The 57,671-nt window shown below is 37.6% G+C and carries 47 protein-coding genes and 10 pseudogenes (1 of these 57 running past the window's edge); 40 read left to right on the plus strand and 17 right to left on the minus strand.

From position 1 onward, the window contains the following. From STRIC_RS01500 to STRIC_RS01550, 11 genes and pseudogenes are all read left to right on the plus strand, one after another. A partial coding sequence (locus tag STRIC_RS01500; protein ID WP_008087428.1) for a gp58-like family protein occupies positions 1 to 486 on the plus strand: 486 nt, incomplete at its 5' end. Between the two features lie 8 nt (positions 487 to 494). Beyond that, positions 495 to 926 (plus strand): DUF1617 family protein, encoded by a 432-nt coding sequence (locus tag STRIC_RS01505; protein ID WP_008087478.1) that lies wholly within the window; start codon positions 495 to 497, stop codon positions 924 to 926. A 1-nt stretch (position 927) separates the two neighbouring features. Continuing rightward, positions 928 to 1,269: a DUF1366 domain-containing protein gene (locus tag STRIC_RS01510; protein ID WP_008087480.1), complete on the plus strand. Its 342-nt coding sequence runs from the start codon at positions 928 to 930 to the stop codon at positions 1,267 to 1,269. 124 nt (positions 1,270 to 1,393) lie between these two features. Then, the gene (locus tag STRIC_RS12255; protein WP_008087460.1) at positions 1,394 to 1,546 is read left to right on the plus strand and encodes a hypothetical protein; all 153 of its coding nucleotides are present in this window, start codon (positions 1,394 to 1,396) and stop codon (positions 1,544 to 1,546) included. Positions 1,547 to 1,707: 161 nt separating this feature from the next. After that, positions 1,708 to 1,875 carry a hypothetical protein gene (locus STRIC_RS12560; protein WP_234944181.1) on the plus strand — a complete coding sequence of 56 codons (168 nt, stop codon included), beginning with the start codon at positions 1,708 to 1,710 and terminating at the stop codon, positions 1,873 to 1,875. Between the two features lies 1 nt (position 1,876). Beyond that, positions 1,877 to 2,211: pseudogene (locus STRIC_RS01525) on the plus strand (phage holin). Between the two features lies 1 nt (position 2,212). Continuing rightward, positions 2,213 to 2,965, plus strand: coding sequence for a CHAP domain-containing protein (locus STRIC_RS01530; protein ID WP_008087535.1), 753 nt, complete (start codon positions 2,213 to 2,215; stop codon positions 2,963 to 2,965). A 332-nt stretch (positions 2,966 to 3,297) separates the two neighbouring features. Further along, positions 3,298 to 4,231, plus strand: a pseudogene (locus tag STRIC_RS01535) (Abi family protein). Positions 4,232 to 4,352: 121 nt separating this feature from the next. Further along, positions 4,353 to 4,946 carry a hypothetical protein gene (locus STRIC_RS01540; protein ID WP_008087477.1) on the plus strand — a complete coding sequence of 198 codons (594 nt, stop codon included), beginning with the start codon at positions 4,353 to 4,355 and terminating at the stop codon, positions 4,944 to 4,946. Between the two features lie 504 nt (positions 4,947 to 5,450). Then, positions 5,451 to 5,843 carry a DUF1934 domain-containing protein gene (locus STRIC_RS01545; RefSeq protein WP_008087495.1) on the plus strand — a complete coding sequence of 131 codons (393 nt, stop codon included), beginning with the start codon at positions 5,451 to 5,453 and terminating at the stop codon, positions 5,841 to 5,843. 307 nt (positions 5,844 to 6,150) lie between these two features. Then, complete coding sequence (locus STRIC_RS01550; RefSeq protein ID WP_008087456.1) at positions 6,151 to 8,832, plus strand: cation-translocating P-type ATPase; 2,682 nt, start codon at positions 6,151 to 6,153, stop codon at positions 8,830 to 8,832. Positions 8,833 to 8,883: 51 nt separating this feature from the next. Here the strand turns inward: STRIC_RS01550 and STRIC_RS01555 are convergent, their stop codons facing one another. From STRIC_RS01555 to STRIC_RS01590, 8 genes and pseudogenes are all read right to left on the minus strand, one after another. Beyond that, positions 8,884 to 9,264, minus strand: a complete 381-nt coding sequence (locus STRIC_RS01555; RefSeq protein ID WP_008087442.1) for a hypothetical protein — start codon at positions 9,262 to 9,264, stop codon at positions 8,884 to 8,886. 42 nt (positions 9,265 to 9,306) lie between these two features. Then, entirely contained in the window at positions 9,307 to 10,308 is a 1,002-nt protein-coding gene (locus tag STRIC_RS01560) for a LacI family DNA-binding transcriptional regulator (RefSeq protein WP_008087453.1), read from the minus strand. Positions 10,309 to 10,371: 63 nt separating this feature from the next. Next, positions 10,372 to 12,324: a heparinase II/III family protein gene (locus tag STRIC_RS01565; protein WP_268741215.1), complete on the minus strand. Its 1,953-nt coding sequence runs from the start codon at positions 12,322 to 12,324 to the stop codon at positions 10,372 to 10,374. 48 nt (positions 12,325 to 12,372) lie between these two features. Continuing rightward, positions 12,373 to 13,201, minus strand: a pseudogene (locus STRIC_RS01570) (PTS system mannose/fructose/sorbose family transporter subunit IID). Further along, positions 13,188 to 13,970 (minus strand): PTS mannose/fructose/sorbose/N-acetylgalactosamine transporter subunit IIC, encoded by a 783-nt coding sequence (locus STRIC_RS01575; RefSeq protein ID WP_008087502.1) that lies wholly within the window; start codon positions 13,968 to 13,970, stop codon positions 13,188 to 13,190. The pseudogene STRIC_RS01570 and the gene STRIC_RS01575 overlap by 14 nt, the downstream one beginning before the upstream one ends. A 14-nt stretch (positions 13,971 to 13,984) precedes the next feature. Continuing rightward, the gene (locus STRIC_RS01580; RefSeq protein WP_008087452.1) at positions 13,985 to 14,476 is read right to left on the minus strand and encodes a PTS sugar transporter subunit IIB; all 492 of its coding nucleotides are present in this window, start codon (positions 14,474 to 14,476) and stop codon (positions 13,985 to 13,987) included. Between the two features lie 46 nt (positions 14,477 to 14,522). Next, positions 14,523 to 15,719: a glycoside hydrolase family 88 protein gene (locus tag STRIC_RS01585; RefSeq protein WP_008087459.1), complete on the minus strand. Its 1,197-nt coding sequence runs from the start codon at positions 15,717 to 15,719 to the stop codon at positions 14,523 to 14,525. 2 nt (positions 15,720 to 15,721) lie between these two features. Then, positions 15,722 to 16,156, minus strand: a complete 435-nt coding sequence (locus STRIC_RS01590) for a PTS sugar transporter subunit IIA (RefSeq protein WP_008087458.1) — start codon at positions 16,154 to 16,156, stop codon at positions 15,722 to 15,724. A gap of 324 nt (positions 16,157 to 16,480) precedes the next feature. Here STRIC_RS01590 and STRIC_RS01595 point away from each other — a divergent pair, with 324 nt between their 5' ends. From STRIC_RS01595 to STRIC_RS01615, 5 genes are read left to right on the plus strand one after another with little or no spacing between them, the layout of a single operon-like run. Next, positions 16,481 to 17,275: a gluconate 5-dehydrogenase gene (locus tag STRIC_RS01595; protein ID WP_008087516.1), complete on the plus strand. Its 795-nt coding sequence runs from the start codon at positions 16,481 to 16,483 to the stop codon at positions 17,273 to 17,275. 24 nt (positions 17,276 to 17,299) lie between these two features. Then, complete coding sequence (locus STRIC_RS01600; RefSeq protein ID WP_008087526.1) at positions 17,300 to 17,941, plus strand: RpiB/LacA/LacB family sugar-phosphate isomerase; 642 nt, start codon at positions 17,300 to 17,302, stop codon at positions 17,939 to 17,941. Between the two features lie 21 nt (positions 17,942 to 17,962). Then, positions 17,963 to 18,964: a sugar kinase gene (locus tag STRIC_RS01605; protein ID WP_008087439.1), complete on the plus strand. Its 1,002-nt coding sequence runs from the start codon at positions 17,963 to 17,965 to the stop codon at positions 18,962 to 18,964. 1 nt (position 18,965) lies between these two features. Next, positions 18,966 to 19,595, plus strand: coding sequence for a bifunctional 4-hydroxy-2-oxoglutarate aldolase/2-dehydro-3-deoxy-phosphogluconate aldolase (locus tag STRIC_RS01610; protein ID WP_008087510.1), 630 nt, complete (start codon positions 18,966 to 18,968; stop codon positions 19,593 to 19,595). A gap of 31 nt (positions 19,596 to 19,626) precedes the next feature. Continuing rightward, a complete protein-coding gene (locus STRIC_RS01615) occupies positions 19,627 to 22,809 on the plus strand; it encodes a polysaccharide lyase 8 family protein (RefSeq protein ID WP_008087497.1) in 3,183 nt (1,060 codons plus the stop codon). A 169-nt stretch (positions 22,810 to 22,978) separates the two neighbouring features. Here STRIC_RS01615 and STRIC_RS01620 read toward each other — a convergent pair whose 3' ends face one another. Further along, positions 22,979 to 23,341, minus strand: a complete 363-nt coding sequence (locus STRIC_RS01620; protein WP_008087454.1) for a hypothetical protein — start codon at positions 23,339 to 23,341, stop codon at positions 22,979 to 22,981. Positions 23,342 to 23,604: 263 nt separating this feature from the next. Between STRIC_RS01620 and STRIC_RS11520 the strand changes: the two genes are divergently transcribed. The 4 genes and pseudogenes from STRIC_RS11520 to STRIC_RS12845 all read left to right on the plus strand — a co-directional run. Then, a complete protein-coding gene (locus STRIC_RS11520) occupies positions 23,605 to 24,297 on the plus strand; it encodes a KxYKxGKxW signal peptide domain-containing protein (RefSeq protein WP_008087411.1) in 693 nt (230 codons plus the stop codon). 75 nt (positions 24,298 to 24,372) lie between these two features. After that, positions 24,373 to 27,165, plus strand: coding sequence for an alpha-amylase family glycosyl hydrolase (locus tag STRIC_RS01625; RefSeq protein ID WP_008087537.1), 2,793 nt, complete (start codon positions 24,373 to 24,375; stop codon positions 27,163 to 27,165). A 115-nt stretch (positions 27,166 to 27,280) separates the two neighbouring features. After that, positions 27,281 to 27,406 (plus strand): hypothetical protein, encoded by a 126-nt coding sequence (locus tag STRIC_RS12840; RefSeq protein WP_008087505.1) that lies wholly within the window; start codon positions 27,281 to 27,283, stop codon positions 27,404 to 27,406. A gap of 173 nt (positions 27,407 to 27,579) precedes the next feature. Further along, a pseudogene (locus STRIC_RS12845) lies at positions 27,580 to 27,678 on the plus strand (HAD family hydrolase); the annotation flags it as partial. A gap of 52 nt (positions 27,679 to 27,730) precedes the next feature. Here STRIC_RS12845 and STRIC_RS01630 read toward each other — a convergent pair. Together STRIC_RS01630 and STRIC_RS13020 are read right to left on the minus strand one after the other, a co-directional pair. Further along, positions 27,731 to 28,765, minus strand: coding sequence for a M protein trans-acting positive regulator (MGA) PRD domain protein (locus tag STRIC_RS01630; protein WP_008087468.1), 1,035 nt, complete (start codon positions 28,763 to 28,765; stop codon positions 27,731 to 27,733). Positions 28,766 to 28,843: 78 nt separating this feature from the next. After that, positions 28,844 to 29,302: pseudogene (locus tag STRIC_RS13020) on the minus strand (helix-turn-helix domain-containing protein); the annotation flags it as partial. A 305-nt stretch (positions 29,303 to 29,607) separates the two neighbouring features. Between STRIC_RS13020 and STRIC_RS01635 the strand changes: the two are divergent. The 6 genes and pseudogenes from STRIC_RS01635 to ftsX all read left to right on the plus strand — a co-directional run bounded on the left by STRIC_RS01635 (position 29,608) and on the right by ftsX (position 36,376). Further along, positions 29,608 to 30,150: an isoprenylcysteine carboxyl methyltransferase family protein gene (locus tag STRIC_RS01635; protein WP_008087437.1), complete on the plus strand. Its 543-nt coding sequence runs from the start codon at positions 29,608 to 29,610 to the stop codon at positions 30,148 to 30,150. A 194-nt stretch (positions 30,151 to 30,344) separates the two neighbouring features. Then, positions 30,345 to 32,258 carry a fructose-bisphosphatase class III gene (locus tag STRIC_RS01640; RefSeq protein WP_008087432.1) on the plus strand — a complete coding sequence of 638 codons (1,914 nt, stop codon included), beginning with the start codon at positions 30,345 to 30,347 and terminating at the stop codon, positions 32,256 to 32,258. Positions 32,259 to 32,449: 191 nt separating this feature from the next. Beyond that, a pseudogene (queG, locus tag STRIC_RS01645) lies at positions 32,450 to 33,567 on the plus strand (tRNA epoxyqueuosine(34) reductase QueG). 48 nt (positions 33,568 to 33,615) lie between these two features. After that, positions 33,616 to 34,717, plus strand: a protein-coding gene (gene prfB / locus STRIC_RS01650; RefSeq protein WP_156033568.1) for a peptide chain release factor 2 whose coding sequence is annotated in 2 segments (ribosomal slippage) — positions 33,616 to 33,687 and positions 33,689 to 34,717 — 1,101 coding nt in all. Because the reading frame shifts where the segments join, the coding sequence is not laid out codon by codon here. A 44-nt stretch (positions 34,718 to 34,761) separates the two neighbouring features. Beyond that, complete coding sequence (gene ftsE, locus STRIC_RS01655; RefSeq protein WP_008087487.1) at positions 34,762 to 35,454, plus strand: cell division ATP-binding protein FtsE; 693 nt, start codon at positions 34,762 to 34,764, stop codon at positions 35,452 to 35,454. Continuing rightward, the gene (ftsX, locus tag STRIC_RS01660; protein WP_040831825.1) at positions 35,447 to 36,376 is read left to right on the plus strand and encodes a permease-like cell division protein FtsX; all 930 of its coding nucleotides are present in this window, start codon (positions 35,447 to 35,449) and stop codon (positions 36,374 to 36,376) included. The genes ftsE and ftsX overlap by 8 nt, the downstream gene beginning before the upstream one ends. A gap of 112 nt (positions 36,377 to 36,488) precedes the next feature. Here the strand turns inward: ftsX and STRIC_RS01665 are convergent, their stop codons facing one another. Beyond that, entirely contained in the window at positions 36,489 to 37,124 is a 636-nt protein-coding gene (locus STRIC_RS01665; protein WP_008087464.1) for an MBL fold metallo-hydrolase, read from the minus strand. Between the two features lie 185 nt (positions 37,125 to 37,309). Here STRIC_RS01665 and STRIC_RS01670 point away from each other — a divergent pair, with 185 nt between their 5' ends. The 3 genes from STRIC_RS01670 (at position 37,310) to asnS (ending at position 42,523) form a co-directional block, all read left to right on the plus strand. Beyond that, positions 37,310 to 39,769: a bifunctional DnaQ family exonuclease/ATP-dependent helicase gene (locus tag STRIC_RS01670; RefSeq protein WP_008087448.1), complete on the plus strand. Its 2,460-nt coding sequence runs from the start codon at positions 37,310 to 37,312 to the stop codon at positions 39,767 to 39,769. Positions 39,770 to 39,956: 187 nt separating this feature from the next. Beyond that, entirely contained in the window at positions 39,957 to 41,144 is a 1,188-nt protein-coding gene (locus STRIC_RS01675) for a pyridoxal phosphate-dependent aminotransferase (protein WP_008087425.1), read from the plus strand. Positions 41,145 to 41,176: 32 nt separating this feature from the next. Next, positions 41,177 to 42,523, plus strand: coding sequence for an asparagine--tRNA ligase (gene asnS, locus STRIC_RS01680; protein WP_008087417.1), 1,347 nt, complete (start codon positions 41,177 to 41,179; stop codon positions 42,521 to 42,523). Between the two features lie 55 nt (positions 42,524 to 42,578). On the opposite strand, the gene STRIC_RS01685 is transcribed toward asnS, so the two are convergent. Further along, a complete protein-coding gene (locus STRIC_RS01685; protein ID WP_008087406.1) occupies positions 42,579 to 43,559 on the minus strand; it encodes a nucleoside hydrolase in 981 nt (326 codons plus the stop codon). A 195-nt stretch (positions 43,560 to 43,754) separates the two neighbouring features. On the opposite strand from STRIC_RS01685, the gene rapZ reads away from it, so the two are divergent. The 7 genes and pseudogenes from rapZ to STRIC_RS01720 all read left to right on the plus strand — a co-directional run bounded on the left by rapZ (position 43,755) and on the right by STRIC_RS01720 (position 51,802). Then, complete coding sequence (gene rapZ / locus STRIC_RS01690; protein ID WP_008087434.1) at positions 43,755 to 44,645, plus strand: RNase adapter RapZ; 891 nt, start codon at positions 43,755 to 43,757, stop codon at positions 44,643 to 44,645. Next, on the plus strand, positions 44,642 to 45,619 hold the full coding sequence (locus STRIC_RS01695) for a YvcK family protein (protein WP_008087536.1): 978 nt from the start codon (positions 44,642 to 44,644) through the stop codon (positions 45,617 to 45,619). Before rapZ ends, STRIC_RS01695 begins: the two co-directional genes overlap by 4 nt. Next, the gene (gene whiA / locus STRIC_RS01700) at positions 45,616 to 46,527 is read left to right on the plus strand and encodes a DNA-binding protein WhiA (RefSeq protein ID WP_008087443.1); all 912 of its coding nucleotides are present in this window, start codon (positions 45,616 to 45,618) and stop codon (positions 46,525 to 46,527) included. Before STRIC_RS01695 ends, whiA begins: the two co-directional genes overlap by 4 nt. A 130-nt stretch (positions 46,528 to 46,657) precedes the next feature. Continuing rightward, positions 46,658 to 48,055 carry a C69 family dipeptidase gene (locus STRIC_RS01705; RefSeq protein WP_008087441.1) on the plus strand — a complete coding sequence of 466 codons (1,398 nt, stop codon included), beginning with the start codon at positions 46,658 to 46,660 and terminating at the stop codon, positions 48,053 to 48,055. Positions 48,056 to 48,196: 141 nt separating this feature from the next. Then, positions 48,197 to 49,761 (plus strand): annotated as a pseudogene (locus tag STRIC_RS01710) (zinc ABC transporter substrate-binding protein AdcA). 329 nt (positions 49,762 to 50,090) lie between these two features. After that, positions 50,091 to 50,402: a hypothetical protein gene (locus STRIC_RS01715; protein WP_008087446.1), complete on the plus strand. Its 312-nt coding sequence runs from the start codon at positions 50,091 to 50,093 to the stop codon at positions 50,400 to 50,402. Positions 50,403 to 50,670: 268 nt separating this feature from the next. Beyond that, a pseudogene (locus STRIC_RS01720) lies at positions 50,671 to 51,802 on the plus strand (SIS domain-containing protein). Between the two features lie 154 nt (positions 51,803 to 51,956). Here STRIC_RS01720 and STRIC_RS01725 read toward each other — a convergent pair. The 4 genes and pseudogenes from STRIC_RS01725 to yghU all read right to left on the minus strand — a co-directional run bounded on the left by STRIC_RS01725 (position 51,957) and on the right by yghU (position 54,549). Continuing rightward, complete coding sequence (locus STRIC_RS01725; protein WP_008087440.1) at positions 51,957 to 52,217, minus strand: type B 50S ribosomal protein L31; 261 nt, start codon at positions 52,215 to 52,217, stop codon at positions 51,957 to 51,959. Positions 52,218 to 52,323: 106 nt separating this feature from the next. Continuing rightward, positions 52,324 to 53,262: a DHH family phosphoesterase gene (locus STRIC_RS01730; protein ID WP_008087433.1), complete on the minus strand. Its 939-nt coding sequence runs from the start codon at positions 53,260 to 53,262 to the stop codon at positions 52,324 to 52,326. Positions 53,263 to 53,271: 9 nt separating this feature from the next. After that, on the minus strand, positions 53,272 to 53,703 hold the full coding sequence (locus tag STRIC_RS01735; protein ID WP_008087519.1) for a GNAT family N-acetyltransferase: 432 nt from the start codon (positions 53,701 to 53,703) through the stop codon (positions 53,272 to 53,274). Between the two features lie 66 nt (positions 53,704 to 53,769). Next, a pseudogene (yghU, locus tag STRIC_RS01740) lies at positions 53,770 to 54,549 on the minus strand (glutathione-dependent disulfide-bond oxidoreductase). Positions 54,550 to 54,802: 253 nt separating this feature from the next. On the opposite strand from yghU, the pseudogene add reads away from it, so the two are divergent. The 4 genes and pseudogenes from add to STRIC_RS01760 all read left to right on the plus strand — a co-directional run. Further along, positions 54,803 to 55,829, plus strand: a pseudogene (gene add, locus STRIC_RS01745) (adenosine deaminase). Positions 55,830 to 55,888: 59 nt separating this feature from the next. Then, positions 55,889 to 56,338 (plus strand): flavodoxin, encoded by a 450-nt coding sequence (locus STRIC_RS01750; RefSeq protein ID WP_008087529.1) that lies wholly within the window; start codon positions 55,889 to 55,891, stop codon positions 56,336 to 56,338. 108 nt (positions 56,339 to 56,446) lie between these two features. Then, positions 56,447 to 56,740: a chorismate mutase gene (locus tag STRIC_RS01755; protein ID WP_008087467.1), complete on the plus strand. Its 294-nt coding sequence runs from the start codon at positions 56,447 to 56,449 to the stop codon at positions 56,738 to 56,740. Continuing rightward, a protein-coding gene (locus tag STRIC_RS01760; RefSeq protein ID WP_008087451.1) for a chloride channel protein crosses the window boundary here: on the plus strand, positions 56,724 to 57,671 show its 5' portion. It continues 279 nt past the right edge of the window; 948 of the gene's 1,227 nt are visible here — the first part of the coding sequence; the start codon lies at positions 56,724 to 56,726; its stop codon lies off the right edge, out of view. The genes STRIC_RS01755 and STRIC_RS01760 overlap by 17 nt, the downstream gene beginning before the upstream one ends.

Here is a 57,671-nt window from a genome sequence, read left to right on the forward strand (position 1 = left end):
ATGGATTTTAACAGTAATGCCACCATCAACTTTAACAGCAGGGATAACGCTCTGGTACGTAAAGACGGTACACACACTGCCTTTGTCCACTTTAGTAATGCGACGCCAAAAGGCTATACTGGTTCGGCACTATATGCCTCTATTGGTATCACCTCATCTGGTGATGGTGTTAATTCGGCCTCGTCTGGTCGTTTTGCGGGTTTGAGGTCGTTTAGGTATGCTACAGGCTATGACCATACTGCTGCAGTCGACCAAACCGAGCTATACGGTGATAATGTCTTGATTACAGATGACTTTAACATCAATAGAGGATTTAAATTTAGACCAGACAAAATGAAAAAAGTGCTTGATATGAATGATTTGTATGCATCAGTTGAGGCCTTGTGGAGGTGTTGGTTACATGCCAATAACACAGCGTGGAGTTTTAACTCCGATACCACCAGCGCAATTATCAGAGAGTATAACGCCCATGGAAACGGGCTATAGGAGAAAACATGGATTTAACACTAAAAAACAAAGAATTAAACACACTTTATAGTGTACTAGACAAAATCAAGGTCACTAATATGCGTGCCAATCGTGGACGTGCTAAATTATTGGCAAAAGTGGTCGATAAAATCAAAGAGTATGCCAAGGATGAGGGTGACCTTATTAATCTGTATGCGGCCAAAGACAAAGATGGCAAGTTTGTCATCGATGAGCGCAAAAACATCAAGCTAGCAGACCCGACAAAAATTGACGAGCTTAACGACCTGCTCACAGAGCTTGGGGAAGAGCTTATCACTATTAAAGGCCATGAGTACTCTAAGCGATTTATTGATTTTTTAGAGTATCTAGCAGAGTCAGAAGATGAGTTTACAGCTAGCGAAATTGTCTTAATTGACAACGTTTTAGAACAATTTGAAGAAAGTAAAAAAGGAGAATAAGATGAAAACATTACAACTATCAGGAAAACCATATCCTATCTATGAAGAGGGCAAAATTACTAAAACAGAAGTGCGACTAGTTGGTGATGGTGGCCTATTTATCCCTGTTGAATTAATTGGTGACCAGACAGCTAAGGAAGCAGATGACTTAATGGATATGGCTTTGAAAGCTTTTGTGCGTGAGTATGTGACTGAGTACGCTGTGGCAGAATCGGTGCAAAAAGTTGAAATCCTTAACGAAAAAGTCAAGGAATACGATAAGCAAATGGCAGCCATGCAAGCAAAGGGGAACAGGCTATTAAGGATAATCAAGCTAAGGTTGATAAAGCTGTCGTCGAATTGACTGAGTTGGTAACGTCAAGCTTAGCTGGACTAACGATGCCTGAAGTTGCTGGTAAAGAGTGATGGAACGCACCTTAAACACTATTGTGACCCTATTTGAACTGTTAAAACAAGGAGAAATGACTATGACATTTACAACAGACTATTTAATCGTTGACGTATGGTATCGTCGTGTTCGTGACGGCATCTGTGAGTTTGAACAAGTGCCGAAGCTATTTAATTTACGTGATTGTGTGATGGAGCTGCTTAGCCAAAAAGTTGACAAAAAGGCAGAGTGAGGTGACTAGATGCACGACTTTTTAGACAACTAAAAGAGCTTGGGACGCTATTAGTGCCCTTGCCCTCATTGGTGGTGCTATGATTTGGATTTACGAAAAGCTTGTCATCGAGCCAGACAGCCGATTGGCTGAGCGGTTACAAGCAAGAAAATAACAAATTATTGACAGATACAGTAAATCCTCTAACTGATGCCATCAAAGACCTAAACCACAATCTCAACACCGCTACAAAAGAGCGTGCTGAGATGCGAAAAGCATTGAGGTGCACGAGGGGGAGACTCGATGCACACGACATCCGCTTAACTGTATTAGAGACAAAGGAGAAATAAAATGCAAGAAATCACTAATATTATCACAGGGTCATCTCTATCAATCTTGACTATCTTTGCAGGTATTGTAGTCAAGTTGGTCAAAGATTATCTGCTTAAAAAAGGTGGCGAAAAAGCTGTTAAAATCGCTGAAATCGTCGCAAAAACGCTGTTGAAGCAGTTGAACAGATTGCTTATGATAAAGACATCAAAGGCATTGAAAAACTCACAGAAGCAAAAATAAGCATGCAAAGCGAGTTGTCTAAGCACAACGTCACCCTATCCAATGAAGATTTAGAAATGTACATTGAAGCGGCGGTTAAACGCATGCACGCTGAATGGCGAAAGGAGCAATAATATGGCAACTTTAGATGAAGTCTTATCCTTTGCCAAGGGATTAGCAGATACTGGCCAAGGGGTTGATCTCGATAATGTTTACGGTACGCAGTGCGTGGACTTGTCTAACTGGATTACAACGAAATACTTTGGCATTGCTCTGTGGGGAAACGCTATCGACTTACTAGATAGTGCAGCTGCCCAAGGGATGGAAGTGGTCTATAATGCTCCTGGAGTTAATACACGAGCTGGGGCTATCTTTGTGATGGTAACTTATGCTCACGGCTATGGTCATACTGGGTTAGTTATTGTGACGTCAGACGGCTATATTTTGCACAATATCGAGCAAAACGTTGATGGTAACGCAGATGCCCTTTACATCGGTGGTCCAGCTCGATATGTTGACCGCCCATTTGAAGATGGCACTGGCTATATTTTAGGATGGTTTTATCCTCCTTACGATAGCACACCAACAAAACAACCAGAGCCAAGTGCTCCAGTGGTTGCACAGTCAGATGGTAATTATGTAGCTAATCCTGAAACTGGAACATTTACCGTACGCGTGGCAGCTTTAAATGTTCGCTCAGCACCTCGTTTAGATGCAGAAGTTGTGGCAACTTATGGCGAAAATATGGAATTTAACTATGATGGTTGGATTGACTCAGACGGCTATATTTGGGTAACATATGTCAGCGTTACTGGTGTTAGACGATATGTCGCGGTCGGTAACTCACAAAATGGCAGACGTGTCACTAATTTTGGTACTTTTAGATAGGAGGTAAAGCTCCTTAAAATAAGACGAAATAAGCCTTCAGCATATGCTGGGGGCTATTTTTGTTATTAATAGTGAATGCAACAAAATTTTTACAATATATTGTGTTAAAAAATGTATTTTTATATACAATCATTCAATATGTTGTGTTCGCTTGAATTTATAAGTTTCAAGACACGACCTTGTGTCTTGACATTATTTTTAAAAAAAGTATAATTATCTTAACAAGACAACCCCCCCATTCCTTTAAAGGCAGATACGTTCTGATATGGGGCTTTTTTTATATCGTTAGGAGAGTTATGAAACAACCTTTAGCTTTGACATGGTAAGATCAAATTAGGCTATTTGAAAAACGTGGATTAATTGTTAAAGCTGATGATGTAGAGAAAATCAAACACATCAGTTATTATAGAATTAAAGAATTTGCAAAACCACTTGAAATAAAGCGACAAGATGGTGAGGAGCAAGATATTTTATATGATAATATTGAGTTTGCAGAAGTTTTGGCAAGATATTATCAGGATAAAAACTTAAGAATCTATCTACTGCACGCTATTGAAAAAATTGAAGTGTCTATTAAAACAAAATTTCTTTGTTTTGGGGGATAGATACGGAGCATTTGGATATTTAAATTTCTCTTCATGGGCTAATAGGAATAAGTTTACAAAATATGATATTGAAAAAAGACAATTTAGGATTAAAAAGAATTTATTGAATACTGTAAGAAAATCTCAACTAACTGAGTTACAAAAATCAATTAACCTTGATCCAGATGGATTCCCAACAGTGTGGCTTGCTATTGATTTATTGATGTTTGGTGACATCGTTTCAATCTTAACAATCATGAGCGAGAAGAACATTAAACAGATTTGTCAATATTACAGTTGTACACCAGAAGAACTTGTTTCGTGGCTTAAATGCTTGAATTTCATAAGAAATGTATGTGCTCATAATTCAAATGTACTGGATATTCAAATCACAACAAAGCCTAAACTTCGTTCAGAATGGAGAAATTATATTGATACAGTAATAATTAAACATAACGTGACTAAACCTTCTAATAAGTTATCCGTTATTATTGCTATTGTAGTCTATCTTGTAAATACTATTAATTCCAAATATCAATGGAGAAACATACAGTCTAGTTTGAAGGCTCTTTGTAAAGAAGATGATAGTAGGGCAAAACTTTTAGGTTTTAAAGATTATGATTCTGTTAAAGCAATGATTAATGGGATAAAGTGTACTGCTTTTACAAATTCAAAAAAATAGAAATTCTTAGCAAGAATCGCCTGACACTAGCGGCTCTTGCTTTTTTGTGTTCTTCTATTGGTTTTCTAACTTAATTAATCTATACTAGTTAAATTGAATTTATAAATAGGATAAAAATATAATGAAATTAAAAAAGTCATTGATTATTTTAGGCGCTTCCCTTATTAGTGTTTTATTTCCGCTAAGTGTTAAGGCGGACAGTACTACGTTTAAACCCATGGGGCAGCAAAGTATAGGGGGAGTGACAGTAGGTCCTTTTAAAACAGGAGATACAACTATCAATGTTAATTTAGACCCTTATGGGTATGTATATGGTTCTGTAAAACATCATGATGGAAGTGTGGATAAAATAAAGGCTGAAGCTAGAGAGGTAAAGACTACATGCCCAACAACTGCCAATGGATGTACAGAAAGAAAATGGATGGTGAGTGGTAATCGTGCTGATGGAGGTGGCAATTACACTGTTCAATTAGAGAAACCACTCGAGGAGGGAGATAAGGTAACATTGTCGTTTGCGGATGATGGCAATTTCCACTTTGGCCAATTAGTGTTTGAAGCTGAAAAGCCACAGAGCGAAACACTTCCAAAAGATAAGCCGAGTGAAGAGCAACCAAACGAAGATACAGAAGCCGAAGATATGTATTTAAAATACATGGAGTATGACGAAAGCAAAACTTGGTATCAGCGCTTTGGTGACAGTATCCAAGACCAATGATGGCATTTCAAAGGCTGGTGGAATGGATAATCAGTTGACATTTTGTGAACAACAGCGTACAATGTAACTATCATCCATGAAAATATAAAAGCTATTTTTTCCAGCCCATACGGCTGGTTTTTTGTTTGCCTAAAGTGTTATTGTGTGGTATCATTTGCTAGTAATCAGCTTTCGTAGGCAGATTAACTTTTTTATAACTAGGCCAACCTTCGGGTTGGTTTTTGTTGTATTTTCGGTAAAATAATGGTACTATTAATTTGGCCGAACCCATGATCTTTCTCTATCGTCCTCTTGTTCCCATACAGGAGGGCTTTTTTTGATATGTTTTATCAAATAAATTAGAAGTATAATAAAAAGACCTCGTCCAGAAGTCGGGGAAAAGTCGGGGAGTGGTGCTGAAACTCAGCGATTTAAATGGTTTCATTCATGCCTTCATTATAACAAAAATTGAAAAAATAAGTAGAAATTGGTAAAATAGACCGATAGTAGAAAAGGAAGAGACAAATGAAACTTGAAATCACAAATCGTATCACTCTGGACCAAGACACAGAGCTGATCGAGGAAGTTCATGTCGTTGATGTGAAAGAAAAAGCAAATGCGACTTATCTTATTTATGAAAATGATGACAAGGAAAAAGTTGTTATCAAGTTGAAGGAAGAGGAGTTAACCATGAGTCGCTTCTCTAAGCCACAAAGTTTGATGATATTTAAGAATCAGCAACAAGTCTTAATTGCCTTACCAACTCCAGCTGGTATTCAACAATTTGTGACAGATACAAAAACATACCACTTGGATCTCAAAAAACAAGAAGTAGTCTTAGCGTATGCTCTACTGCAAGCAAACTCAGAACTTGCATTTGCAAATTATGACTTGAAACTGAAATGGTATAATGATTAAAAAGCATATCATCGGATGATATTTGATGATTTTAATTATTTTTATAACAAAAAAGTGTTTAAAAGTGCTTTAAACCCCGAAAATCATCTGATGATTTTCGGGGTTTTATGAAAAAAGCAGTGGTTTTTTCTTGTTTTTTAATGCTAAATTCTGTATAATAATGGTTATATCAAGGGAGTAGCAGACGGTTAGCCGTGATTGTGTCGTCAATACGGAATTTCGATTTCCGGTACAATCTGAAACAGCGAGACTTGTTTAATAATAATAAACAGGTCTTTTTATTTGAAAAGACCAAGGGGGTAGTCATTTGTCCAAAGAACAAAAACATGAAGCGTTTTATACGCAAAGTGAAGAAACGGTACTGACTCAGTTAGAGTCTAGTAGAGAAGGCCTTTCAAGCGCGCAGGCTCAGCAACGTTTGACTGAATATGGTCGTAATGAGCTTGATGAAGGTGAAAAACGTAGCCTATTCATGAAATTCCTTGATCAATTTAAGGATTTGATGATTATTATCTTGATTATTGCAGCTCTTCTTTCAGTTGTTACTGAGGGAATGGAAGGGATGACGGATGCTATTATTATCTTAGCAGTTGTTATCTTAAACGCTGCCTTTGGTGTTTATCAAGAAGGGCAAGCAGAAGCAGCTATTGAAGCCTTGAAGTCTATGTCAAGCCCTTTGGCTCGGATTCGTCGTGATGGTCATGTCATCGAAGTAGATTCCAAAGAATTAGTACCTGGTGATATTGTCTTGCTTGAAGCAGGAGATGTGGTTCCAGCGGATATGCGTCTTTTAGAAGTTAATTCTTTGAAGATTGAAGAAGCGGCTTTGACTGGTGAATCAGTGCCGGTTGAAAAAGACCTTTCGGTTGATGTGGCTGCTGATGCTGGTATTGGTGATCGTGTTAATATGGGTTACCAAAACTCTAACGTCACTTATGGACGCGGACTTGGTGTGGTTACCAATACAGGGATGTATACTGAAGTTGGTCATATTGCTGGAATGCTTGCCAATGCAGATGAAACTGATACACCATTGAAACAAAATCTAGATAACCTTTCTAAGATTCTAACTTATGCTATTTTAGTTATTGCAGCAGTGACTTTTGCGGTCGGTGTTTTCTTGAGAGGCCAACATCCACTTGAAGGTTTGATGACATCAGTTGCACTTGCCGTTGCAGCCATTCCAGAAGGTCTACCAGCTATCGTAACAGTAGTACTTTCACTTGGTACACAAGTATTAGCTAAGCGTAATGCTATTATTCGTAAGTTACCTGCAGTTGAAACATTAGGTTCAACTGAAATTATCGCTTCAGATAAAACAGGTACTCTGACCATGAATCAGATGACCGTTGAGAAAGTATATACTAACGGTGTTCTCCAAAGTTCATCAGAAGCTATTTCTTCTGATAATAGCACGCTATGTATCATGAACTTTGCTAATGATACTAAAATTGATCCTTCAGGTAAGTTGATTGGTGATCCAACTGAAACTGCCCTTGTTCAATTTGGATTAGACCACAGTTTTGATGTGCGTGAGGCTTTAGTTTCAGAACCGCGTGTTGGAGAATTGCCTTTCGATTCTGATCGTAAGTTGATGTCAACAGTTCACAAACAAGCAGATGGAACATACTTTATAGCTGTTAAAGGAGCGCCAGATCAACTCTTAAAACGTGTGACACAAATTGAAGAGAATGGTCATATTCGTCCGATTACAGATGCTGATAAAAAAGCTATTCTTGATACCAATAAGAGCCTTGCTAAACAAGCATTACGTGTCTTGATGATGGCCTATAAATTGTCTGATACCTTACCAACCTTGGAAACAGATAAAGTTGAGGCTGATTTAGTCTTCTCTGGTTTGGTTGGGATGATTGACCCTGAGCGCCCTGAAGCAGCTCAAGCGGTTAAAGTGGCTAAAGAAGCTAGTATTCGTCCTATCATGATTACGGGTGACCATCAAGATACAGCAGAAGCGATCGCCAAACGCTTGGGAATTATTGAAGAAGATGGTGTGGATCATGTCTTCACAGGTGCTGAATTAAATGAGCTATCTGATGAAGAATTCCAAAAAGTCTTTACACAGTATTCCGTTTATGCTCGCGTATCACCTGAACATAAAGTGCGTATCGTTAAAGCTTGGCAGAATGAAGGTAAAGTTGTTGCCATGACTGGGGATGGTGTTAATGATGCACCGTCACTTAAAACAGCCGATATTGGTATTGGTATGGGTATTACTGGTACAGAGGTGTCTAAAGGTGCTTCTGACATGGTCCTTGCCGATGATAACTTTGCAACAATCATTGTTGCTGTTGAAGAAGGTCGTAAAGTCTTCTCAAACATTCAAAAAACCATTCAATACTTACTGTCAGCTAATATGGCTGAAGTATTCACTATCTTCTTAGCTACCTTGTTTGGTTGGGATGTATTGCAACCAGTTCACTTACTTTGGATTAACTTAGTAACAGATACACTTCCAGCCATTGCGCTTGGTGTTGAACCTGCTGAGCCAAGTGTAATGACACACAAACCTCGTGGACGTAAATCAAGCTTCTTCGATGGTGGTGTCAAAGAAGCTATCCTTTACCAAGGTGCCTTCCAAACCCTCCTTGTTTTAGGTGTGTATGGTTTTGCCTTAATGTTCCCTGAGCATACTAGCTATCATGATGTCCATGCAGATGCCTTGACTATGGCATATGTGACGCTTGGTCTGATTCAATTGGTACATGCTTACAACGTTAAGTCTGTCTATCAATCCATCTTTACAGTTGGACTATTTAAAAACAAACTCTTCAACTACTCTATTCCAGTAGCTTTCATTGCTTTGATGGCAACAGTAGTAGTTCCAGGATTTAATCAATTCTTCCATGTGACTCACTTAAGTTGGACACAGTGGTTAGTGGTTATTATCGGAAGTTTATTAATGGTAGTCCTTGTTGAGACAGTGAAGGCCATTCAACGCTCACTGGGTCAAGATGAAAAAGCCATTTAATATGATATTTTAATAGGTAAAAGCCCTAGACAACTTGTCTAAGGGCTTTTTTTAAGGTAATTTACTTAAACGATAGCAAGGGATTAAATTGATTAATATCAGGAGAACTGGGTAAATGATAACAAAGTAAGGTTGCAATAAGACTGTTAGATCTCTAGGCGCTAGCCAACCCAAATAAATAATAAGAAGTAGCGCAAGTGAAAATCCTATCCAGTAAGGAGGATTAGTATGAATCAAAATAGTATCACCGTCTTTTACCTCAATCTTAGGATAAGCTAGAAAATTACAGGATAAAATGGCTTTTTCATCTGGTATCTCAATACTTTTGTTGTCATGATTATAGAGATAAGTTTGATGCTTTTTATTAATATAAATTGGTGCAGCTCCTCCAAAAGTCAGGGCAAATGTTTTGTGTTTGATTGTTACTGACATATCCGTTCTCCTTAGTTCAAAAATATTTAGCTTAAGGAATCGTTAAAAAGTAGATTCCAGCCAATTCACTTGACAGTCAAAAATCTGTTGTTTGGCTTCTTTGCTATGTCCTTCAATATCATCTATGAGAATTTTAGTAGCTTGCTCGCCTTCTTCATAAGCAGGCTGTATAATGGTTGTGATACTAGGTGATGAAAAACGGGTCCACTCAGTATTATCAAAGCCAATAAGACCAGTTTTGGGCATGTCGATTTCTAACTGTTTCATGGCAGTAAAGACTTTTGGTAGCGCCCAACAGTTTGGGACAAAGACCAGGCTCTTTTCCTTTTTGTCTAGGGCCTTTTCTAGAAACTGTGCCATTTCTTGTGAGCTAGTCTTTTGCTCATCGATAATGAGTTGTTGATAATCCAGATGATTGGCAGCAAGGACGTCAATAAAACCAGAGGCTCGCTCAATACGTGTACTCAAAAGATTAGGGTTTCCGGTTATCATGATAAAATGTTGATAGCCCTTAGCAATACACTGTTGGATGCTATCATAGACAGCTTCGTAATTATTGGTCTTAACCCAATTGGTTCTATGCTCATAGAGTTGACTATCAAAGAAAACCATATGTTTTTTCTTGACATCGATGATACGAGAATATTTTCTAAAATTAGAAGTGGGCTGAATAATAAAGCCATCAACTCCCAGATTCAACATTTTTTCAATCAATTCATCTTCTCGTGAAGGGTCATAGTTACTGTTTCCGATGATGATTTGATAGCCAAACTCTTGAGCTTTGCTCTCAATGCCTTTGACAATTTGGTTTGAGAAGCTATTGGTGATGTCTCCAATGACAACACCAATTAGTTTAGTTGATTTAGCGTTTAAGCTACGAGCAGCAATACTAGGCTTATAATTGGTAGCTTCGATTGTTTCTTTGATTCTTTCCTTGGTTTCTTGCGACATTTTGTCAAACTTTCCGTTTAGATAGAAAGAAACTGTGGTTTTGGAAGTTTTAGCCAATTCAGCAATATCTTTAATGGTTACTTTGTGCTGCATTGCAGACACTCCTTTATGGTGGTATTTATTAATATCATTATAACACATTGAGAAGTAAATGATTTAGTGTTTAAATCTCATTTTCTTGTTCCTCAAATGATCAACCAAGACAACCTTTCCTCGGATTTTGTCGTCTTCTAATAAAAGCAATTTATCCCCAACTACTAAGTCATTTTGTAAGAAGCAAACACTGTAGTCAAAGTCAGCTCCAGAGATACGCCAGGCTAAGGCAGCTGGTATGTCTTGTGAACTTCCTGTTTGACGAGGAGTTAGAGTTTTGATAGTGCTACCATGTGGCAGTAAGATGGTGAAGTCTTGATAGGTATTTGTAAAGGTCACTTCTTTGATCAGTTTTTGACTGTGACTTAATTGGTTATAAGTTTTTGAAATGAGGGTCTTTTCTAGTTTCATAGGAGTCTTGCTGATAATGGAAAAAGCTTCAAGCTGGTTATTACTTGCACTGACCTTATCATCTAGAATGAACTGGTTGACCATGGTTTCTTGTCCGTGGCTTTTGAGGTAATCAATTATGATAATGATTTTGTGTTCGAGAATTAAGACCTGTCTTTCTTGGCTGTAATTTTGACTTGTTTGGCTAAATTGTGTCTCATACTCAGCTTCGATATAGTAATACTGATCAATTTGTTTGAAATGGCAAAAACGTGATTTAGGGTAGGAGTGGTATGACCAAGAGCCCTTGATTTCTTCAGGGGGTCTTGTTTTTAAGTAACAACAGGAGTGCATTTGAGCACTCTTAAAGTCATAACGCAGTTTTTCTTCTTTGTAGGTATATCGTCCTGTATCAATGATTAAGGGCTTTCCTTTGTAATAGAGAGCTAAACTATTTTGATCGCTATGAGTATGGGAGCTTCCAATGGGACCGTTTTTAAAGAAGAAATAAAAATCCTGATCTTTGATACAAACATGTCCTGAATCACGAAAATGGTGAGCGAGACTTTGTTTTTCGGGACGATTTAAACGGTTAAAGGCATCAATGCCAGATTTTCCAAGTAGAAGGAGTGTATCCAAATTGACTGTCTCAAAGGCATCTGCTTTTAGGCTAGCTTCTTCAAGAAGAATAGCAGCTAAGGTCAATATATCTCGGGTATCGGTGACATCACTATCTCCTAAAGCAATTTGGTTATGATCTGGTCCTGTCACAGCTTGTAGGTAATGACTCATCTTTAAGAGACAGTCTTTGACCTGTGGGAGATAAGATGGCGCTAGGGCAACTAATTCGAGAAGACACTTGAGGACTTCAACATGATACATGCTTGATTGTTCAAATTGGCTACTGTCTTCTAAGACTTGGAGTGACAATTGAAGAGGTAATTCTTTTTTAGCAAAGTGACTAACGTGTTTTAGGTCTATGCTTTGACCAAAGAAAACATCAGCTAATAGGATGGCACTTGTTTGAAGAATGCCCCAGTTGCTTAGGCTATACTTATCCAGATAATTCATTTCAAGAAAGTCTAGCTGTTGCTTTAAAGAAGCCAAAATCAGTGTTTCTTCCTCTTTTGACAGCAAGTTTAGGGCTTTTAAAAAGAGGATACACTTGACCCAAGAAAAACAACGGATACCAGTGTCGATTGTGCGAGTGGCTAGGCTTTTGGGATTAAGTGGTAAATCAGCACGAATCCAATCTAAGATCAAATGTTTGGCTTTGTTAAGATAAGTATGATTTTGTTCAACCATTCCTACTAATACTAATTTTTGCAGATAGGTCTGGCGATTTAGCATGTAATTCCATTCAGGGTCATCCGTAACGGCTTGATTCCAAAGAATAGGATTGAGTTGGTAAGGGATGTGGCAAGGTTCCATGTCACAATTATCAACGTAGACAAAGGTGTTATTTAAGAGTAAATCTGCTAGCTCTTTTTCTTTCTGATAAGTTGTGTTTTGATGCTTGAGAATATAAGTTCGTGTAGCGTCAATATCAAATCGGCTAATAAAATCCTTAAGTGGTGAATGCATGATATTTTTCCTTTTAAAAAAATAATAAAAGAGACTCCTTATGTCATCATGGAAACTTTCCGATGCACTAATAAGAGAGTCTCTTAACTATTAGGCTAGAATACCTAGCCAGCTACCAATAATACCGATAATAACAGTTAGAATAACTAATTTGTAAGTTGTCCATTTTTTGTTTTTGATTAAATAATACATCAATAAGGTAAATAGGGCTGGCAGCAATGCTGGAGCAATTTTATCAAGCATCCCTTGAATGGTCACAAATTTTTAATTTTTGAGCTGCATTTTCAGCATCAACTTTTCCAGCTGCAAAAGTGATTGGAACAGTGATTTTAACAGAGATTGCTGCTAATCCAGCAATAACAGTGACCCCAACGATATTGGCCATACGAGAGACGACTGCCATTTGTTCGCTCAATTTATCAATGAAGCTTGTTCCTACTTTATAGCCATACAAACCAGATCCAATCTTGATACTTGTAAGAATAATGTTCATGGCTAGGAAGAAAAGAATAGGACCAATGACCAAACCATCACTAGCTAAAGAAGCTGAAATGGTTGAAAATAGAGGTGCTAGACAGAACTGAGATAGGGAGTCACCAATTCCAGCTAAAGGCCCCATTAAGGCCATTTTAATGTTTCGTGTTTCTTCTTCAGGACGGTCATTTTCAAGCATGACTAAGTGCAAGCTAGTGATAAAAGGAAGAAAGTGAGGATTAGTATTATAAAATTCACAGTTGTCTTCTAAGGCTTTATGAAGGGCAGCTTTATCCTTACCGTAATGTTTTTTCAAAGCAGGATAGATGACGTTAGCATAGCCAATTCCTTGATAATTACTGTAGTTGAAGCCATTTTGTAAAAAGAAGGCTCGAAGAGATGTTTTAAGGTAGTCTTTTTTGTTTAATGGTTTAGATCCAGTCATCTTGTTGGCCTCCTTGAGTAGTTGTGACTTCAACTGTTTTTGGTTTATTGTAAAATTCGTTTAAGGCAAAGATAATACCGATAATAGCAATACCAATAGTTGGAATTTGCAAGTAAGCAGCACAGACATAACCCATCAAGACAAATGGAATTAATTCTTTTTTAGCCATCACAGAAAGAATCATGGCAAATCCGATAGCAGGGAGCATTTTACCAGCTACTGTTAAACCGTTTAATAATACAGGTGGGATATAGTCTACGAGATGAAGAAGAGTATCCATTGATAAAGCACCAAGAAGTCCTAATCCTAATCCGATAAAGGCAAAAGCCCAAATAGTCCCATTTGCAGCAAATTTAAAGCCTTTGATATTTCCTTTTTTAAGGTGTTTCTTAGCTGTTTCAGGAGCTCCTGCAAAAGCTGTATAAGCGAAGGTCTGTAAAAATTGAATGGCCACAGCAATTGGTGTAGAAAGAGCCAATGCAGCTTCAGGACTGACTTTGCCTGCACTGGTAATAGCCATCAAGGTTCCGAAGATACCAGGGCCGATTGGGTTTGGCGGAACGGTACCGCCGGCACCAACACCAAATCCCATATAAGCTAATTCTGAAATAGCTCCCATACTTAAGGCAGTTGGCAAGTCACCTAGGATAATTCCTACACCGAATGAAAGAATAATACAGCGATTAGTGTAGATACCCAGTAGCATCCCACTAAAACAAAAGGCTGTCCAAAGGCCGATAAGTAAGGCTTGTAACATATTGATATCCATATCAATCTCCTTGTTTAAATATAATCTAAAATATTAACTTCTGAGGCACCATTATTACCATCTGGGGTTGTTTTGGTGTTGAAGGTTACTTGATGATTATGTGCTAAGCAACGAATGGCTTCTTTATCCGCTTGGCCCAGACAAATGAATTGTGTTACAGCGACTTTGTCATCAGTTTTGTGAATATTTCCGATGTTGACTTCTTGGATGGGCACCCCACCTTCAATTAAGCGTTTAGCATCAGTTAAGTCTTTAACAACAATAAAAATGCGTTGTGCTGGACTTGCCTTGTGAATAATATCAATGACTTTTTGGATAGAGAAAAATCTCATGGCGATGCTTGAAGGAATCACGGTTTTCATAAGGGCTTGTTGCATTTTATCTTCTGCAACCGCATCATTTGCGACGATAACGGTGTTGCAGTCTAAGAATTTTACCCAAAGTTGTCCTTGGCCATGGATCAGTCGCTCATCGACTCGGGTCATGATAATGTTTGGTTGTGTCATAAGTTCTCCTTAATAGTGATGATGATATTGACTTTATGATGGTGGATTACCAGTAAGGTATCCAATCTTTGTAAAAACGTAATAAGGCTTCGAGATAGTAGTAGTCACCCCAGATATTTCCTTCATCAACACCTTTTCCAGAGTGCCAAGAATAAACCCCGTGATTGAGGAGAGGAGCACCAGATTGCAGGTCAGTGTTGGCATAATGATTGATTAAAGAAAGTAGCATCGTTTGCATAGCATCTTGGTAAATAGGTCTATCTGGGTCTGCTTCTGGAAGGTGTTTTAACATTTCATGAATTCCACAGACAGCGATAGCTGTTGCTGAGCTATCTCGTGAATGGCCACTACCATCACCAAAAATGAGATCCCAGTAGGATACTTGATCTTCTGGCAAGCGATTGAGGAAATAATGGGTCATGCCTTTGAAGAAATCAATCAAGCGCGGGTCTTTTAAGTAGCGATAGGTTAGTGGAATCCCATAGATTCCCCAAGCTTGGCCTCTAGCCCAAGCAGAATCATCACTATAGCCTTGACGAGTGACGCCTTTAAGGGCTTGTCCTGTCTCAGGGTCAAAATAGAAGGTATGAAAAGCAGAAGCATCATCACGAATCACGTTGTTGGCAGAAGCATAGAAGTGATTGATAGCCATTTGCTGATACTTAGGGTCACCAGTTTCTTCAGAAGCAAAGAATAGTAATTGAATGTTTAGTAGGCAATCAATAATCAAACGATAATCTTCTTTTTTTCCTAATTGTCCCCAAGCTTGAATAAAGCCATCTTTTTCTTGGTAACGTTGGATTAATTTGTCTGCAGCTTTTAGGGCTGCTTCTCTAGCTTCCGGTGATTTGAGGAGTTTCCATTCGGCCATACAAGATGGGGTATATAAGAAACCTAAATCATGATGGTCAAGTTCGATATCTTTATTGACACGCTCAAGAAAAGAACGATCATTTTCTTGGGCCAGAGCTTTAATTGCTTGGTCTTGGCTGTATTCATAAGCTAACCAAAGACAACCCGTCCAAAAAGCATTGGTCCATTCTGTATTATCCATGATAGGATAGCGATTGTCTTTAGTGGCGGGTGTTGGAAAGTCGGTCCCAAAGTAATCCATATTAAGGCGAATTTGCTGAAGAGCTAAGTCAAGAGCTTTTTCGATTTTTTCCTTACTTAACGGGACTCTTCTTGTGAACCTTTCAGCTTCATGGACCTTTTCAACTTGAATGCTTTTTAAAGTTCTCACGCTTAGACTCCCTCGCTTTCTAATGTACTATCTTCAGTTTGACAAGATAATGTTTTCCAATCACAAATGCCTTCTTTAGAAGCTGCGATAACTGTTTCAACCAACTGGTCTAAGCTTTTTGCTTGTTGGCGTGAAAATATAGCTTCGATTAACATCGTAAGATTTAATCCGGATAGAACATTCATATTTTCGTTATCTAATTGTGTCATTAGGGTAGAAGCTACTTTGAAGGGGGTGCCACCTAGCAAGTCACAAAGAACAAGCTGCTGTCCTGAATTACTTAGGTTTTTAACTAATTGATCTTGAACATCGGCAGATGACATCTTGGCTGTAAAATCAATTGCAGTGACTTGCTCTTGTTTACCTGCAATTAATTCTAGTGAGGTCAAGATACCACTTGCAAAGTGTCCGTGACCAACAACAATAATTGAAATCATGTTTAACTCCTTTTAGTTTACCGGTTTACTTAAAAACATTGTAACGCTTTCAAAATTCTTTGTCAATAGCTTTTTTAACATATTTTAAAAAAGCTCAAAATCTCACTTGAACCTTTTTTGCAAGAGGAACCAATAGCAAATATCCTATATATAGAAGGAAATATCAATAGTGGGGTGATAAATCATTGTTTAGAGAAGGCTATTTGTTTAACAACTTAAGAACCAAAACTAAAACGGTTACATAAAAAGAGTTGACAAAACCGGTTTACTCTGACATAGTCCTAGTAAACGGGTTTACTTAAATTATTTAATGAGGTGAAAGAAATGAAAAATAGTTTTTCGTTAAAAGGAAAAATTGCCTTAATTACAGGGGCATCTTACGGGATTGGTTTTGAGATAGCCAAAGCTTATGCCCAGGCTGGAGCAAGGATTGTCTTTAATGACATTAACCAAGATCTTGTTGATAAAGGTCTGGCTGCTTATGACAGTTTGGGCATCACGGCGCATGGCTATGTATGTGATGTGACTGATGAGCAAGGTATTCAAAAGATGGTTACAAAGATTGAAGAAGAAGTTGGCATTATTGATATTTTAGTTAATAATGCAGGCATTATCAAACGTACCCCTATGCTTGAGATGGCAGCAGCAGATTTTCGTCAAGTTATTGATGTTGACTTAAATGCCCCCTTTATTGTGGCTAAGGCCGTTTTACCATCCATGATTAAAAAAGGACACGGGAAAATCATTAATGTTTGTTCGATGATGAGTGAATTAGGTCGCGAAACAGTTAGTGCTTATGCTGCTGCCAAGGGTGGATTGAAGATGTTGACCAAAAATATTGCTTCTGAATTTGGTCAAGCCAATATCCAATGTAATGGTATCGGACCTGGTTATATTGCCACACCACAAACCGCTACATTAAGAGAGTTACAAGAAGATGGCAGTCGTCATCCTTTCGACCAATTTATTATTGCGAAGACTCCGGAATCTCGTTGGGGAACTCCAGAGGATTTGGCTGGACCAGCTATCTTTTTAGCTAGCGATGCTAGTAATTTTGTTAATGGTCACATTTTATATGTTGACGGTGGTATTTTAGCTTATATTGGCAAACAACCTTAATGATAGAAGAAAGAGGATAAGATCATGAAAATTGCATTAATCAACGAAAATAGTCAAGCTGCTAAAAATAGTATTATTTATGACTCATTGACTTCTGTGACAGATCGCTATGGATATGCTGTTTTTAACTATGGCATATATGGGAAAGAAGGTGAAAGTCAATTGACCTATGTTCAAAATGGCCTCTTGGCATCGCTTTTGTTGACCACAAAAGCAGCTGACTTTGTGGTTACTGGTTGTGGAACAGGTGTAGGAGCGATGCTTGCACTTAACAGTTTTCCTGGTGTCACTTGTGGATTTGCTAGTGAGCCTACTGAAGCCTATCTTTTCTCTCAAATTAATGGTGGTAATGCCTTATCTATCCCTTATGCTAAAGGTTTTGGTTGGGGAGCTGAGTTGAATCTAACATTGATTTTTGAACGTCTCTTTGCAGAGCCGATGGGTGGTGGTTATCCTAAAGAACGGGCTATTCCTGAACAACGTAATGCTCGGATTTTGAGTCAACTGAAAGAAATCACTTATCGGGATTTATTAGACATTTTAAAAGACATTGATCAAGATTTCTTAAAAGAAACTATCTCAGGAGAAAAATTCCAAGATTATTTCTTTGCCAATGCAGAGCCTTCTGCAATCGTTGACTATATTAAAGAAGTACTTAAACAGTAGGACTTAAAGAGAGGAAAGCTCATGACCAAGATATTATTAGTTGGGGAGCCCCTACTTCGCATTAGTCCTAGCCATTTTCAGACGCTTAGTAATGCTTGTCAAGCTGACCTTTATTTTGGGGGTTCAGAAGTTAATATCGCAAGAACACTTAGTGGCTTTGAGACGCAAGCAAGTTTTTTGACAACACTTCCTAATAATCAATTAGGGAAAAATGTTGAGAGTTTTTTAAGACAAAGTGGCATTGACACAAACCATATTCAATGGTCTGGTCAGCGTTTAGGTCTCTATTTTCTGGAAAATGGTTTTGGTTGTCGTCCTGCTCAGGTATATTATGATCGGAAAGGTTCGAGTTTTACAGAACTTTCTGATCAAGATTTGAATCTTGATCAACTTTTTGAGTCAGTGACACATTTTCACTTTAGTGGCATTACCTTAGCATTAGGAAAAGCTAGCCAGGAACTTGTCGAGTATTTAGCCAGAGAAGCTCGTAATCGTCATATTTGCATTTCTTTTGATTTGAATTTTCGCTCTTCCATGATTTCTGTCAAAGAAGCCAAGGAACTTTTTTCACACTTTGCAGCTTATGCTGATATTATCTTTGGTATAGATCCCTTAAAAAAAGATGATTCAGACTGTCAGCTGTTTGATAGGGATAAGGCTAGTCAGAAAGTTATAGAAAATCGTTTAGCGTCTTTATATCAGAAGTATCAATTAAAACTGATGTGTCACACTCAACGTGAAACTGACGAACAAGGTGTTAACCACTTTAAGGCTTATGCTTATGATGGCAAGTTTCATGAATCACAGTCACTTGCTACTAGGGTTTTACAGCGTGTTGGTAGCGGTGATGCTTTTGTCGCAGGATTTTTACATGAGTATTGTCAGGGAAAAGCGATTCTAGAAGTCTTGAACTTCGGAGTTGCAGCAGCGAGTCTTAAGTGTACTGTGGCGGATGATCAACTCTTTGTTTCAAGCAATCAGGTAGAGCCTGTTTTAACAGGAAATCGAGAGGTTAAAAGGTAAGATGGGAAAATCAGAGATAATGACGCGCTTAAAGGCTAATAAATTAGCCTTAGTGGTACGTGGTAATTCAAAAGAAGAGGCGCTTGCCTGTAGTTTAGCTAGTATTGAAGGCGGAATAAAAAGCATAGAAGTTGCTTACACCAATCCCCATGCTAGTCAGGTGATTGAGGCTTTGAAAGACATAAGCCTAAAAGACTCACAAGTAGTAGTCGGAGCGGGAACCGTTCTTGATGAGGTAACGGCACGTTTGGCTATTTTAGCGGGAGCTCGTTTTATCGTTTCCCCAAACTTTAGTGCTTCAACCGCTCGATTGTGTCATCGTTATGGTGTCCCATATATTCCAGGCTGTATGACAGTTGATGAGATTGTGAGAGCTTTAGAATCAGGTGTCGAAATGGTAAAAGTTTTTCCAGGAGCTACCCTTGGCATGTCCTTTATTAAGGCAATAAAATCTCCTTTGCCTCAAGTGGATGTTATGGTAACTGGTGGAGTGACAGTTGAAAATGTTTCGCAATGGTTTACAGCAGGTGCTCAGGTCTTGGGTGTAGGTGGGGAATTTAATCAATTGGCAAGTCAAGATCATTTTGAGACAATAAAAAACAAGGCTGCTGATTATTGCCGTCAATGCTAATTGGTAGTCATTCAAACTAAGAGGGTATCAGATGAAAAAGAGAAAAAACTATTATTCCTATCTTTGTTCTAGTCTTATTGCGACATGTTTTTTATGGGCGCCTTCCGTTTTAGCTGAAGAAGAGTCAGCTGTAACGAGCATTTATGAAGAAATTCAAGAAGTCAAGTCACTCATGCAAGAAGATGATTATTTTAATCAGATTCAAGCAAGTGATTCCCAAGAAGCTCCTTTAAAAGAGGAGGTAAGCTTGGAGAGTCAAGTGACGCTAACCAGTGACAATTTGCTTAAAAATCCTAACTTTGATCAGACTAATCCAGTTAAACCTCAAGAAAAGAATCAACTCTGGGAAAGAGAATCGGCTAAGGATTGGCAAATCTATAAAGATGAGAAAGAAACAAAAGGTAATCCTAAAATAGATGCTTCAAATCATCACCTAACCATGACCAGTGATCAGAACCAAAATTTTAGAGCTTGTGTTCATCAAATGGTTAGCATTAATCCTGAAAAACAGTATTTACTAACTTTTGACATTGCGACTAAAGACAAAAAAGGTCAAGCTTTTGTACGCATTATTGAAGAATTAGGAAAAGATGCTAAAAAAGAACAGCGCTTGTGGTTGTCTCCAATGGCATCTGGTACTGAGGTCAAGCATCAGGAAAAGCTTTATATTCCTAAGTTAGCAGTTAATCAAGTTAAATTGGAACTTTTTTATGAAACAGGACAAGGACAGGTGGTATTTGATAATATTTCCTTAAGAGAAGCCGGGGATAAACCAAGTGGAGCTGTCAAACCAGTTTCCCATAGCTTAGAGGAAAAAATTAGCTTACCCTTGTCTAAGAAATACTTACTAGAGATGCCTGATTACCATTATCAAGTGTCTGCAAGTTCCAATAAGATTGTACGCGTTGAAAATGGAGTCTTGATGCCATTAAGTCAAGGAAAAACATTATTAGAAGTCTCAAATAAAGAAGGTCAAAACATTGGCAGTCTTCCTGTTGAGATACTGGCAGAAGAAGATCATCAGATGACCTCACTCATTTCTAAATGGCAAGAGAGGATTCAAGGAGCTGAAAGTTATAATGAAAATAGTGCTGCTATGCAAGCCTTAAATCAAAAATGGGATGCCAGTGTCACGAAAAATCTAGCGAGTCTGGTTAAGAGCCAAGAAGAGAAGTATTTGTGGAAAGATTTGAAGGATTTGGACAAGTCGTCTAATATGACAGCGACCTACAGACATTTAGAGGAAATGGCTAAACAAGTCACTAGTCCAGCTTCTCAGTATTATGACAATCCTGATTTAATCAGATTAATCAAAGAGCGTCTCGCTTGGCTAAACCTGAATGTTTATAATCCTCAAAAAGACATTGAAGGCAAAGCCAATTGGTGGGATTTTGAAATTGGAACGCCTAGGGCGATTGTCAATACTCTAACTCTCCTTTATCCTTATATGACAAGTGAAGAAATCACCATGCAAACAAAAAGCATTTCTCACTTTGTTCCGAAGCCAACACAGTTTAGGTCTACTTTAGTCAATCCGTTTAAGGCTATTGGAGGCAATCTTGTGGATATGGGACGTGTAAAAGTGATAGAAGCTATTTTAAGTCACGACACTAGGGGACTTCAAGAAAGTATCAAGGCATTAGAGACACTCTTTACCTTCCAAAAGGATGGTTCAAAAGGAGAAGGCTTTTATGAAGACGGTTCTTATATTGATCACACTAATGTCGCATACACAGGAGCATATGCTAACGTTTTGATTGATGGCTTATCTCAGTTGATTCCTCTTATTCAAGCATCTGACTTGAAATTAGATCAATCAAAATTAACTCACATCAATCATTGGATTGAGCACTCATTCTTACCCCTCATGGTTCAGGGAGAGTTGATGGATATGAGTCGGGGGCGATCTATTAGTCGTGACAATGCCTCATCCAGGATGGCAGCTTTAGAAGCCTTACGCGGTATTTTAAGACTATCTGATAGTTTGCCAGAAGAAATGAAAACGAAAGTCAAAAGTCACGTTAAGGCCATTTTGGCTTATCATGATAAGAAGACCATATTAGAGAGCTTATCTAGCTATTATGACATTAAGCTTTTTGAGGACTTTTTGGCGGATGATAGTATTGAAGCTTCCGAGGGACAATCTTCCCTATCCTTATTTAACAACATGGATAAGTTAGCCTATTATAATGCTGACAAAGATTTTGCCTTTGCCCTGTCCATGCACTCGAGTAAGACCTTGAATTTTGAAGCCATGAACAATGAAAATACCCGTGGCTGGTACACGGGTGATGGCATGTTTTACCTTTATAATAACGATTTGACTCACTATTCGGATCGTTATTGGCCAACAGTAAACCCTCTGAAAATGGCAGGAACAACGGAGTCTGAATCGAAAAGAGAAGATGTGACAGATGACTACTTGAAGAAATTAACGAATCAATATAAGGCAACTACTAAAGAAAAGGCAGGGATGTCTACCTTATCCTCTTCATTTGTAGGAGCCATCAAAGCAGATGAGAAAAATGGCTTAGCAGTGAAGGATTTCCACAATTGGGACAAAACTGTCAGTGCCAAAAAATCATGGGCTATCCTAGATGATCAAATCGTTTTTCTTGGTACAGCTATTAATAGTAATAATCAGACTGTAAGCACAACCATTGATCAACGCAAGGAAAATTCAGAAAATGCTTACCGTGTGTTTATCAATGGACAAGAAGTCTCACTATCAGACAAAGAACTCTCAAGAGATGATGTTACGAGTATTTTCCTCTTGTCTCAAGATGGCAAATCAAATATCGGCTATCTCTTTGATCAAGTAAGTTCACTCGTTTTTAACAAAAAAGAGCAAAGTGGACGTTGGTCTGATATCAACACAGGTTCTAAAAACAAGGAGCTTATTAAGCAAGTTTTTATTACGATAAGTCAAAGACATTCTAAAACAGATGATAGCTATGCTTATAGCTTATTACCAAATATTAGTCAGTCTGAATTTGAAAAAGCTCGTGAAGAAAAACGGGTAAAAGTTCTTCGTAACGATAAGCAGTTTCAAGTCCTTCATGACCAAAAACAAGACTTATGGACAGTCGTAAAATATCAAGATGGACAAGAAACACTTTATCCAAATATGATGCTTGATAAAGCTGGTTTGTACCTTTTTCAGAAAGAAGGGGATCATTTTAAAGAACTATCTCATAGAAATCTGACCAAGTAAAGACGTAAAAGAGTCTGGGACAAAAAGATTTTCATTTTAGAAATTCTACATTACCTGTTCTGATTTGTTAACAAAATAGAAATAAAAACGAACAAAGACAGCTTATCAAAGTTTTAAGTCTATCTTTGTTCGTTTTTTCTAATTGTCGACGAGCTTTTGTCCCAGGCTCTTATTGATTTTCCCATTTAAAGCGAGGAAGAAAGTAGCTGGAAATAATGCACGAAAGACCTAACAAGGCCAACCAAAACAGAAAAGGAGAATCAAAGGAAAGAATAAGCTGACTAGCTAAGGTGATAAAGACGCCTCCCCAAAAAAGAAAGAGATTGAGTGGGTTATCTGTAATTACTAAATTTTCATTAGGTTGCGTGAGTCGTTTGGCTTGTTTACTGTGTTTAATGGCCAAGTATATAGGAGAGTCAAAAGCTAACTCAATGCTATCGTGATTATATAAAGAGACCTTTTGATAATCGCCGATTAAGATAGTGACTGGCGCCCCCATTTTTGAGAATCGGGTATTGCGTTTTATATTCACAGACTTGCCTTCCTTATTTTGATGTTGTTATCAATATTCTAGCAAAATAGAGGAAAAAAGGCGATAAATATTGGCAAGAAGTTAGCAAAGACAGATATGGTAATAATCATGAAAAGAGTAAAATATTAGAAATAACAAATTTTCTAATTTCGGCAAATCAAGAAAGCATTCTCATTGGTCGAAAGATATTGACTTTTATTGCAAGCGGTTGCATAATAAAAAGTGTAGAAACAATTTAATTTTTTCAAAGGAGATTATCATTAATGGGAATGCTAAGTAACGAAAACAAAGTAAGTAAGTATAGAATGTGGAAATCAGGAAAGCAGTGGCTCTTTGGTGCGAGCTTAGTAGCAGCATCAGTCGTCGCTTTTAACACGCAAGCGTTTGCTGAAGAATCTAGTCAAATTCTTAGCGAAACACCATCAGCTTTAGTGACAGCACCACCAACTGTCACTGAAGAGATTGCTACAGAACCAGTTGCAAAGGATACTGAAATTGTAGTACCAACAGCGAGTGCTCCTGTAGGTCCGAAGTATGATCCAAACGCTAGTAAGGATGAAGAAGAAAAAGCAAAAAATTATTCTTCTGATAATACATGGAATGATTACAGTACAGAAACTGAATTTCAAAATACACAACCCGTGACCATTCATTATGAGTCAAAAAGTTCCGATGATTCTTATGCTGCTTGGATTTGGAAAGATAGCAAAGAAAATGATAAGGGTCGTTGGGAAAATTTATCTAAAGAGGGTAATAAACATACTCTAAAAGTAAACGCAGAACAAGGCATTAGTTCTTTTGATTATATTATCGTGAAAAATGCGGATACTTCTGATAGCAAAACTTTTGGAAATCAAAACGATGGTAAAAAAGTAACTGGTGATATGACAGCTCCGGTCAGTGTCTACACTCCAACAGATATTTATCACAATGAAAATGATGGCTGGTATTCGTAATTTGTAAATGTTCAGACTGAAGAGTTTGACAAGCGTTATGGGTATACTGATAAAAAAGTTGATGATAAAGGTCAGTTGACGGTCGTTGGTCAAAAAGGTCAATTGGGGGCTTCTTTTGACAGCGAAGGGAATGCTACTTTCAATGTATGGGCTCCAACTGCCAATCCTGTATCGGTCAATATTTACCAATCAACTGATGAAAATGCAGAACTTCTTAAAACTATCGAACTAACTCGTGGCAAAGAGTATAACAGAGATGACCACACTAAAAATACCATTGGACTTTGGTCGGTGACTGTTAAAGCTGAAGATCTTGGGCAAAAAGCCTTTGAGAACATTGCTTATGACTATCAACTAACCATTCCAAGAGCTTTCTTTATTCAGAAGACAGAAAATTGGCAAGAGAAGGAAAAAGGAAAGTGGGAAAAAGTTGGTGATAAGTATGTCAACTCGGTATCAGCATATACTGGAAAATCAGATGAATTGTTAATTACACCAGAAATTAATCATAAAGCTATTTCTGAATTCTATACAGGCTCAGACCAAACAGTTACTATCCAAGATCCATACTCTATTGCAACTGTAAAGAATGGCAAACGTTCTGTTTTAGTTGCTAAAACAGCTATCGGTGAAGAGGTGACGCAAAGCAATAATGTCCGCGTGTCTTCTAAGACAGAAATGAGTGTTATGGAAATGGATGTTCGTGATTTCACCATTGATCCTCATTCAGGTATTAGCGATAAAAATAAAGGTAACTTCTTAGGCGTCGTTGAAGAAGGTACCAAAGATACTCGAACAGGACAAAAAACTGGCTTGGATTATTTGAAATATTTGGGTGTGAAATATGTTCAGATGATGCCTTTGTATGATTTCCAAACAGTGCCAGAATTGGACCAAAATGATCCTAAAAATAACGAGATTTCAAAAGAATTTTCAGCAGATGACCAACAAAACTGGGGCTACGATCCTAAAAACTATAATGTGCCAGAAGGGTCTTACTCTACTAACCCAGCAGACCCTGTTAACCGTATTAAAGAGTTAAAAGAAATGGTTCAAAAACTTCACGATGCGGGCATTAATGTGGTTATGGACGTGGTTTACAACAACCTATACGATGGGCAAAATAATCCTTTTGAATATACTGTTCCAGGTTATTATTATGCTATTAACCATGATGGTAAAATGAACAATGACGTTGGTGTTGGAAATGCCATTCGTTCCAACTCAGAAATGATGCGTCAGTATATTGTGAATTCTGTAGTTCATTGGATTAAAGAATATGGTATGGATGGTTTCCGATTCGATGCCATGAGTGATTTAGATGTTAAAACTCTAGGGTTGATTAGAGAGGCAATCAATAAGATTGGTGCTAACATTGTCACTTACGGTGAAGGTTGGGATAGCATGGGGAAATATCTCTATAAAGATAAAGAGACTCCTGCTAGTGATAAACATGCTAAGTTAACTCCTGAAGTAGGATACTTTGATTTGATTGGACGAGATGCTATTTCTGGCTCTCACTATGATCATGAAAACCCACCAGGATTTGTCAATAACCTTAGTGAATATAAAAATGATGAAGGAAAAATAAAGTTACTAGCAGATAGTTTAATGGGAGGACACGGGAGACATTTTGCAGATGCATCTCAACAGTTGAACTATGTGGAAGTTCATGACGGTATGACACTTAGCGACCTTTTGAAATTTTACAATAGTCAAGATGACGTGCTAACTCACCAAAATCGTGTTGAGCTAGCAACAGCCATGAGTGCTTTATCACAAGGGATTCATTTCTTCCAACATGGCCAAGAATTTTTACGTGAAAAAGCTGGCTCACATAACACTTACAATGCTGGTGATGAAAAGAATAAAATTGACTGGGATTTAACAAGTAAAAATGTTGATGCAGTTAACTTTATGAAGTCACTCTTAACCTTGCGTACCAATGAATCCTTATGGCATCTGAAAGACTATGAAGCTGAAATCTTCAAAAAAATGAAGATTACAAATGCTCAAAAGGGATCAGGAATCATTACCTTTGAATTGCAAGAAGATAATGGGGACAAGTTCTTGGTTGTCTTTAATAACAATACGGATAGTCAAAATAAGCAACTGACATTAGGTGATATAAGTTCAGATAATTGGTATTATGGTGGGACAAGACAAATGGAGGAGTTTAATAATCATATTCCAGGTGAGAACAACCGTGGCAAAATCAATGAAAGCAATGATTTCACAAATGCCTATATTGTAACCACCAACTCCAAAAATCTTTACGGAAAAATTGGTCAAATGAATGGTCAAAAAACCATTACCATGGATCATCTTTCCGCAACGGTGCTTTATATTCCTAAAGGAGTAGAGACTTCACAAGTTACCCCTAAAGAGGGAGTTATTTATCTGGATCAAGAAGGTAAAAAGCTTTCACCTTCCACTGGACAAGGATTTACTTTTTTGAAAGTCGATTTCAACGATCCAAATAGTAAATTTGGCTATGAGCAATCAGGTATTACAACAAACTCTAATCAGCAATTAGGACATGGCAAAAATGTCTTGACCAAAACAAGTGATGATATCCAAACAGTTACCAAATACTATATGGCAGTTAACAAAACGACAGGAGAAGTTGTCTCAGCAACTACACCAAGTACTTTCATCAATGGTGTTCCACAATCAAGTGATGTCAATATTGAATGGAAAGAAGTCACTGAAACATCTCCTTCTAAAGAGACTGACTCAAAAGCTAAAGAGGAAGTGGTAGATGAGAAGCTTCCTGCTACAGAAGTTAAGGATGAGCCAAAAGAGGTTGAGCAAGACAGTCAAGTGTCTGAGAGTACAGAAGTGACTCAAGAAGTAGCTTCTATCTAATCTCGTCTTTCCAAAAACTCAGTCAGCTAAGCCATCTAAAGAAGAAAAGCATGTAACTAAAGTAGTTAAAAAAATTGACAAGCACGAAATCAAACGTCAAGAAAAGAATTTAAAATTGGCAAGAAAAGCTGCTAAGAAAGCAACTAAAAAAGGTCATGGTTATGCCTTTGGAAACAAGCATTACTTTTCGACAGATGGGGCTGTCTTACATTTAGGAAAAAACAAGCATTGGTTTAGATAATAAGGACTGATAAAGTGATCACTTAATAATGTTTTTCCATTTTTTGATTCTAGAAGAGGATTTGCCTTTGGCGGTCCTCTTTTAGGTCAGAGGCTGATTGTTTAGGCAACTTATGATAAACTAATCTAAAGGAGGTTGCTATGATAAAAGGTATTATTTTTGATATGGACGGTGTTTTTGCCATAAAGGATAAGCAGTATGGTATTGATCAGAGTCAAGCCGATCACATTATCGATCATTTAGAAGACTTATGTCAACTGATAAAGGTATAATCAAAAACAGTTTAAATTGAGCCTGTTGAGCTTTATTTAAACTGTTTTTTTATCATCTCTTGTCTAGAATGACATCATTGTGGGTTGGCAATTCTAACGCAGTGTAATCAGAGGGGATTAACTGCTTGATGTGGTTGGCATAATGTTTTTTGACATGCTCTTGAATGGCACTTTGAATGAAAGGGAGGTAATAGTCACGATGTTCAAAACTAAAGGTCAAGAATCGGTGTTCTTTTGAGCTATAACAAGCTTTGAGATAAGGGAGATGTTTTTGATCGGCTAGTATAAGAAGAGGATTCTTTTGATGACATGGTGTCATTTCTTGTCTAATCAGATTAAGGGTGTGGAGTTGAATGGGTGCTTTGGGCAAGGCTTTTTGTAACCAACTTTGAGTAACGTGAAGATGAGCTTGATTTGTAGCGCAAATGATAATGGAAAGGGGCGTCATCTCTGCCTCAATCAGATAAGCTATTTGATGGGTTAATAGGCTAAGGTGCTTTGGAGCGATATCACCTCGGTCATCTCTGTCAATCATCCATTTTTTAATGATAGCTTCAGTCTCATGATAGAGAAGGGAATGGGGGGAGTGACGAAAAGCTTCTAGATCATCTTCTTCAGGAATTAAGGATTGCAGATTAAAGAGACATTTACGAAATAAGGTCATCATTGCTTCTAAAAAAGGAAGACTTGTGCTTAGATTGCTCCCTAAAAAAGCTTTAAAAGAAGGGATTAAATATGCGATATCTGTTTTTGTAGCCACTAATTGACAAACCTTTTCGCGTTCTTTTTCATTCCATAAATGACCGCAAAAGAAGTTGGTATTAGTACAGTAAACGAGAAATAAGTAATCGTAGTCTAGCTGATCAAAAGAAAAAGGCAGACTAGTTTCTAGGTACTCTTTACTGAAATGGATGATTTTTGGGTAAATAAAAAGAGGCTTGATGTGATCAAATTGTGCCGAATAAGGAAGATAAGGGCGAAAAGCTTGCCGTTTCCAGGTCAGCATCATCAAAAAGTGACAAAAAGCGAACTCGTCTTCCATTAGAGACAAAAAGTTTTTAGCGATGTTAGGATTGGAGTTTGTCATAAACTCAGTAATGCGATCCAGGTCATCTTCCTCAATTGGGTAACAGCTCACACCATATTGACACTGTAGGAGTGCTATTAAGTATCGTATCCGAAATTCTTCCCCACAAACCTGATTAGCACGAATAGACAAATGAACACTCTTTAAAAAGTGTCTACATTTTTCTCGGACACGATAAGCACTCGCGGTTGACAAGAAATGGTTTTTACTAAAGACGGTAAAGGGTTGGTGTTCTTGATTAAATATTAAAAATTTGAGACAAGACAATACCATTGAATCACGATAAATCAGGTGTAAACACTGATTTTTTGAAACCCTTTCTTTGAGGGAGCAGCTGATTTGAGATTGTTCATTGATTTCAATACAAACCATTCCGTCCAATCTTTTCGTCAATTGCCCTAATAAATGACGACAGGTCTTACTTTTAAGAGAAGTTACTTTTGTCAATTGAGAAAAAGAAATGTTCTGGCAATCGAGAAGTGTGGTCAAAAGACGTATCAATTGGAGGGTGTTGGTTTCAAGGTATTGGCTTAACATAGGCTACTTTCTGTAGGTAATAAAATACGGTCACAGTCTATTTAAACATAATTATTATAAAAATCCAATCTATTATAAAAAAATATTGCTTAGTCACAGTGTTTACAGGGTCTTGTTTTCTCAAAATCATAAGGGCAACTAGGTTGATTATTGAGAAAAACTAGAAGAAAGAAAACTTGTTTGATTATCGTCAATCATGTTAAAATAAGATTAAATCTAAAAAATGAATGAAAAGGAAGTCTTTTAAATGTGGAGTGCCTTTTCCTGCGTTTGTTTGGATGGATTATATGACTAAAGGAGAAATCATGTCTTACCCATTGCTGATTGTAGTTGCCGTTTTTATACTTCGCTTGTACTTTTTAAAGATTTCAAAACGAAATGAAGCCAGAATCCGTCAAGAAGGTGGTCAAGAATTTGGTGTTGAAAATACCAAACGTTTAACCATTTTACATATTCTTTTTTATCTGGGCTGTTTTGTTGAGGCCTTTTTAGGTCAGGTTCATCTGGATACCATTAGCCTTGTTGGTTTAATGTTATTAGTCTTTTCTATGATTATGCTACGAATTGTGGTATCACTGCTAGAAGGGATTTGGACAGTCAAGCTCATGGTGGCTGTTAATCATCCATTTAACACTCATTGGTTATTTGAAAAAGTTAAACACCCTAATTATTATTTAAACATTATTCCAGAATTACTTGGATTGAGTTTACTGTGTCATGCTTGGGTGACCTTGATTTTTGTATCACCGCTATACCTTTATACGCTCTATGTTCGTATAAAAGAAGAAAATAGTGTTTTAGAAACCATTATCCGTCCTAATCATAATCGTCTTGCTGAAGAGGGGTAATTAAGACAAATATATTTTTAAAAAAGCAAATTAAGTGGAGCAGCTAGTCGGCTCTTTTTTAAACAGCAAAAGAATGCGCTTACAGTTTTTAGTGGTAATTTTTGACATAAGTGATTACAATAAAATGCAAGGACCAGTCCTTAGTATCGAAAAATCCAACTAATCAGCTAAATAGAAGGAGTTTCCAAAAGACCATGTCTAAATATTATCAACTTTTAAAAGAAAAGTTTCCAAGCAAATCTTCCCTAATTACGGAAATGATAAACTTAGAGGCCATCTGTCATTTGCGCAAAGGGACAGAGCATTTTTTAAGTGATTTACATGGCGAATACCAAGCCTTTGATTACCTTTTACGCAATGGATCAGGTACTATTAAAAAGAAAGTCCAAGAATGTTTTCCTGATAAAAAGCAGACAGAAACTGATCTTTTGTGCCAATACATTTACTACCCTGCTGAAAAAATCAAGTCTCAGACCCAGATGTCTCAGCAAGAGTTAGAAGCTGAACTCAGGTATTTTTTACCCGATTTGTTACAATTGGTCAAATACATTGGTGGCAAGTACACGCGTTCTACGGTCAGAAAGTGGTTGCCAAGCGACTATGCCTACATTATGGAGGAGCTGTTAACAGAAGAGCAACCGGATAAGAATAAAGAAAACTATTATCATGCCATCATCAAAAAAGTTTGCGAACTCAAACAGTTAGAAAACCTTTTTATTGCTTTTGCTAGCTTGATTCAAAACTTAACCATTGATTACTTACATGTAGTAGGGGATATTTATGACCGTGGCAAGTATCCAGACCTTATTTTAGACAAGCTCATGACCTTTAAAAACATTGATATCCAATGGGGGAATCACGACATTACATGGATGGGAGCTGTTTCTGGTTCTTTTGTTTGTATGGTCAATGTCATTCGTATTGCAGCAAGATATAATAGTATTGCTTTGATAGAGGATCGCTATGGTATTAATTTAAGACGTTTGATTGATTACAGTCAAAATTATTTTACCCCTAAAGCTGCTTTTGATCCCATTTTAGATGGCGAGGTTATTGCCAAAGAAGAAAAAAACATACTGAATTGTTTACAGCAGGCGACAGCTATTTTACAATTCAAGTTAGAAAATCACTTAATTAAGAGGCGCCCTGACTTTGATATGGAAGCGTCTAATTTGCTGACAGCTATCAATCCTGATGATAAAACAATTGAGATCGAAGGTAAAAAATATGAACTGATTGATTTTCCTTATGATCTCATTAACTGGCAAGACCCTGGTGCTTTAAGCTCAGAGGAAAGTCAACTCTTACAGGATTTGATGTTTCGATTTCAACAGTCTGAACGGCTCTTGAGTCATGTTGATTTTCTATTTTCAAAAGGGGCGATTTATCAAGTTTCTAATAATCATTTGCTCTTTCATGGTTGTATTCCCATGCATTCCAACGGTGATTTTAAGTCTATTCATTTAAATGGACACTTTTTATCAGGCAAGGCATTGATGGATTTCTACGATGAGCAGGTAAGGCAGGCCTATAAAGAGCCGGACAAACATGATGATTTTGCCACGGATTTGTTTTGGTACCTATGGTGCGGGGAGGGGTCTTCTTTATTTGGCAAAAAACGAATGACTACTTTTGAACGCTATTACATTAAGGATAAAGCTAGTCACAAGGAAATCAAGAGCCCTTATTATTCCTTAAGAGAAGAGGTGGCAGTGTGTGACAGACTCTTACAGGAATTTGGGTTAGACAGTAAAGGACATATTGTTAACGGTCATACACCTGTTCAAGAAAAAAGTGGTGAAATACCTATTAAAGCTGACGGTAAAATGTTAATCATTGATGGTGGTTTAGCAAAGGGATACCAAAAGAAGACTGGTATTGCTGGCTATACACTCATCTCAAATAGCTATGGTCTTGAATTAATTGCGCACAAACCTTTTTCATCTGTTGAAGATGTCTTGAAAGGAAAATGTGATATCATTTTTATCAAACGCCTAGTTGAAGAAGTTGACGAAAGAACTTTGGTAAAAGAAACCGACAATGGGCGACGACTTCTAAAAGAAATTGATGATTTACACTTTCTTTATCAGCATTTTGAAGATTATTAATCTGTTAAGCTTTGTTTAAGTTTAAAAAATTATCATAAAGGTGGTTAAAGTCCTTTTAAGTATGAAAGTAGAGAACTTTTCTCTACTTTTCTTTTTGACTTTTGAGGCATTTAAAGGTTAAGATTCTCATTATCACAATTTGTAATGGTTTAATCTTGAAGTCTTTATCTATTTCCATTATCATACATAACATGGATATTAAGGAAGAAATTAAAGCCTTAGCGCGTGAGATTGGCATTTCAAAGATTGGATTTACCACAGCAGATGATTTCAGTTACTTGGAAAAGTCCTTGCGACTGGGAGTTGAAGAAGGTCGAACAACGGGTTTTGAACATCAAAATATAGAAGAACGAGTTAAACCTAAGTTATCTTTATCTTCAGCAAAAACCATCATTTCGATAGCGGTGGCTTACCCACATCAGTTACCTGTTCAGCCACAAAAAACGAGTTTTAAACGAGGGAAGATTACTCCTAATTCATGGGGTCTAGATTACCATTATGTCTTAAAGGACAAGCTTGACCGCTTAGCTCAGTGCATTGAGCAATTAACCGAAAATTTTGAATACAAAGGAATGGTAGATACTGGAGCCTTGGTGGACACCGCTGTTGCCAAGCGAGCTGGAATTGGTTTTATTGGCAAAAATGGTCTAGTCATTTCAAAAGAGTTTGGTTCTTATATGTATTTAGGGGAGCTAATTACTAATCTTGAAATTGAAGCTGACAAACCTGTCGATTATGATTGTGGTGACTGCCGACGATGTCTAGATGCTTGTCCGACCTCTTGTTTGTTTGGAGATGGGACAATGAATGCCAGACGGTGTTTGTCTTTTCAAACGCAAGATAAGGGCATGATGGATCTGGAATTTCGTAAAAAAATTAAAACAGTCATTTATGGCTGTGATATCTGTCAAATTTGCTGCCCTTATAATAAGGGAATTAACAATCCTTTAGCTTCAGAAATCGATCCAGATCTAGCTATGCCTGAGTTAATCCCCTTTTTAGAATTGACCAATAAAAGTTTTAAAGAAAAATTTGGCATGATTGCAGGCTCATGGCGAGGAAAAATATTTTGCAACGCAATGCCATCATTGCCTTGGCTAATGGTCATGCCCGAACTGCCCTGGTTAAATTAATGGAAATTATAGATAAAAATAACAATCCCATTCATGCCGCAACAGCTTTGTGGGCCATAGGAGAAATTGTCAAAAAGCCAGATCAAGCGATGCTTGAGTTTGTGAGTGGTCTTTCTTTTGAGGATGACATGATCCAAAAAGAATGGGAGATGCTCCGTGAGAAATGGCAATTCTAAGTGCATTATGATAAAATAAGGAAGAAAAATTGTAGAAGAGGTACTTGTATGGAAGTGGCTGAAATTCGCCAAAAAATAGTAGAAAATAAAGAGAAGTTGACTAGCTTCAGGAGGTCTCTTTGACTTAGATCACTTAGAAGAAGATATTGCTCTGCTTGAAAATAAAATGACAGAGCCAGATTTTTGGAATGATAATATAGCGGCTCAAAAAACATCCCAAGAATTAAATGAGTTAAAGCTCAAATATGAGACTTTTCATAATATGCAAGAGTTATCAGATGAAACAGAGCTTTATTTGGAAATGTTGGAAGAAGATGACAGTGTCAAAGAAGAGTTAGAAGCTAGCTTGACCAAGTTAGGCCAGATTTTAGCCAGTTATGAAATGACATTATTATTATCAGAACCTTATGATCATAATAATGCTATTCTAGAAATTCACCCAGGCTCTGGTGGCACAGAAGCTCAAGACTGGGCAGATATGCTTTTTCGGATGTATACCCGTTTTGGGAACGCCAAAGGTTTCAAAGTAGAAACCTTGGATTATCAAGCGGGTGATGAAGCTGGTATCAAGTCCGTTACCCTGTCTTTTGAAGGACCAAACGCTTATGGTTTCTTAAAGTCAGAAATGGGAGTTCATCGTTTAGTGCGGATTTCGCCTTTTGATTCTGCTAAGCGTCGTCATACGTCTTTTGTCTCAGTCGAGGTCATGCCAGAGTTAGACGATACCATTGAAGTTGATATCCGTGATGACGACATAAAAATGGACACTTTCCGTTCAGGCGGTGCTGGTGGTCAGAACGTCAATAAAGTCTCAACGGGTGTCCGTTTAACTCATATCCCAACAGGAATTGTAGTGGCTTCCACAGTTGATCGTACCCAGTATGGTAACCGTGACCGGGCAATGAAAATGCTCCAAGCAAAACTCTATCAATTGGAACAAGAGAAAAAAGCAGCTGAAGTCTCTGCCTTAAAAGGTGATAAAAAAGAAATTACCTGGGGTAGTCAAATCAGATCTTATGTCTTTACACCATATACCATGGTTAAAGACCACCGCACAAACTTTGAAGTGGCGCAAGTCGATAAGGTAATGGATGGTGATATCGAAGGATTTATTGATGCTTACCTCAAATGGCGCATGAGTGATGATTAGATTTGCTGAAGCCTTCTCTAAAAAGCTAAAAGAAAGAAGAAAAAATGGCATTAATTGAAATGAAGGGTGTTTCTAAGAAATACCGACGCTCAACCACTGCCCTGCAAGACATTTCTGTCGCAATCAATCAGGGAGAATTTGTTTATTTAGTTGGACCGTCAGGTGCTGGTAAATCAACCTTTATTAAACTTCTTTATCGTGAAGAACGATTAACTTCCGGAAAGCTCTATGTTGGTGAATTTGATTTAACCAAACTAAAAGGACGTGAGGTTCCTATTTTACGTCGCCACATTGGAGTAGTCTTCCAAGATTACAAGCTCTTACCTCGAAAGACTGTTTTTGAAAATGTTGCTTATGCCATGGAAGTTATTGGTGAAAAACGTCGCCACATTAAAAAACGTGTTCCTGAGGTTTTAGACTTGGTTGGCCTAAAGCATAAAATGCGTTCTTTCCCAAATCAATTGTCAGGGGGAGAGCAACAACGAGTGGCTATCGCGCGTGCAATTGTCAATAATCCTAAATTATTGATTGCTGATGAGCCTACAGGAAACTTGGACCCAGAGATTTCATGGGAAATCATGCAGTTGCTTGAACGTATTAATTTGCAGGGAACTACGATTTTGATGGCTACCCATAATAGTAATATCGTTAATACTTTGCGTCATCGTGTAGTGGCCATTGAAAATGGACGTGTTGTACGTGACGAAGAAGAAGGAGAGTATGGCTATGATAATTAGAAATTTTTTCCGTCATATTTGGGAATCTATCAAAAATTTAAAGCGTAATTTTTGGATGACATTTGCTTCTTTTAGTATGGTTACAGTTACCTTAACCTTGCTAGCGCTTTTTGCCACTACATTATTGAATATTCAGCGTGTGGCATCAGGAGTCGAAAATAATATTCAGATTAGCACTTACTTACAAGTGGACTCTACAGACGCCCAAGAGCAAGTTCCAGATATTAATGGTGAGTTGGTAGCTAACGAGAATTATCATAAGGTTTATGATCAAATTGCTCAATTAAAAGGGGTCAATAAAATCACTTTTTCAAGTAAAGATGAACAATTGCAAAAGTTACAAGACACCTTGGGGGATGTCTGGGAAATGTACGACCAAGACACCAATCCTCTTCAAGATCTTTATTTAGTAGAAACCAAATCTCCTAAACAGGTCAAATCTGTTAGTAAAGCGATTAAAAAAATCCAAGGAGTTGAGGATGCAAGCTATGGTGGGGTGAATTCTGATAAACTTTTCAAGCTGTCTAAATTTATTCAAGTTTGGGGATTGATTGGAACAGCCTTGTTGATTTTGGTAGCTATTTTCTTGATTTCGAACACAGTTCGTATGACCATCATGTCTCGTAAACGTGATATTGAAATTATGCGACTGGTAGGTGCTAAAAATTCTTACATACGTGGACCATTCTTCTTTGAAGGCGCTTGGGTAGGCTTATTAGGTGCTATCATTCCTTCTTTGATTATTTATTATGGTTATGATTTTGCTTATAAGCATTTTGCGCCTGAACTTCAAATCAGTAACCTATCTATGTATCCAATTAACCCTTACATTTTCTATTTAATTGGTGCTTTATTTGTTATTGGAATGATTATTGGTTCACTAGGGTCTGTCTTGTCAATGAGACGTTACCTTAAGTTCTAATAAAAAACCTAATAGCATAGGTTTTGCTTGACCAATCAAAAAAAGATTGAAGATAATCATCTTCAATCTTTTTTTGAATCGTTTGTAATCATTGTTTAAACAGTAATTTCTGTTACCTAAAGAAAGGATTACTTAGTTTCTCGTGACTGATGGTTGTTGACGGGCCGTGACCGGGATAAACCAGATAGTGATTGGGCAGAGTAAAGAGTTGACTCGTAATGCTATTAATTAATTGGTCAAAGTCACCTGTCGGTAAATCGGTACGACCAATACTGCCTTTGAATAGAGCATCTCCTGTAATCACCAATTCTTCTTTTTCAAAGATAAAGGAGACACCACCAGCAGAGTGTCCTGGTGTTTGGACCACTCTAAAGGTAAAGCCAGCAAGGTCATAAGCTTCTTGGTATTGGAAGATTTCCTCGGCTGGTTGACAGATGATATCAGGCAAGTCATCGTGACGCATTAATCCAGACAAATTTTTCTCAGGTTCATATAACCAGCTTGCCTCAGCTTCAGCCACGTAGACAGGTGGCATACGATGAGCCTGTCGGATTAATTCCAAGCTCATGATGTGATCGTAATGGGTGTGAGTTAGCAAAATAGCAGCAAGTGGCTTATCTAAGGCATGCAATTGCTTAAGAATGGCTTGGCCATTGCTTCCGGGGTCAATGACAATAGCTGCTTGGTCGTTAGCTAACAGATAAGTATTTTCTCCTGCAATAGGATTGGTAAGTGTCAATAGTTTCATACTCTTAGTTTATCAAAAAATAACTAAAAAGACAGAGGAAAAGCATGGCGAATTGACTTTTAGCTAGGCTATGATAGCTAAAGTTTTATGAACTGCCTGTATCAACCATGAGACCACTTTTTTTCTGCTAGCATCACTCCATGAAAAAGTAAAGTCTCTCAAAAACGTGGTATAATAATCATATTATGTCCAATGATTTTACAAAAAAATATGCTGTTATTGATTTGGAAGCAACTAATGCAGGCCCAAATGCAGCTATTATACAGGTTGGAATTGTTATCATTGAAGGAAAAGAAATTGTCCATTCCTATCAAACAGATGTCAATCCTCACCAACCTTTATCAGACCACATTAAGCAATTAACCGGTATTACCGACAAGCAATTACAAAAAGCTCCTGATTTTTCACAAGTAGCTAAGCCTATTTTTGATCTTATTGAGGATTGTGTTTTTGTAGCTCATAATGTTAAATTTGATGCTAATTTATTAGCAGAGGCCCTTTTTTTTGAGGGTTACGACTTATTGACACCTAGGGTTGATACGGTTGAGTTGGCCCAGGTTTTTTACCCTACCTTAGAAAAATACAATCTGAGTCATTTGTCAAAAGAGTTAGGGTTGCAGCTACAAGAAGCCCACACCGCTATTGCAGATGCTCAAGCCACAGCTCGCCTCTTTTTGAAATTACTTGAGAAAATAGAGAGTCTTCCTAAAGAAACCCTTGAAAGTATTTCCAGGTATTCAGAGAGTCTCTTGTTTGAAACAGGGATGGTCATCACTAAAGCTATCGACGATAGTCAACCCTTTAATCCCAAGCAATATTATAAGATTCAATCCATCTTGCTCAAAAAGCCACCCCAAAAAACCAAAAGTCTCAAGTTATCTCAGTCATTCGACCTTAATATAGCGCTTTTAGGTCTAGAAGAAAGGCAAGAACAAAGCCATTTTGCCCATTGTGTCCAGCAAGCTTATCATGACCAAAGACCTAGTTTTATCGAAGCACAAGCCGGTATTGGAAAGACCTATGGATATTTATTGCCCCTATTAGCTCAAAAAGATCCCTACCAAATCATTTTGAGTGTACCGACCAAAATTCTACAAGATCAAGTGATGGCTGGTGAGATAGCTGCCATTAGGCAGGCTTTTCAGATTAATTGTCATAGTATTAAAGGACCAGCGAATTATATCAAACTTGATGCTTTCTCTGAAAGTTTAGGTTATTATGATGATAATCGCTTGGTTAACCGATATAAAATGCAACTTTTGGTTTGGTTGTTAGAAACAAGTACCGGAGATTTGGCTGAGATTAAGCAGAAGCAACGTTTTGCAGCTTATTTTGATCAAATCAAACACGATGGCCAATTGAATAAAAGCTCTCCTTTCTACGACAATGATTTTTGGCAACTGAGTTATGAAAAGGCTAAAGAAGCTCGTCTCTTGGTGACTAACCATGCTTATTTTTTACATCGTGTCCAAGATGATAAAGATTTTGCCAAAAACAAAGTCTTAGTCTTTGATGAAGCACAAAAAATAATGTTAGAGTTGGACTCTCTATCACGAAACCGTTTAAATTTAAGTTTGTTGTTAAAAGAATTACATGAAGAAATTCCCCACCGTCAGTCACTTTTAGAAAAAAGGCTTTTAGAGAGTATTGCTTTTGAGCTAGGACAAGCAGCGAGTGATTTTTATCAAGCCAAGGAGAATCAGCACTTATTAAGCTGGGAAAAACTAAAGCAACAAGTGTCTGAACTAGATACCAGTGACTTTATGACCTTACAGACGATTTTTAGTGGTCGCAATACTGATTTTTGGATAAGTAGTGAGAAAAAAGACGACAAACGCTTAACCTATTTGAATGCTAGTAGCCAAGACTTTTTACATTTTAAAAAGTTCTTGCCAGAGACCATAAAGACTTATTTTATTTCAGCAACTTTGCACATTAGCCCACAAGTTAGCTTGGCTAACCTTCTTGGGTATGATGATTATCATTTTGATAGTATCCCCAAGAAAAAGACACATCAACAACAGCTTTTTATTGATCAAGAGATGCCTTTGATTAAAGCAATCAGTGATCAAGACTATGCCCAAGTCATTGCTGAGAGACTTTATGCCCTTAATAGGAGTGATTTTCCTATTTTAGTTTTATTTAATGCTAAAAAGCATTTGTTAATGGTATCAGACTTATTAGATAATTGGCGAGTTGGTCATCTGGCACAAGAAAAAAATGGTAGTCCTTTTAATATTAAAAAGCGTTTTGACCGTGGAGAGGAGTCTATCTTATTAGGACTAGGCTCTTTCTGGGAGGGAGTTGACTTTGTTCAAGCTGATCGAATGATTGAAGTCATTACTCGTCTACCTTTTGATAATCCCGAAGATTTATTTGTGCAAAAGATGAGTCGATACCTTCAGGAGAATGGGAAAAATCCTTTTAATGATTACTTTCTTCCGATGGCGATTCTAAAATTAAAACAAGCCATTGGTCGCACCATGCGCCGACCTAATCAGAAGTCTGCTGTGCTTATTTTAGACAGAAGGGTAAGCAATGAAGGTTATGGACAAATCATTTTAAGTAGTTTAGCAGATGAATTCCCTATTTCTCAAGAAAAATTCCAAGATTGTCTGGTAGAAATGACTGATTTTCTGCTATAATAGAAAAGATCATATGCCAAAGGAGCTAGTAATTTAACAATGGTTTTAACTTTTTGAGTTGAATACCTTGTTAATGTTGGCTTCTTTGTGTAACATCCTGTTTTTAGAAGACAAGATTCTCTATACAAAGTCTAGTTATTGAGAAAAGGGATGTTACATGGGGAAAATGGATAAAGAAGGAGATTCGATGACCAAATTATCAAAACGTGTCCTATCGATGGAAGAGAGCGTGACTTTAGCCGCAGGAGCAAGGGCTAAGGCATTAAAGGCTCAAGGTCGTGATATTTTAAGCTTAACTTTAGGTGAGCCGGATTTTATCACTCCCAAATCTATTCAAGACAAGGCTATCGAAGCGATTCGTAATGGAAAAGCGAGTTTTTACACGCCGGCTTCGGGCTTGCCTGAGTTAAAGTCTGCCATTGGTGACTACATGCAAAGAGAGTATGGTTATCAGGTTTCTCATCAAGAAATTGTTGCAGGAGCAGGAGCTAAGTATATTTTACATGCCTTTTTTATGGCAGTTCTAAATCCTGGAGATGAGGTCTTGATTCCGACACCTTATTGGGTTTCTTATTCTGACCAAATTAAGATGGCAGAAGGCAAACCTGTTTTTGTTCAAGGTTTAGAAGACAATCAATTCAAGGTAAGGCTTGAACAACTAGAGGCTGCACGAACCCCTAAAACAAAGGTTGTTCTAATCAATTCACCCTCTAATCCAACAGGCATGATTTACAGTGCTGACGAATTATTAGCTATTGGGAACTGGGCTTTGGAACATGACCTTATTATTTTAGCAGATGATATTTATGGGTCACTGGTTTATAATGGCAATCAGTTTACACCTATATCAACCTTATCAGAAGCTATTCGACAACAAACTATTACTGTTAATGGTGTAGCTAAAAGTTATGCCATGACGGGCTGGCGAGTTGGCTTTGCTGTTGGTAATCCAGACATTATCGCTGCGATGGGAAAAATCATAGGTCAAACCACATCCAATGTTACTACAGTGGCTCAATATGCAGCCATAGAAGCTTTTAGTGGTGATCAAAGGTCTGTTGAAGAAATGAGACAAGCTTTTGAAGAGCGTCTAAACACCATTTACCCTCTCTTGAAACAAGTTCCAGGCTTTGACTTAATCAAGCCTCAAGGTGCCTTTTACTTTTTCCCAAATGTTAAGAAAGCTATGGCTATGAAAGGCTACACAGATGTGACTGCCTTTACAGATGCTATTTTAGAAGAGGTTGGGCTAGCTGTAGTTAGTGGTGCAGGATTTGGTGCTCCTGAAAATATTCGACTCAGCTATGCTACTGATTTAGAAACATTAAAAGAAGCTGTTCGCCGCTTAACTTGTTTTATGACAAGTCACAATTAAAAAACTTTTAAGATTTATAGAAAAGAGACATTATGATTACAAAATACGTTCCGATTATTGATGTAAAAGACCATGTTGGCAAAGAGATTACGATTGGCGCTTGGGTTGCTAATAAGTCAGGAAAGGGAAAAATTGCCTTTCTTCAATTGCGTGACGGGTCTGCTTTTTTCCAAGCGGTTGCCTTTAAGCCTAATTTTATTGAGAGCTTTGGCGAAGAAGAAGGAGCAGCTAAGTTTGATACTATTAAGCGCTTAAGCCAAGAATCTTCAGTTTTAGTTAAGGGAATCGTCAAAGAAGATGCCCGTTCTAAATTTGGCTATGAGCTTGATATTACTGATATTGAAGTGGTCGGAGACTCACAAGACTACCCAATCACCCCTAAAGAGCATGGCACTGACTTCTTGATGGATAATCGTCACCTTTGGTTACGTTCCCGTCGTCAAGCAGCAATCATGCAAATTCGTAATGCCGTTATCTACGCGTCTTATGAATTCTTTGACCAAAATGGCTTCATTAAATTTGATAGTCCTATTTTATCTGGAAATGCGGCTGAAAACACAACAGAATTGTTTGAAACAGATTACTTTGGCAACCCAGCCTTTCTAAGTCAGTCAGGTCAATTATACCTTGAAGCTGGTATGATGGCCTTAGGACGTGTCTTTGACTTTGGACCAGTTTTCCGTGCAGAAAAATCCAAAACCCGTCGCCACTTAACCGAATTTTGGATGATGGATGCTGAATACCCATTCTTATCTCATGAGGAATCACTTGACTTGCAAGAAGCTTATGTCAAAGCCTTAATCCAAGGTGTGCTTGATCGTGCTCCTCAAGCTTTAGAAACCTTAGAACGTGATATTGACTTGCTTAAAAAATACATTGCAGAACCATTCAAACGTGTTTCTTACGATGATGCTATCAGCTTGTTACAAGAACATGCATCTGATTCGGATACTGATTACGAGGCGATTGCTCATGGAGACGACTTTGGTTCACCACACGAAACTTGGATTTCAAACTACTTTGGTGTTCCAACCTTTGTGGTTAATTACCCAGCAAGCTTCAAAGCTTTCTATATGAAACCTGTTCCTGGTAATGAAGAGCGCGTGCTTTGTGCTGACTTATTGGCGCCAGAAGGTTATGGTGAAATTATTGGTGGATCTGTCCGTGAAGATGACTACGAAAAACTATTAGCAAAAGTAGAAGCTGAAGGTTTAGATCCAGCTGATTACGAATTTTACCTTGACCTACGTAAATACGGATCTGTACCGCATGCCGGATTTGGTTTAGGCTTAGAACGTATGGTAACTTTTGTAGCCGGAACCAAACACATCCGTGAAGCCATTCCTTTTCCACGTATGTTGCACCGTTTAAAACCATAAGAACTTATTTAAAAAGCGCTAAGACCAAAGGTCTAGCGCTTTTTTGAATGATTCCTTAATAGAGCTTAAAGCGTTCTAAATCTGCTGCTAAGGTATTAGTTGGCAGATCTAAGGTGACGGCTAAAAAGTGTAACCAAAATTGGAAGGCATCTACCTCTGTATAAATCAAGACATTGGCTTTTTTGTGGTAAAAATCATCTCTATCAACAATAGATTGACCGATAGCAATACCTTCAGTTACAATGTCAGTATAGGCTGAAAAGCCACTGCAAATGTTTGGGAAAAGGACTTGTAAGAGAGCTAGTGGATCATTAACCACACTGCCAATCCGGTGTTCATGTTTCCAATAGAAATCAAAGTGTGCCGCCGTGATTTGTTGGATAAAATCAGCGATTTCGGGATTCATCCGTTTCATGTAGGCCAAGTGGTTGGGTGTCAGGACAATCTGTCTTGTCACATCTAAGCCAACCATTTCTACTGGATGGCCCCATTTGTCAAAAACCAGTTGTGCAGCATCTGCATCACAGTGATAATTGTACTCAGCTACGGGTGAGACATTACCACTACATAAGAAGGCACCTCCCATGCTGACTAAGCGAGGACAATGTTTTACGATATCGGGATTTTTAAGGAATGCTTCAGCCAGATTCGTCAGAGGTCCAAGGGTCACTAAATGAGTATCTTTAGGACTACTGTAGTAGTCTGCTAAAAACTGGCTAGCAGACAAAGGCTCAACCGATTTATCTGCCAAACGTTGAAAATGGGTATTACCAAAACCATCTTCTCCATGAGTCTCTTGTGCAGAAGCTAAAGGGTGTTTCAAGGGATTTTCAGACCCTGCATAAACGGGAATATCCAATCTATTGAAACGCTCAAGCATGTATAAAGCGTTTTCAGTTCCAATAGCAGTTGGAACATTTCCTGGTGTGATGGTAATGGCAACAATATCTAGATCAGGGCTTTTCAGCGCATAGAGTAGAGCTAGGCTATCGTCAATTCCTGGATCACAATCAATGATGAGTTTTGTTTTAGTCATGTGTTTATCCTTCTAAATAGTCCAAAGGGTTAGGCAATGCATCAATAGGTTTATTATAATATCTTTACTTGATTTTGCAAGGGTTTTCTGAGTTAAGTGAGATTTTGAACATAAGTCACCAAGAAAAATGTTAGCTTTTGTGCTTCTATGTTATAATGGAATTTAGTGTAAGACTTTCAGAAAGGAATTAAGGATATGGTCGATAATAACATTAACCTCGTTATGGTAACCGGAATGAGTGGAGCAGGTAAAACAGTTGCTATTCAATCTTTTGAAGATTTGGGCTACTTTACCATTGATAATATGCCACCGACCTTGGTTCCCAAATTTTTAGAAATTATTCAACAAAGCAATGAAGATAAGCATGTGGCTTTAGTCGTTGATATGCGTAGTCGTCTTTTCTTTAAAGAAATCAATATCATCTTGGATCAAATTGAAAGTAATCCCAACATCACCTTTAGGATTCTTTTCTTAGACGCCACCGACCTTGAGCTGGTTTCGCGTTACAAAGAAACAAGGAGAAGTCACCCTTTAGCCAGTGAAGGTCGCGTCATGGATGGGATTAAGCTAGAAAGAGAATTGCTAGCCCCTCTTAAAAGCATGAGTCAGCATGTGGTAGACACCACAGATTTGACCCCAAGACAGCTTCGTAAAGCGATTAGTGACCAATTTAAGAATGACCATAATCCTAGTTCTTTTCGCATTGAAGTCATGAGTTTTGGCTTTAAATATGGTTTACCATTAGATGCTGATTTGGTTTTTGATGTTCGTTTTCTTCCCAATCCCTATTACCAAGTTTCCTTGCGTGAAAAAACGGGATTGGATCAAGAGGTTTATGATTATGTCATGACCCATAAGGAATCAGAAGATTTTTATAGCCATTTGATGGCTTTAATCGTTCCTATTTTACCGGCTTATCAAAAAGAAGGTAAGTCAGTTTTAACCATTGCTATCGGTTGTACCGGTGGTCAACATCGCAGTGTGGCATTTGCGCATCGTTTAGCTGAAAGCCTTGAAAAGGATTGGCAGGTAAATGAAAGTCACAGAGATAAAAATCGTCGTAAGGAAACTGTAAACCGTTCATGAAAAATCCTAAAATAACCGTCATAGGTGGCGGAACTGGTATCCCTGTTATTTTAAAAAGTTTACGTAATGAAGCTGTTGATATTACAGCTGTAGTAACGGTTGCTGATGATGGCGGATCGTCTGGTCAACTGCGAACAGCTATGCAACTGACCCCGCCAGGTGACCTGCGCAATGTCTTGTTAGCCATGAGTGATATGCCAAAGTTTTATGAGCGTGTTTTTCAATATCGCTTTAATGAAAAGGATGGCCCATTAGCAGGACATCCTCTGGGTAATCTCATCATTGCTGGCATTTCTGAAATGCAGGGGTCTACTTACAACGCTATTCAGATTTTAACCAAATTTTTCCACATTACAGGTAAAATTTACCCGTCAAGTGAGCAAGCCTTAACCTTACATGCTGTATTTCAAGATGGTCATGAAGTAGCTGGTGAAAGTTCAATTGCTGGATATCAAGGAATGATAGATCATGTTTATGTGACCAATACTTATAACAATCAAACCCCCAAAGCCAGTCGAAAAGTAGTGGATACCATTTTAGAGAGTGATATGATTGTTTTAGGACCAGGATCACTCTTTACTTCCATTCTTCCTAATTTGGTGATTCCAGAGATTAAAAAAGCTCTAGCTAAGACAAAGGCTGAAGTCGTTTATATTTGTAATATCATGACGCAATATGGGGAAACAGAGCAATTTAGTGATGCTGACCATGTGGCTGTCTTAAACAAACATTTGGGTCGAGACTTGATTGATACCGTTTTGGTCAATGTGGAAAAAGTTCCTCTTAGCTATATGAATTCCAATCAATTTGATGAATACCTGATTCAGGTGGAACATGATTTTAAAGATCTTGCTAAGTCAGCCAAACGCATTATTTCTTCTAATTTTTTACGCTTAGAAGGTGGGGGTGCCTTTCATCATGGTGATTTAGTGGTTGATGAATTGATGAATTTAGTAAGGATGGCTAAGAAATGAGTTTTACCACTAAAGTTAAAGAAGAATTGATTCATTTATCAACTAGTGACAAGAATGAGCTATCTGCTATTATCAAATTGTCAGGGAGTCTTGGTCTTACTAAAAGTGGACTTAATCTGTCAATTACCACTGAAAATGCCAAAATAGCCCGTTATATTTATTCATTAATCGAAAGTGCTTATCCCATAGTCCCAGAGATTCGCTACCATCAAAAAACTAACCTGAGGAAAAATCGTGTCTATACTGTTTATTTAGATCAAGCAGTTGATCACTTGTTATCTGATTTAAAATTGGCGGATTCTTTCTTTGGGATTGAAACCGGCATTGAAGCACAGATGATGACTGATGATGATGCTGGGCGTTCTTACCTAAAAGGAGCCTTTTTAGCATCGGGAACTATTCGTGATCCTGAGTCAGGCAAGTATCAATTAGAGATTTATTCCGTTTATTTGGATCACGCGCAGGATTTAGCGCAATTAATGCAAAAATTCATGTTAGATGCTAAAACCATTGAGCACAAAAATGGAGCCGTTACTTACTTGCAAAAAGCAGAAGATATTATGGACTTTTTAATTGTCATTGGAGCCATGACTTGTAAAGAAGACTTTGAAGCCGTCAAACTCTTACGAGAAGCTAGAAATGATATCAATCGAGCCAATAATGCTGAGACAGCTAATATTGCTAAAACCATTACAGCTAGTATGAAAACCATCAATAATATCATTAAAATCATGGATACTATTGGCTTGGAGAGTTTGCCGATTGAGTTGCAACAAGTCGCTTTGATGCGAGTTAACCATCCCGATTACTCTATTCAGCAAGTGGCTGATGCTCTGGATTTTCCCATTACTAAAAGTGGGGTTAACCACCGTCTGAGAAAGATTAATAAAATCGCTGAGGATTTATAAGGAAGCTAAACTGCACATTTGCTTAGTGCGGTTTTTCTTTGGCTTAAGAGTGCTTTTTTTGAATTCTTGCCTTGAAGCTGTTTTTTAGTGTGTTATGATAGTAATAATCAAAAACAAAGGAGAAGCTAAAATGTCATGTACTACGATATTAGTTGGAAAAAAAGTATCTTATGATGGTTCCACGATGATTGCTAGAACGGAAGATTCTCAAAATGGAGATTTCACTCCTAAAAAGATGGTCCTTGTAAAACCAGAAGACCAACCCAAGCATTATCAGTCTGTATTATCTCGCTTTCATATGGATTTGCCAGATCGCCCGATGGCTTACACATCAGTTCCAGATGCTCTTGGAAAAGAAGGCATTTGGGGAGAAGCTGGTGTCAATGAAGCTAATATAGCTATGTCAGCCACTGAAACCATTACTAGTAATTCCCGTGTTCTAGGAGCAGATCCATTAGTACCTGAAGGTATTGGAGAAGAGGATATGCTGACTTTGGTTCTTCCTTATATTCAGTCTGCTCGAGAAGGTGTCCTTCGTTTAGGAAAGATTTTAGAAGAGTATGGTACTTACGAATCAAATGGCGTTGCATTTTCTGATGCAGAAGAAATCTGGTGGTTAGAAACGGTTGGGGGACATCACTGGGTTGCAAGGCGCGTGCCCGATGATAGCTATGTGACCAATCCTAATCAATTTGGTATTGATCATTTTGAGTTTAATAATTCAGTCGATTATCTCTGCTCTAGTGATTTGCGTCAATTCATTGAGACCTACCATTTAGATTTAACTTATAGTAATCAACACTTCAACCCACGTTACGCTTTTGGTAGTCAAAGAGATAAAGACCGCCACTACAATACACCTCGTGCCTGGATTATGCAAAAATTCCTGAATCCTGAGATAGAACAAGACCCACGTAGTTTTGAGATTCCTTGGTGTCGAAAACCTTATCGCAAAATAACTATCGAAGATGTCAAATACGTCTTGAGTAGTCATTACCAAGATACGCCTTATGATCCGTATGGACCAGAAGGAGATGTAATCAGTCAAAAAATGTTTAGACCGATTGGAATTAATCGAACTAGCCAAACAGCTATTTTACACATTCGTCCTAACAAGGCTAAAGAAGTAGCAGCTATCCAATGGATGGCCTATGGATCTATGCCTTTTAATACCATGGTCCCTTTTTTCACACAAGTGATGACTATTCCAGACTATTTTGCCAATACCCAAGAAAATGTCTCAACAGCTAGTTTTTATTGGGTCAATCGATTGATTGCCGCTTTAGCTGATTCACACTATAATCATCATATAAGTGACATCGAAGACTACATGGAGACCACTATGGCTAGAGGTCATGCCATGCTTCATCAAGCCGATAAAGCTCTAGCCCAAGGGCAAGTCCTTGATTTGAATCAAGAAAATCAAAAAATGAGTGATTATATTGAGCAAGAGACACAAAAACTACTTAATAAAATCCTTTTTGATGCGAGTAATCTAATGACCAATCGCTTTAGTCTAAGTGATTAAAAAATCAGTCTATTTCTACGTAGAAATAGACTTTTTTCTTTGTAGACACCATTTATTAAAAAGATAAAAAACTTGCAAATAAATCATAATGTGATATACTTAACCAGTATAACTTCAACCAGTTAATGAAAAGGAGGAATCATGAAAAAGAAAATTCTTTTAATGATTAGTTTAATCGGTGTTTTTTTGCCTGGCAACTTAGCCAAGCTAAACAAGTTCTAGCAGAGGGAAAAGTTAAAGTTGTGACAACTTTCTACCCTGTATATGAGTTTACCAAAGGTGTTTTGGGAAATGATGGTGATGTTTCTTTACTAATGAAAGCAGGAACAGAACCTCACGATTTTGAACCATCAACTAAAGATGTTAAGAAAATCCAAGATGCAGATGCTTTTGTCTATATGGATGACAATATGGAAACTTGGATTCCTGAACTTAAAAAATCACTGAAATCTAAAAAAGTGACCATTGTTAAAGGGACTGGCAATATGCTTTTAGTCGCTGGAGCAGGACATGACCACGATCATGAACATGAAGACGAGCACGACCATGCTGATAAAGGACATGACCATGCTGAACATGGTGAAGAAGCTCACAGTCATGCTTTTGACCCACACGTGTGGTTATCACCATATCGTAGTATCACTGTTGTTGAAAATATTCGTGATAGTCTAGCTAAAGCTTATCCTGAAAAAGCAGATAGCATCAAATCAAATGCGGCATCATATATCGAAAAGTTAAAAACGCTTGATAAAGAATACAATGACGCTTTGAGCAACGCTAAACAAAAAAGCTTTGTCACACAACACGCAGCCTTTGGATACATGGCACTGGATTATGGATTGAACCAAATTGCTATTAACGGTGTGACCCCAGATTCAGAACCATCAGCCAAACGTATCGGAGCTCTTTCAAAATACGTTAAAAAATATGGTATCAAGTACATTTACTTTGAAGAAAATGCTTCAAGCAAAGTAGCTAAAACATTAGCTAAAGAAGCGGGTGTTAAAACAGCTGTTTTAAGTCCACTTGAAGGTTTAACTGAAAAAGAAATGAAAGCTGGAGAAGATTATTTCATTGTCATGCGTGAAAACCTTAAAACATTACGTTTAACAACAGATGTTGAAGGTAAAGAAATCCTTCCAGAAGAAGATACAACTAAAACAGTTTACAACGGTTATTTCAAAGATAAAGAAGTAAAAGACCGTAAATTATCTGATTGGTCAGGTGATTGGCAGTCAGTTTACCCTTACTTAGAAGATGGTACTCTTGATCAAGTATGGGATTACAAATCTAAAAAATCTAAAGGTGCCATGACTCCTGAAGAATATAAAGATTACTATACAACTGGTTACAAAACAGATGTTAGCCAAATCAAAATCAATGGTAAGAAAAATACAATGACTTTTGTTCGTAATGGTGAAAAGAAAACTTACACTTACAAATACGCAGGTAAAGAAATCTTAACCTATCCAAAAGGTAACCGCGGAGTACGTTTCATGTTTGAAGCAAAAGAAGCAGATGCTGGTGAGTTTAAATACATTCAATTCAGCGACCATGCTATTGCTCCTGAAAAAGCAGAGCATTTCCACTTATACTGGGGTGGAGAAAGTCAAGAAGCTCTTCATAAAGAATTAGAGCATTGGCCAACTTATTACCATTCTGATTTATCTGGACGACAAGTCGCGCAGGAAATCAATGCTCATTAATGAGATATAAAAGTCTTAACCAATAAAAAAGAAGAATCATAAGATTCTTCTTTTTTCTCTGCCAGAAAGTTCTATTTCCCAGTCATTAGTTATTAATTGAATCAAAATATTTTAATAATCAAATTTTAAGAACATATTTAATTAATGTTATTAAAAAAACATTTGATTTCTTAGGATTTTTGAGATACAATAAGATTACTGATGGCGAACCATCATAAATTAAAACTAATGGTTAGTTAAACAGCTAACCCAACGGAGGAAAAATAAATGACACCATTTTGTAAAAAACTTGCTCTCTCAGCAATGACAGCTATGGCCATGGCAGGGGCTTGCCTAATTCATCTACTCAAACTACTAAAGCAGATGAATTAGATTGGTCAGATTTTGAAAATGAATTTCTCTTGGCTCCTGAACAGGAAGGTTATACTTCATTGATGAATTATTTAAAAGAAGTCGGTGTAAATGATTTTGATATTGATTTTTACTTACATGCTATTGTTGGTCAAGATTTTAATCAATTATTAGAGACTCTAAAAACTAAAACAGCTGATGAGGTTAAGTCACAAGTGGCTACAGAACTTTCCAAAATTTTTACTGAAGCTGGACCTGTAGACATGATTCGTCCTATCGAAGAAGTGTAAACTTCAACCCCCTCTTTTATCCAAAGAGGGGGTTATAGTTTTAATACAGAATGATTCAAGCTTGATGCAAATGTTGTATTATAATATACTCTAAGTGGTTATAACAAGTTAGGGGTTTTCATAAAGAAATAAGAGTCGCTCTATGCTATTTAAGGAAAACTGTCAGCAACCTATTTCGATAGCTGATAAGGCATTTTATGCCAACATTATTTTAGATGAGGAGGCTCACTTCCAACACCTTCCTAAATCGTGATTAAGGAGAAAAGCCATGTTTCAAATGACAGAAGAAGAACGAATTGCTTTAGGTGCTCAGATTACGACCAAAGAAATCTTACAACAACCACAAATTTGGTCAGAAACATTTGACTTATTTGTCTCACAAGAAGAAGCCTTGGAATCTTTTTTTAAAGAAATAATTGAAAGCGCCAACGGAAATAAAGTTAGAGTTATTTTCACTGGATCTGGAACGTCAGAATATGTAGGAAATTCCATTTGTCCTTATTTACAATTGGCAGGTGATCGCCTGCATTTTCGTTTTGAAAGTATTGCTACCACAGATTTAGTAGCGGCACCGCAGTATTATTTTTTTGATGATGAGCCAACTCTCTTAGTTTCTTTTGCAAGAAGTGGCAACAGTCCAGAGAGTGTTTCATTTAACCATTACTTGTGCTGAAGAAGGAAACTTGGCTAAATTAGCCAAAAGCAATCCTAATAATTATCTGTTTTTAATGCCTAAGGCCTCTAATGATGCTGGATTTGCCATGACTAGTAGTTTTAGTGGCATGTTATTAGCAGCTTTATTGATTTTTGATCAAGAGACGCATCTAGTGGATAAAAAAGCTTATCTAGATCAAATCTGTCAGGCAGTTGAGCACTTGATTTCTTCTTCAAACCGGCTAGAAAAAATGAGTCAATTGGACATCGAGCGAATTGTTTATTTAGGGTCAGGGCCTTTAGCTGCCCTGAGTCAAGAAGCTCAATTAAAAATGCTTGAACTAACGGCTGGTCAAATTGTTGCAGTCTTTAACTCTTCAATGGGATTTAGACATGGTCCGAAATCCTTTATCAACGAAAAAACCTTAGTTATGGGTTTTCTTAGTCAAAATGCTTACACAAGGCAGTATGATTTAGATATTTTGGAAGAAATTAAGTCAGAAAATATTGCAGCTCAAATACTTGCTATTGGAATAGAAGGAGAAGAACAGTTTAGTGGTGAATCAATTGTCTTAGCTAACTCCTCTCAACTTCCGGATGCTTACGCTGCCTAGGCAATGATTTTTGTAGCACAAAGCTTAGCACTCTTTTTGGCGGTTAAGGTTCAGAATTTTCCTGATACCCCTTCTAGAACTGGGACAGTTAACCGAGTCGTCAAAGGAGTCTCTATACATCCTTATCTATAGAAAGATTTGATAGACTTGCTTGTACTAGACAGCATATCCATTAGATTAAGGGGAAACTTGATACTTTATCATGATGAAGAGAATTACCCAAAAAAACAAGAGACAAAAAAACCACTGCCAATGAATTGGTAGTGGTTTAATGGTAAGATTGCTCTTATTTTGCTGCGTTTTCGTCTTTGAGACCGTATTTTTTGTTGAAACGATCCACACGTCCATCTGCTTGAGTGAACTTTTGACGTCCTGTATAGAATGGGTGAGAATCTGATGAAATTTCTACACGAATAAGTGGGTAAGTTTCACCTTCAAACTCAACTGTTTCTTTAGTAGTTTTAGTTGAACCACTAAGGAATTGGTAACCTGTAGTTGTATCAAGGAAAACAACTGGACGATAATCTGGATGAATGTCTTTTCTCATCTTAAAAAAATTCCTTTCTGCCATGACACTTTCTGCATCATAGTTTATTAACCACTCTAGTGTAACAAAACTTGTTTCAAATGACAAGCTTTTTTGGCTTAAAAATTTAGGATTCCTGACATAAGTTTATTAACTCTTCATAAATGAGGGCATTTTCCTCTAAGCTGGCGGAATTAGCTCCGCTAGCTAATGGATGACCACCGCCATTGTGTGCTTTTGCAATGCCATTAATGACTTTTTCTTTGCTACGCATTCGAACACGGTAGCTACCGTCTTCTTGCTCTACAAAGATAGCCCAAGCTTGTACACAATCAATTTTACCAGGAGTGGAAACGATAGCAGAGCTCTCTGCTAAGGTCACATCAAAAGCTTTCAGTGTTTCTTGACTTAGGAGTACATAAGCAGCTCCAGAATCATCAACTTCTAGATGATCAAACACATAACCTTGGAGTTTAGCAATTTTAAAAGGGAAAGAATCCATTTGACGGGAAATCGCTGAAAAATCAAAATCAAAGTCTCGTAATTGGCTGGCAATCTTTAAGGTTTTGCTAGTAGTTGATGGGTATAAAAAGCGACCGGTATCTCCTACTATTCCCGTGTACAAGTATTTAGCAGCCTCTTTAGTCATTGTCAAACCTAAAGAAAATGCAAAATCTGCAATAATTTCACTCGCACTTGAAGCACTGGTATCTACATAAGAAAGATCTCCATAAACATCCTCATCCGGATGATGATCAATCTTAATGAGACAATCACCGTCTAGATAACGCTGATCATCAATGCGAGGACGATTGGCTGTATCTGTGATAATGACCAAAGCTCCCTTATAATCTTGATCGCTAACTTGGTCCATCTGACTAATCCACAGTAAACTAGGCTCATCAAAACCTGTCATTAAAACCTTTTTATGAGGAAAATGACTGGCAATAATTTTTTTGAGACCAGCTTGACTGCCTAAGGCATCTGGGTCTGGGTTTTGGTGTCGATGGATAATGATTCTATCATAATCTTTGATTTTTTGGAGAATATCTTGAAAGCTTGTCATAGTGGTCCTTTACTCTTTAAACATATCAATGTGAGGGATGTCATCTTCTAGGTAAACTTCTGAAGTGGCTTGAAAACCAAAGAAAGTGTAGAAATCTTGCAAATAGGCTTGAGCCTGAGCATAAACGGGAAGGTTTGGAAACTTTTCATGACAAATCTTCAAAGCTGTTGAGACCAAATGGCGTCCTAAACCAGCTTGTCTGGCATCTTGTCGAACAAGGACCCGTCCAAGTTTAACTTGGTCTTCTTCAACAATCAAACGACAGTAAGCCATAACATTACCTTTGTCATCTTTTTGAAACAAATGCAAGGCTTTTAAGTCTAAATCATCGATATCTGGATAGGGGCAGTTTTGTTCAACGACAAAGACGGCAATTCGCTCTTTATAGATAGAAAAGAGTTCTTCAGTTGTCAAAGTATCAAAGCTTTTTATTGTCCACATAGTAGTTACATTCCCTTCTAGTTTTATAAGCTTATCATAGCACAAAGAGGCTAGAAACTAAGTGCCTTATGTAATATCTTGGTATTTAGCTACTAAGCCACGTTTGACTGCAGGGCGCTTAGAAATCTTATTAGCCCAAGCTTGTAAATGAGAGTATTTGTGTACTTATAAAAAGTGACCAGCATTTTCCCAGAGTTTATCTTGAGCTAAGCGACCATACCAAGACCAAATAGCAATATCAGCGATTGTATACTCATCACCAGCAATATAAGCTTTGTGGCTAAGTTCTTTATCTAAAAGATCAAGTTGACGTTTGGCTTCCATAGCAAAGCGGTCAATTGGGTATTCTAATTTTTCGGGAGCATAATGGAAAAAATGCCCAAATCCTCCACCTAAAAAAGGAGCTGCCCCGGTTTGCCAAAATAGCCAATTAAGGACTTCTGTACGCTTTTGTGGGTCCAAAGGAAGCAGTGCCTGATGTTTCTCAGCCAAGTAAAGGAGGATATTAGCTGATTCAAAGACACGAATGGGTTCTTTCCCTGATAAATCAAGCATAGCAGGGATTTTAGAATTGGGATTAATTGAAACAAAATCACTACCAAACTGTTGTCCCTGACCGATCGAAATACGGTAAAGGTCATAGTCTATCTTGTCGATACCAAGTTCTTTTAGCTCTTCAAACATAATAGCTACTTTAATACCATTTGGAGTAGCAAGTGAGTATACTTGATAAGGATGATTTCCTCTAGGCAAAACTTGTTCAAAGCGACTACCAGCTTGATCAGAATTTAGGCCAGGCATTTGCCTATGATTTTCCCAAATTTCAGGAATATGATAAGTTGACATGATAAAAACTCCTGTTCGTTTTTTTCTTATTGTCATCATATCAAATGTCAGACTAAAGCACAAAAAAATACTATTGTTCTTAACTTTTGGAGGAATGTTCGGTAAAAAGTGAATTGATATTAAAAATAGCAGACAAATCAGAAATAGTTTATGCTAAAAAGATGATATTAAAGCCTTTTATAAGAGATAAAGTGCTTGATTTTTTATATGATTTTGTTATGCTAGATAAAATATATTTGTAAGGAGATTGGTTGTGAACAACAATAAGTTTCAGGCGCTAGCAAGAACAGAGCTCCACTGTCATTTGGATGGCTCTTTATCATTACCTATTATTCGAGAGTTAGCCGCATTAGCTCAAGTGACGATTCCAAAATCTGATGCTGATTTAAAACAATGTGTAACAGCTCCTGAAAGTTGTGAGTCTTTAATGGACTATTTAAAGACATTTGAATTTATTAGACCACTCTTACAAACCCCTGAGGCTTTAAAATTAGCAACCTACGATGTAGTGAGGCAAGCAGCGCTTGAAAATGTTATTTATATGGAAATTCGATTTGCTCCTGAGCTTTCTATGGATAAGGGATTAACAGCTAATCAAGTCGTTGAAGCTGTTTTAGAGGGAATGGCAGAAGCAGAAAAAGATTTTAATATTATGGTAAGGGCTATTGTATGTGGTCTTCGTCAGTCACCTCTTTCTTTGACTGAATCCATTTTTAATGATGTCTTAGAGTGGGCTCAAAAAGGACTGGTTGGTTTTGATTTTGCCGGAAATGAGCTTGATTTTCCTCCTATATTATTAGAAAAACTTATGAAAGAAACTAGCCAAAAAGGATTTCCTTTTACGCTTCATGCAGGTGAGTGCGGTTGTCCTAATTATATCTCCCAAGCTATTGCAGCTGGAGCTAAACGTCTAGGGCATGCAACAGCGATATGCCACGAAACAGAACTTATTGACCAATTAGTATCTCATCAGATCACAGCATAGCTATGTCTAACCAGTAATTTACAGACCAAAGCAGCAAAAAGCATTAATGATTTTCCCTATCTGCCTTTGAAAGCAGCAGGAGGCAAGCATTAGTATCAATACGGATAATCGAACAGTATCAGATACCACATTAACGAAAGAGTACCAACTCTTCGCTCACCATTTCAATTGTCAAGCGTCTGACTTCTACAAACACAATCAATCAGCTATTTATGCTAGTTTTACTAATCCTGACGAAAAAGACTACCTCTTGAAAAGATTGCAAAAATCTTATAATAGACACCAGAAGAATTAGTGCTTTTCCTATCAACTTATGATAAAATAGAAGTAGTTTAGTTATTTTGGGAGGAAATTATGGCATTAGCAAAAATCGTTTATGCCAGTATGACAGGAAATACTGAAGAAATTGCTGATATTGTAGCAAGTAAATTACAAGAGTTAGGATACGACGTTGAAATTGACGAGTGTACCTCTGTTGAAGCTTCAGAATTCGAAGATGCTGATATGGCTATTGTAGCCACTTATACTTATGGAGATGGCGATTTGCCTGATGAAATTGTAGACTTCTATGAAGACTTGCAAGATTTAGATCTATCTGGCAAGATTTATGGTGTCGTGGGTTCTGGCGATACGTTTTATGATTATTTCTGCAAATCGGTTGATGAATTTGAAGAGCAATTTGCTTTGACTGGAGCCACTAAAGGTGCAGATTCTGTTAAAGTTGATTTAGCAGCAGAAGATGAAGATATTAAACATTTAGAAGCTTTTGCAGAAAAGATGTCACAAGCTTTAGAGACTATCTAAGTTAGCTGGTCTTGAATTTGTGCTTAAGATGTCAGGCCTAGGACCTGGCATTTTTTGGATTTTAGAAGGACTTGAACCGATTATTAATAATAGACAAGGAAAAGCGTGATGAGACTGAATGAAATTCGCCAAGACATCAATGAGATTGACCGTCAGTTGATAGAACTTTTAGAAGCAAGAATGTCCTTAGTTAATCAAGTGACACACTATAAACTCGAAAATCAAATGCCAGTACTTGATCAATCACGAGAAGAAGTCATTTTACAAACGGTGTCAGCTAAGGTAGCAGATAAAGCCTTTGAACCAGCCATCACAAGAACCTTTCAAACCATTCTAGAAATGTCTAGACAATTTCAAAAAAGTCGATTGGAAGAGGAGGCTAGTGATGCTAAGCCCTATTAAAACTCTTAAAGAGATAAGTTTTCAAGACAAAGTCTTATTAGCTTTTTTGGCACTTCCGATTGGTCTAGTTATAGGTGCTATCGATTTTATGTTTGGTCAAGGTTTGCTTGACTTATCTGCTTATCGAGACAATCATGTCACCTACTTGCTACCTTTTTTGCCCTTGGCTGGTCTGATCATTACTTTTCTTTATCAAAGATTTGGAAAAGAGGCCGCTAAAGGTATGGGCCTTGTTTTTGATGTTGGCCATGGTAAAAAAAAGCGTATTCCATTAATTCTTATTCCTCTCATTATTGTGACAACCTGGTTGACACACTTGTTTGGAGCAAGTGCCGGTCGCGAAGGCGTAGCTGTTCAAATTGGAGCTACTGTATCACATTATGTCAAACGGTTTACTGGGCTCAAAGAGCATTCACACACTTTTTTAGTGATGGGGATGGCCGCTGGTTTTGCAGGACTTTTTCAGACTCCAATGACAGGGGTTGTCTTTGCTTTAGAGGTGCTATTATTAGGACAATTGAGCTATTCAGCACTTGTTCCATCTCTTATTGCCGCTTATACGGCTTCGTGGACTTCTCATGCTTTAGGGTTGGAAAAATTTTCTGTGACTTTAGGGACTCAGTTAAGCCTAAACCTAATAAGCTTTGTCAAATTAATTATTTTAGGTATTCTCTTTGGAATTGTGGGAAATGCCTTTGCCTACTTCCTGTCTAAAGTCAAAGCTGGGTTAACTGAAAAGTTCTCCAATCCCTATCAGCGTATTTTTGTTATCAGTTTGATACTTTCTTTAGCTTTATTGCTATCTTATCAGGGACGTTATAGTGGCCTAGGGACTAACTTAATTCATCAAGCATTTAGTCAAGGGGATATCTATGCCTATGACTGGGTATTGAAGCTTATGTTTACCGTTTTGACATTATCCGCAGGATTT

Origin of the sequence: Streptococcus ictaluri 707-05, assembly GCF_000188015.2 — a bacterium.
Classification (GTDB): Bacteria; Bacillota; Bacilli; order Lactobacillales; family Streptococcaceae; genus Streptococcus; species Streptococcus ictaluri.

What these genes read in the sequence shown, in the direction of transcription:
- STRIC_RS01505 (WP_008087478.1), top strand. Translation starts at nt 495, where the DNA reads ATGGATTTAACACTAAAAAACAAAGAATTAAACACACTTTATAGTGTA.
- STRIC_RS01510 (WP_008087480.1), top strand. Translation starts at nt 928, where the DNA reads ATGAAAACATTACAACTATCAGGAAAACCATATCCTATCTATGAAGAG.
- STRIC_RS12255 (WP_008087460.1), top strand. Translation starts at nt 1,394, where the DNA reads ATGACATTTACAACAGACTATTTAATCGTTGACGTATGGTATCGTCGT.
- STRIC_RS01530 (WP_008087535.1), top strand. Translation starts at nt 2,213, where the DNA reads ATGGCAACTTTAGATGAAGTCTTATCCTTTGCCAAGGGATTAGCAGAT.
- STRIC_RS01540 (WP_008087477.1), top strand. Translation starts at nt 4,353, where the DNA reads ATGAAATTAAAAAAGTCATTGATTATTTTAGGCGCTTCCCTTATTAGT.
- STRIC_RS01545 (WP_008087495.1), top strand. Translation starts at nt 5,451, where the DNA reads ATGAAACTTGAAATCACAAATCGTATCACTCTGGACCAAGACACAGAG.
- STRIC_RS01555 (WP_008087442.1), bottom strand. Translation starts at nt 9,264, where the DNA reads ATGTCAGTAACAATCAAACACAAAACATTTGCCCTGACTTTTGGAGGA.
- STRIC_RS01560 (WP_008087453.1), bottom strand. Translation starts at nt 10,308, where the DNA reads ATGCAGCACAAAGTAACCATTAAAGATATTGCTGAATTGGCTAAAACT.
- STRIC_RS01575 (WP_008087502.1), bottom strand. Translation starts at nt 13,970, where the DNA reads ATGGATATCAATATGTTACAAGCCTTACTTATCGGCCTTTGGACAGCC.
- STRIC_RS01580 (WP_008087452.1), bottom strand. Translation starts at nt 14,476, where the DNA reads ATGACACAACCAAACATTATCATGACCCGAGTCGATGAGCGACTGATC.
- STRIC_RS01590 (WP_008087458.1), bottom strand. Translation starts at nt 16,156, where the DNA reads ATGATTTCAATTATTGTTGTTGGTCACGGACACTTTGCAAGTGGTATC.
- STRIC_RS01595 (WP_008087516.1), top strand. Translation starts at nt 16,481, where the DNA reads ATGAAAAATAGTTTTTCGTTAAAAGGAAAAATTGCCTTAATTACAGGG.
- STRIC_RS01600 (WP_008087526.1), top strand. Translation starts at nt 17,300, where the DNA reads ATGAAAATTGCATTAATCAACGAAAATAGTCAAGCTGCTAAAAATAGT.
- STRIC_RS01605 (WP_008087439.1), top strand. Translation starts at nt 17,963, where the DNA reads ATGACCAAGATATTATTAGTTGGGGAGCCCCTACTTCGCATTAGTCCT.
- STRIC_RS01610 (WP_008087510.1), top strand. Translation starts at nt 18,966, where the DNA reads ATGGGAAAATCAGAGATAATGACGCGCTTAAAGGCTAATAAATTAGCC.
- STRIC_RS01615 (WP_008087497.1), top strand. Translation starts at nt 19,627, where the DNA reads ATGAAAAAGAGAAAAAACTATTATTCCTATCTTTGTTCTAGTCTTATT.
- STRIC_RS11520 (WP_008087411.1), top strand. Translation starts at nt 23,605, where the DNA reads ATGGGAATGCTAAGTAACGAAAACAAAGTAAGTAAGTATAGAATGTGG.
- STRIC_RS01630 (WP_008087468.1), bottom strand. Translation starts at nt 28,765, where the DNA reads ATGACAAACTCCAATCCTAACATCGCTAAAAACTTTTTGTCTCTAATG.
- STRIC_RS01635 (WP_008087437.1), top strand. Translation starts at nt 29,608, where the DNA reads ATGTCTTACCCATTGCTGATTGTAGTTGCCGTTTTTATACTTCGCTTG.
- STRIC_RS01640 (WP_008087432.1), top strand. Translation starts at nt 30,345, where the DNA reads ATGTCTAAATATTATCAACTTTTAAAAGAAAAGTTTCCAAGCAAATCT.
- ftsE (WP_008087487.1), top strand. Translation starts at nt 34,762, where the DNA reads ATGGCATTAATTGAAATGAAGGGTGTTTCTAAGAAATACCGACGCTCA.
- STRIC_RS01665 (WP_008087464.1), bottom strand. Translation starts at nt 37,124, where the DNA reads ATGAAACTATTGACACTTACCAATCCTATTGCAGGAGAAAATACTTAT.
- STRIC_RS01670 (WP_008087448.1), top strand. Translation starts at nt 37,310, where the DNA reads ATGTCCAATGATTTTACAAAAAAATATGCTGTTATTGATTTGGAAGCA.
- STRIC_RS01675 (WP_008087425.1), top strand. Translation starts at nt 39,957, where the DNA reads ATGACCAAATTATCAAAACGTGTCCTATCGATGGAAGAGAGCGTGACT.
- asnS (WP_008087417.1), top strand. Translation starts at nt 41,177, where the DNA reads ATGATTACAAAATACGTTCCGATTATTGATGTAAAAGACCATGTTGGC.
- STRIC_RS01685 (WP_008087406.1), bottom strand. Translation starts at nt 43,559, where the DNA reads ATGACTAAAACAAAACTCATCATTGATTGTGATCCAGGAATTGACGAT.
- rapZ (WP_008087434.1), top strand. Translation starts at nt 43,755, where the DNA reads ATGGTCGATAATAACATTAACCTCGTTATGGTAACCGGAATGAGTGGA.
- STRIC_RS01695 (WP_008087536.1), top strand. Translation starts at nt 44,642, where the DNA reads ATGAAAAATCCTAAAATAACCGTCATAGGTGGCGGAACTGGTATCCCT.
- whiA (WP_008087443.1), top strand. Translation starts at nt 45,616, where the DNA reads ATGAGTTTTACCACTAAAGTTAAAGAAGAATTGATTCATTTATCAACT.
- STRIC_RS01705 (WP_008087441.1), top strand. Translation starts at nt 46,658, where the DNA reads ATGTCATGTACTACGATATTAGTTGGAAAAAAAGTATCTTATGATGGT.
- STRIC_RS01725 (WP_008087440.1), bottom strand. Translation starts at nt 52,217, where the DNA reads ATGAGAAAAGACATTCATCCAGATTATCGTCCAGTTGTTTTCCTTGAT.
- STRIC_RS01730 (WP_008087433.1), bottom strand. Translation starts at nt 53,262, where the DNA reads ATGACAAGCTTTCAAGATATTCTCCAAAAAATCAAAGATTATGATAGA.
- STRIC_RS01735 (WP_008087519.1), bottom strand. Translation starts at nt 53,703, where the DNA reads ATGTGGACAATAAAAAGCTTTGATACTTTGACAACTGAAGAACTCTTT.
- STRIC_RS01750 (WP_008087529.1), top strand. Translation starts at nt 55,889, where the DNA reads ATGGCATTAGCAAAAATCGTTTATGCCAGTATGACAGGAAATACTGAA.
- STRIC_RS01755 (WP_008087467.1), top strand. Translation starts at nt 56,447, where the DNA reads ATGAGACTGAATGAAATTCGCCAAGACATCAATGAGATTGACCGTCAG.